The 53,618-nt window shown below is 66.9% G+C and carries 45 protein-coding genes and 1 pseudogene (1 of these 46 cut by a window edge); 27 read left to right on the top strand and 19 right to left on the bottom strand.

All coding sequences use genetic code 11. The features are described 5' to 3' along the window. Positions 1-266: 266 nt before the first annotated feature. The 5 genes from AVE30378_RS09720 to AVE30378_RS09700 all read left to right on the top strand — a co-directional run bounded on the left by AVE30378_RS09720 (position 267) and on the right by AVE30378_RS09700 (position 7,111). Complete coding sequence (locus AVE30378_RS09720) at positions 267-773, top strand: sigma-70 family RNA polymerase sigma factor (RefSeq protein ID WP_129240634.1); 507 nt, start codon at positions 267-269, stop codon at positions 771-773. Further along, a complete protein-coding gene (locus AVE30378_RS09715; protein ID WP_129240633.1) occupies positions 770-1,747 on the top strand; it encodes a FecR domain-containing protein in 978 nt (325 codons plus the stop codon). The genes AVE30378_RS09720 and AVE30378_RS09715 overlap by 4 nt, the downstream gene beginning before the upstream one ends. 122 nt (positions 1,748-1,869) lie before the next feature. After that, the gene (locus tag AVE30378_RS09710) at positions 1,870-4,347 is read left to right on the top strand and encodes a TonB-dependent siderophore receptor (RefSeq protein ID WP_129240632.1); all 2,478 of its coding nucleotides are present in this window, start codon (positions 1,870-1,872) and stop codon (positions 4,345-4,347) included. Between the two features lie 2 nt (positions 4,348-4,349). Continuing rightward, positions 4,350-6,224: a PepSY-associated TM helix domain-containing protein gene (locus AVE30378_RS09705; RefSeq protein ID WP_129240631.1), complete on the top strand. Its 1,875-nt coding sequence runs from the start codon at positions 4,350-4,352 to the stop codon at positions 6,222-6,224. A 53-nt stretch (positions 6,225-6,277) separates the two neighbouring features. Continuing rightward, entirely contained in the window at positions 6,278-7,111 is an 834-nt protein-coding gene (locus tag AVE30378_RS09700) for a PhzF family phenazine biosynthesis protein (protein ID WP_129240630.1), read from the top strand. Between the two features lie 84 nt (positions 7,112-7,195). Here the strand turns inward: AVE30378_RS09700 and AVE30378_RS09695 are convergent, their stop codons facing one another. Beyond that, the gene (locus tag AVE30378_RS09695; protein ID WP_244235004.1) at positions 7,196-8,602 is read right to left on the bottom strand and encodes a sigma-54-dependent transcriptional regulator; all 1,407 of its coding nucleotides are present in this window, start codon (positions 8,600-8,602) and stop codon (positions 7,196-7,198) included. Then, the gene (locus AVE30378_RS09690) at positions 8,586-10,556 is read right to left on the bottom strand and encodes a sensor histidine kinase (protein ID WP_129240629.1); all 1,971 of its coding nucleotides are present in this window, start codon (positions 10,554-10,556) and stop codon (positions 8,586-8,588) included. The genes AVE30378_RS09695 and AVE30378_RS09690 overlap by 17 nt, the downstream gene beginning before the upstream one ends. 295 nt (positions 10,557-10,851) lie before the next feature. Between AVE30378_RS09690 and AVE30378_RS09685 the strand changes: the two genes are divergently transcribed. Next, on the top strand, positions 10,852-12,210 hold the full coding sequence (locus AVE30378_RS09685; RefSeq protein ID WP_129240628.1) for a dicarboxylate/amino acid:cation symporter: 1,359 nt from the start codon (positions 10,852-10,854) through the stop codon (positions 12,208-12,210). Positions 12,211-12,267: 57 nt separating this feature from the next. Here the strand turns inward: AVE30378_RS09685 and AVE30378_RS09680 are convergent, their stop codons facing one another. Then, the gene (locus AVE30378_RS09680; RefSeq protein WP_129240627.1) at positions 12,268-13,017 is read right to left on the bottom strand and encodes a TetR/AcrR family transcriptional regulator; all 750 of its coding nucleotides are present in this window, start codon (positions 13,015-13,017) and stop codon (positions 12,268-12,270) included. 81 nt (positions 13,018-13,098) lie between these two features. Between AVE30378_RS09680 and AVE30378_RS33100 the strand changes: the two are divergent. The 4 genes and pseudogenes from AVE30378_RS33100 to AVE30378_RS09665 all read left to right on the top strand — a co-directional run. Continuing rightward, positions 13,099-13,482: pseudogene (locus AVE30378_RS33100) on the top strand (alcohol dehydrogenase catalytic domain-containing protein); the annotation flags it as partial. Positions 13,483-13,522: 40 nt separating this feature from the next. Continuing rightward, complete coding sequence (locus tag AVE30378_RS32820; protein WP_244235003.1) at positions 13,523-13,747, top strand: hypothetical protein; 225 nt, start codon at positions 13,523-13,525, stop codon at positions 13,745-13,747. 30 nt (positions 13,748-13,777) lie between these two features. Next, on the top strand, positions 13,778-15,709 hold the full coding sequence (locus AVE30378_RS09670) for an alkyl/aryl-sulfatase (RefSeq protein WP_129240625.1): 1,932 nt from the start codon (positions 13,778-13,780) through the stop codon (positions 15,707-15,709). A 31-nt stretch (positions 15,710-15,740) separates the two neighbouring features. Next, positions 15,741-16,736: a Bug family tripartite tricarboxylate transporter substrate binding protein gene (locus AVE30378_RS09665; protein WP_129240624.1), complete on the top strand. Its 996-nt coding sequence runs from the start codon at positions 15,741-15,743 to the stop codon at positions 16,734-16,736. A gap of 34 nt (positions 16,737-16,770) precedes the next feature. On the opposite strand, the gene AVE30378_RS09660 is transcribed toward AVE30378_RS09665, so the two are convergent. From AVE30378_RS09660 to AVE30378_RS09630, 7 genes are all read right to left on the bottom strand, one after another. Continuing rightward, positions 16,771-17,397, bottom strand: a complete 627-nt coding sequence (locus tag AVE30378_RS09660) for a Maf family protein (RefSeq protein ID WP_129240623.1) — start codon at positions 17,395-17,397, stop codon at positions 16,771-16,773. Between the two features lie 59 nt (positions 17,398-17,456). Continuing rightward, positions 17,457-17,927: a 23S rRNA (pseudouridine(1915)-N(3))-methyltransferase RlmH gene (rlmH, locus tag AVE30378_RS09655; RefSeq protein WP_129240622.1), complete on the bottom strand. Its 471-nt coding sequence runs from the start codon at positions 17,925-17,927 to the stop codon at positions 17,457-17,459. Between the two features lie 7 nt (positions 17,928-17,934). Further along, the gene (rsfS, locus tag AVE30378_RS09650; RefSeq protein ID WP_129240621.1) at positions 17,935-18,339 is read right to left on the bottom strand and encodes a ribosome silencing factor; all 405 of its coding nucleotides are present in this window, start codon (positions 18,337-18,339) and stop codon (positions 17,935-17,937) included. Between the two features lie 74 nt (positions 18,340-18,413). After that, entirely contained in the window at positions 18,414-19,001 is a 588-nt protein-coding gene (gene nadD / locus AVE30378_RS09645; RefSeq protein ID WP_129240620.1) for a nicotinate (nicotinamide) nucleotide adenylyltransferase, read from the bottom strand. Further along, entirely contained in the window at positions 18,998-19,909 is a 912-nt protein-coding gene (gene hemF / locus AVE30378_RS09640; RefSeq protein ID WP_129240619.1) for an oxygen-dependent coproporphyrinogen oxidase, read from the bottom strand. Before hemF ends, nadD begins: the two co-directional genes overlap by 4 nt. 12 nt (positions 19,910-19,921) lie before the next feature. After that, positions 19,922-21,229 carry a phosphoribosylamine--glycine ligase gene (gene purD / locus AVE30378_RS09635; protein WP_129240618.1) on the bottom strand — a complete coding sequence of 436 codons (1,308 nt, stop codon included), beginning with the start codon at positions 21,227-21,229 and terminating at the stop codon, positions 19,922-19,924. A 23-nt stretch (positions 21,230-21,252) separates the two neighbouring features. Continuing rightward, positions 21,253-21,984: a YebC/PmpR family DNA-binding transcriptional regulator gene (locus AVE30378_RS09630; protein ID WP_129240649.1), complete on the bottom strand. Its 732-nt coding sequence runs from the start codon at positions 21,982-21,984 to the stop codon at positions 21,253-21,255. A 162-nt stretch (positions 21,985-22,146) separates the two neighbouring features. Here AVE30378_RS09630 and AVE30378_RS09625 point away from each other — a divergent pair, with 162 nt between their 5' ends. From AVE30378_RS09625 to AVE30378_RS09615, 3 genes are all read left to right on the top strand, one after another. Next, the gene (locus tag AVE30378_RS09625) at positions 22,147-23,664 is read left to right on the top strand and encodes a helicase HerA-like C-terminal domain-containing protein (protein ID WP_129240617.1); all 1,518 of its coding nucleotides are present in this window, start codon (positions 22,147-22,149) and stop codon (positions 23,662-23,664) included. Between the two features lie 153 nt (positions 23,665-23,817). Then, complete coding sequence (locus AVE30378_RS09620) at positions 23,818-24,885, top strand: tartrate dehydrogenase (protein ID WP_129240616.1); 1,068 nt, start codon at positions 23,818-23,820, stop codon at positions 24,883-24,885. A 33-nt stretch (positions 24,886-24,918) separates the two neighbouring features. Continuing rightward, a complete protein-coding gene (locus AVE30378_RS09615) occupies positions 24,919-25,878 on the top strand; it encodes a hypothetical protein (RefSeq protein ID WP_129240615.1) in 960 nt (319 codons plus the stop codon). Positions 25,879-25,926: 48 nt separating this feature from the next. Here AVE30378_RS09615 and AVE30378_RS09610 read toward each other — a convergent pair whose 3' ends face one another. From AVE30378_RS09610 to AVE30378_RS09590, 5 genes are all read right to left on the bottom strand, one after another. Beyond that, the gene (locus AVE30378_RS09610) at positions 25,927-27,540 is read right to left on the bottom strand and encodes a DHA2 family efflux MFS transporter permease subunit (RefSeq protein WP_129240614.1); all 1,614 of its coding nucleotides are present in this window, start codon (positions 27,538-27,540) and stop codon (positions 25,927-25,929) included. Next, the gene (locus tag AVE30378_RS09605) at positions 27,537-28,730 is read right to left on the bottom strand and encodes an HlyD/EmrA/EmrK family protein (RefSeq protein ID WP_129240613.1); all 1,194 of its coding nucleotides are present in this window, start codon (positions 28,728-28,730) and stop codon (positions 27,537-27,539) included. The genes AVE30378_RS09610 and AVE30378_RS09605 overlap by 4 nt, the downstream gene beginning before the upstream one ends. Before the next feature lie 22 nt (positions 28,731-28,752). Beyond that, positions 28,753-30,174 carry an efflux transporter outer membrane subunit gene (locus AVE30378_RS09600; protein WP_129240612.1) on the bottom strand — a complete coding sequence of 474 codons (1,422 nt, stop codon included), beginning with the start codon at positions 30,172-30,174 and terminating at the stop codon, positions 28,753-28,755. Positions 30,175-30,279: 105 nt separating this feature from the next. After that, a complete protein-coding gene (locus AVE30378_RS09595) occupies positions 30,280-30,765 on the bottom strand; it encodes a MarR family winged helix-turn-helix transcriptional regulator (protein ID WP_129240611.1) in 486 nt (161 codons plus the stop codon). A gap of 31 nt (positions 30,766-30,796) precedes the next feature. Beyond that, a complete protein-coding gene (locus AVE30378_RS09590; protein WP_129240610.1) occupies positions 30,797-31,693 on the bottom strand; it encodes a DMT family transporter in 897 nt (298 codons plus the stop codon). Positions 31,694-31,746: 53 nt separating this feature from the next. Here AVE30378_RS09590 and AVE30378_RS09585 point away from each other — a divergent pair, with 53 nt between their 5' ends. The 10 genes from AVE30378_RS09585 (at position 31,747) to AVE30378_RS09540 (ending at position 40,888) form a co-directional block, all read left to right on the top strand. Next, complete coding sequence (locus tag AVE30378_RS09585; RefSeq protein WP_129240609.1) at positions 31,747-32,724, top strand: DMT family transporter; 978 nt, start codon at positions 31,747-31,749, stop codon at positions 32,722-32,724. Positions 32,725-32,774: 50 nt separating this feature from the next. Beyond that, positions 32,775-33,764: a quinone oxidoreductase family protein gene (locus AVE30378_RS09580; protein ID WP_129240608.1), complete on the top strand. Its 990-nt coding sequence runs from the start codon at positions 32,775-32,777 to the stop codon at positions 33,762-33,764. Positions 33,765-33,960: 196 nt separating this feature from the next. Continuing rightward, positions 33,961-35,457 (top strand): phenylacetaldehyde dehydrogenase StyD, encoded by a 1,497-nt coding sequence (gene styD, locus AVE30378_RS09575; RefSeq protein WP_129240607.1) that lies wholly within the window; start codon positions 33,961-33,963, stop codon positions 35,455-35,457. A gap of 69 nt (positions 35,458-35,526) precedes the next feature. Continuing rightward, entirely contained in the window at positions 35,527-36,408 is an 882-nt protein-coding gene (locus tag AVE30378_RS09570) for a transporter (RefSeq protein ID WP_129240606.1), read from the top strand. Positions 36,409-36,439: 31 nt separating this feature from the next. Then, positions 36,440-37,630, top strand: a complete 1,191-nt coding sequence (locus AVE30378_RS09565; protein WP_129240605.1) for an amine dehydrogenase large subunit — start codon at positions 36,440-36,442, stop codon at positions 37,628-37,630. Then, entirely contained in the window at positions 37,627-38,178 is a 552-nt protein-coding gene (locus tag AVE30378_RS09560) for a MauE/DoxX family redox-associated membrane protein (protein WP_129240604.1), read from the top strand. The genes AVE30378_RS09565 and AVE30378_RS09560 overlap by 4 nt, the downstream gene beginning before the upstream one ends. Before the next feature lie 11 nt (positions 38,179-38,189). Beyond that, positions 38,190-38,828 (top strand): methylamine dehydrogenase accessory protein MauD, encoded by a 639-nt coding sequence (gene mauD, locus AVE30378_RS09555; RefSeq protein ID WP_129240603.1) that lies wholly within the window; start codon positions 38,190-38,192, stop codon positions 38,826-38,828. After that, on the top strand, positions 38,812-39,333 hold the full coding sequence (locus AVE30378_RS09550; RefSeq protein ID WP_129240602.1) for a methylamine dehydrogenase light chain: 522 nt from the start codon (positions 38,812-38,814) through the stop codon (positions 39,331-39,333). The genes mauD and AVE30378_RS09550 overlap by 17 nt, the downstream gene beginning before the upstream one ends. 119 nt (positions 39,334-39,452) lie before the next feature. Beyond that, positions 39,453-39,854, top strand: a complete 402-nt coding sequence (locus AVE30378_RS09545) for a c-type cytochrome (protein ID WP_244235002.1) — start codon at positions 39,453-39,455, stop codon at positions 39,852-39,854. An 80-nt stretch (positions 39,855-39,934) separates the two neighbouring features. Further along, positions 39,935-40,888: an AraC-like ligand-binding domain-containing protein gene (locus AVE30378_RS09540; RefSeq protein WP_129240601.1), complete on the top strand. Its 954-nt coding sequence runs from the start codon at positions 39,935-39,937 to the stop codon at positions 40,886-40,888. A gap of 36 nt (positions 40,889-40,924) precedes the next feature. Here the strand turns inward: AVE30378_RS09540 and AVE30378_RS09535 are convergent, their stop codons facing one another. Further along, positions 40,925-41,599 (bottom strand): epoxyqueuosine reductase QueH, encoded by a 675-nt coding sequence (locus AVE30378_RS09535; protein ID WP_129240600.1) that lies wholly within the window; start codon positions 41,597-41,599, stop codon positions 40,925-40,927. A gap of 89 nt (positions 41,600-41,688) precedes the next feature. Further along, on the bottom strand, positions 41,689-44,469 hold the full coding sequence (gene glnE, locus AVE30378_RS09530) for a bifunctional [glutamate--ammonia ligase]-adenylyl-L-tyrosine phosphorylase/[glutamate--ammonia-ligase] adenylyltransferase (protein WP_129240599.1): 2,781 nt from the start codon (positions 44,467-44,469) through the stop codon (positions 41,689-41,691). 192 nt (positions 44,470-44,661) lie between these two features. Here glnE and AVE30378_RS09525 point away from each other — a divergent pair, with 192 nt between their 5' ends. Beyond that, positions 44,662-48,291: a YhdP family protein gene (locus tag AVE30378_RS09525; RefSeq protein ID WP_129240647.1), complete on the top strand. Its 3,630-nt coding sequence runs from the start codon at positions 44,662-44,664 to the stop codon at positions 48,289-48,291. A 155-nt stretch (positions 48,292-48,446) separates the two neighbouring features. Here AVE30378_RS09525 and rho read toward each other — a convergent pair whose 3' ends face one another. Beyond that, positions 48,447-49,706, bottom strand: coding sequence for a transcription termination factor Rho (rho, locus tag AVE30378_RS09520; RefSeq protein ID WP_006218533.1), 1,260 nt, complete (start codon positions 49,704-49,706; stop codon positions 48,447-48,449). 117 nt (positions 49,707-49,823) lie between these two features. Next, the gene (gene trxA / locus AVE30378_RS09515) at positions 49,824-50,150 is read right to left on the bottom strand and encodes a thioredoxin TrxA (protein WP_129240598.1); all 327 of its coding nucleotides are present in this window, start codon (positions 50,148-50,150) and stop codon (positions 49,824-49,826) included. A gap of 327 nt (positions 50,151-50,477) precedes the next feature. Here trxA and parE point away from each other — a divergent pair, with 327 nt between their 5' ends. The 3 genes in view from parE to parC are tightly spaced (at most 45 nt apart) and all read left to right on the top strand, a layout consistent with a single transcriptional unit that may run on beyond the window. After that, entirely contained in the window at positions 50,478-52,439 is a 1,962-nt protein-coding gene (gene parE, locus AVE30378_RS09510) for a DNA topoisomerase IV subunit B (RefSeq protein ID WP_165360134.1), read from the top strand. A 2-nt stretch (positions 52,440-52,441) separates the two neighbouring features. Next, complete coding sequence (locus AVE30378_RS09505) at positions 52,442-53,035, top strand: YcxB family protein (protein WP_129240645.1); 594 nt, start codon at positions 52,442-52,444, stop codon at positions 53,033-53,035. 45 nt (positions 53,036-53,080) lie between these two features. Next, on the top strand, positions 53,081-53,618 hold the beginning of the coding sequence (parC, locus tag AVE30378_RS09500; protein ID WP_129240597.1) for a DNA topoisomerase IV subunit A. It continues 1,787 nt past the right edge of the window; only the first 538 of its 2,325 coding nucleotides appear in the window; its start codon is at positions 53,081-53,083; the stop codon falls past the right edge of the window.

Here is a 53,618-nt window from a genome sequence, read left to right as displayed (position 1 = left end):
ACAGGACAGTGAAACGACTTTGCGCCGATGATAGTGGACGGACGTCTGTGAAAGTAGGTCATCGTCAGGCTTTTATTCCTCAAAACCCCACAGGTTATACCTGTGGGGTTTTGTCTTTGGGGCGCCGCAATGCTTGCCGCACCCGTCCGGACGCACAAACAAAAGTAAGTAGAGCGCGCGGCGCATGATGCAAATACAATCTGCATCTTGCCCGGAGCATGTCTGCTCTCTACAATAAGCAATAATTATCATTTTCATTATGTTCGATGCCTCCGAAGACGCATGTCCAAGTCGAGACGTTTTATGCGCACCACCATGGGTGGCTGCACGGCTGGCTGCGTCGGCAATTGGGGAATTCGTGCGAGGCCGCCGACCTCGCGCACGACGTGTTCGTCAGATTATTGTGCCGGCCGACGGTGATCGAGCCGCGTGAGCCGCGTGCCTATCTGAGCGCCATCGCGCGCGGCCTGCTGATGGATCACTGGCGCCGCCGAGAACTCGAGCGCGCCTGGCTTGAAGTGTTGGCGCGCACACCCGAAGAACTGGCGCCGTCGCCCGAGAGCCGGATGTTGGTGCTGGAAGCGCTTATCAAGATCGATCAAATGCTGGATGCCCTGAAGCCCAGGGTACGCCAGGCTTTTTTGTGGGCACAGCTCGATGGCATGCGCTGCCCGCAGATTGCCGAACGTCTTGGTGTTTCCCTGGCTACCGCCGAGCGCTATGTGGCGGCGGGGCTGCGCCAATGCTACGCCCACCGGTTCGGTGACGCGTGAGCGAGGCCGCGATTCCCGCCTCGGTTGTCGATGAGGCCATCGCGTGGTCGGTGAAACTGAACTTCGGCTCGGCCGATTCCGATACCTATGCAGCCTTCGAGCGCTGGCGCCGCGCAGCGCCCGTGCATGAGCGGGCGTGGACGCGCATGCAGACGCTGAACGCCGACTTCACCGCCATGCCGCGGGGGGTGGCGCTGGACACGCTTACTGCCGTGGGAGCAACCCGCGATACGCGGCAGCTACGGCGTCGGGCGATGCTCAAGGGCCTGTTGTTGGCAGGCGGACTGACGGGCACGGGCTGGGCGGTGCGTGAGCACACGCCCTGGCAACGTGTCCTGGCGGATGCCAGCACCGGCGTGGGCGAGCTTGATCGCCTGACGCTGGCCGACGGCACATTGCTGGTGTTGAACACGGATAGCGCGGTGGGCATACGGATGGAGGGCGGCGAACGAATGCTGGTCCTCTATCGTGGCGAGATCTCGATCGAGACTGGCGCCGATGCCGCTTCGCCCGTCAAACGCCCGTTTCTGGTCCGCACACCGTTTGGCACGGTCCAGGCGCTGGGCACGCGCTTCGTCGTGCGCCTGGATGACGATTGCGCCCGGGTCAGCGTGCAGCAGGATGCGGTCGCGCTGCGGACCAATGACGACGCGGCCCCGGTGATTGCCGAAGCGGGCCAGGCGGGGCGGCTGGACAGCCGCGGCGTCCGCCTGGTGAGCGAACCCGCCATCACTGCCGATGCCTGGCTGGATGGCGCCATCGAGGGCAAGAACATGCGGTTGGCCGACCTGCTGACCGAATTGGCGCGCTATCGCCATGGCCGCATCAGTTGCGCGCCAGAGGTCGCCAATCTGGCGGTTTCGGGCACCTACCATGTGAAAGACACCGACCGAGCCCTGGAATTCCTGGCGCAGACGCTGCCGATACGGCTGCGCTATTGGACACGTTATTGGGTCGCGGTGTGGCCCGCCTGAGGCCTTCCCGACCTTGCTTTCCGAATGCCAGGGTTTTTTTTGAATAAAAAGTGAGGGGATTTGCGTTTTCGACCGGCCTATAGGGAAAGACCCCTTTCAACTTGGCCTATCAAGATCACGCAATGACCCTCGCTCGTACTTCCAGGACAGCGCGCCAGACGCCCGTTCCTACCGTGTTGTCCTCCATTCTTGCCGGCGTGCTGTGCAGCGCCGCGCTTGCCGGGATCGCCCCGGCCGTTCAGGCGCAGGCTGCGGTGGCCGTGCAGGAAGGGGAATCCACTTTCGCGATAGCAGCCGGTCCGCTGGACCAGGCACTCAACCAGTTCGCGCGCGCGGCCGGCGTGAATGTGTCGTTCGACGCCGGGCAGGTGAGCGGGCTGCAAAGTGCGGGCCTGAACGGACGCTGGAGCGTCCCGCGCGGCTTGAACGCATTGCTTGCCGGCACCGGATTCGAGGGGGGCAGGCTTTCCAGCGGCGGCTATGCCGTGCGGCGCCTGCCCAGCGGTGGCGCGACCATGCTCGAACCCGTCACGGTGACGGGGCAGGAATACCGCCTCATGACCGAGGGCTCCGGATCCTACACGACGTCGGCGGTGACGATCGGCAAGGGCGAACAGCAGCTCCGCGACATTCCGCAGTCAGTCAGCGTGGTGACCCGCCAGCGCCTGGACGAGCAGAACCTGACTTCGGTGTATGACGCGCTGGAAAACACCACCGGCGTGACCTTGCAGCAAAGCCCGCAAGGCGGCAAATACATCTATTCGCGCGGTTTCGACAACAGCGTGATCCAGTACGACGGCGTGCCGCTGGAACGCAATATGTATGGCCGCGCCAGCAACTACTCCGGTGGGACCGCCTTTTATGACCGGGTCGAGGTGCTGCGGGGTGCGGCGGGATTGCTGCAAGGTTCGGGGTCGCCCGGCGGTGCAGTGAACCTGGTGCGCAAGCGGCCTTTGCAAGAAGATCGCTTCACGGTCGAGACCAAGGCTGGCAGTTGGGACCGTTATGGCGTGCAGCTCGACGGAAGCGGCCGGTTGAACGAAGACGGCAGCCTGCGCGGCCGGGCCCTTATCGATCGCCAGGACAATCACTCATTCGTGGATCGGGTGCAGATGAAGAGCACCACCTTCTACGGCACGATCGAATACGACTTCTCGCCGCGTACCCAGGTGAACCTGGGGTACAGCTACGAAGATCTGCGGGGGAGTCCATCGATCTCGGGCCTGCCGCGTTATAGCAACGGCGAAGAGGTGGACTTCAAGCGGTCCACCAGCTTTGGCGCGAACTGGAATCGTCAGGAAACCTCGAACCAGGGTTTCTACGCCGACTTCACGCATGCATTCAATGACGACTGGCGTTTCAAGATGACCGGCGCGTACGTGCAGGAAAACCAATATCTGAAGTACACCGCCTCAAGCCGCGCGATAAATCCTGTGACGCAGCTCGGGGCTGTCAACGCGGCGAGAACGGTGGCCGACATCGATACCTCGGGCGTGGATGCGAACCTCACCGGCAAGTTCCGGGCCTTTGGCCGCACGCACGAAGTGGTGGTGGGCGCCAACTACGGCCACAGCAAGATCGACACCTCCTACGCCTACCTGGTCAACTACGCGACTTTCAACGCCTTCAACTTCAACCCGGACCTGCCCGAGCCGTCCACGGCTGCCCTGCGCGCGAGCGTCGACGAAGCGCGCATTGGCTCGAACCGTGAGTTGGGTTTCTACGGTACGACACGGCTGCAACTGGCCGATCCCGTGAAGCTCGTGTTGGGGGGGAGGTTCAGCCGCTCCAACCGGATCTGGACGACCGACACCACCAGCGCCGGTGTGCTCGTCAACGGCCAGACAACGCAGGCCAACACGCACTTCACCCCCTATGCGGGCGTCATCCTGGACTTGTCGCCGCAATGGACCACATATGTGAGCTACACCGACATCTTCCAGGCGCAAATGGAGGTGAATGCAGCGGGACAGGCGCTCAAACCGATCGTCGGTGAAAGCTACGAGCTGGGCTTGAAAGGCGAGTTGCTGGATGGCCGCGTCAATACGGCGTTCGCCATCTTTCGCATCGACCAGAACAACCGCGCTCAAGTCGATTTCAACTCCAGCCCGACCTGCGCCGCCGACTATTACTGCTACACCGATGCGGGCAAGGTGCGCAGCCAAGGGTTTGACGCCGAGATCAGCGGCGAACTCACGCGCGGCTGGAACCTCTATGCCGGCTATACCTTCAACACGACCAAGTACCTCAAAGACCAGAGCAGCGAAGGCCAGGCATTCGCGTGGTATACCCCCAAGCACATTTTCCGGCTCTGGACCACGTATCAGTTGCCCGGCGACCTGAGCGCCTTCACGGTAGGCGGCGGCGTGAATGTGCAAAGCGGCCAGTCGCGTCAAATCGGAGCCACGACCGTGCAGGCGAGCGGACGTGCAGTGTGGAGCGCCTATACGAAATACCAGTTCAACCGCAATTGGGCGGCGGTGCTCAACGTCAACAATATCTTCAACAAGACCTACTACAGCGCGGTGGGTAATCTGGTCAACGGCATCCAATACGGTGATCCCCGTAATGTCATGCTGACGCTGAGAGGCACGTTCTGACGATGCAGGCCGGCCTGCGCCAGCGCATGAGCTGGCTGCATACCTGGTGCGGGCTGGTGTGTGGTTGGCTGCTGTGCCTGATTTTCCTGGCGGGCAGCATCAGCGTGTTTCGCGCGCCGATCTCGCGCTGGATGGCGGCCGAACCCGCCTTGACTGGAACGCCAGCCGCGCTGCCGCAGGAAGCTGTGTTGGCCGCGGCCTCTCGTTTCCTGGCCGGGCAGGAGGCCGATGCGCGTTTCTGGCGCATCGAACTGCCCGCCGAGCCAGTGCAGGCGATGCGCCTATTCTGGCGGACTGCGAAGGGCGTTGCGCACGAGGCCGCGATGGACCCGCGCGACGGCGCCTTGCTGCCCCAGCCGTGGGGGCGAAAAAGCGAAGGCGGACGCCATTTCATGACGCTGCATTACACCCTTCATGCGGGCAATTTCGGGTTCTGGCTGGTGGGTTGGCTGACGGTCGGCATGCTGGTGGCGCTGCTGTCGGGCATCGTGGTGCACAAGCGCATCTTCAAGGATTTCTTCACCTTCAGGCCGGGGCGTGGCCAGCGCGCCTGGCTCGATGGCCACAATGCTTCGGCCGTGCTCACGCTGCCATTTCAGCTAATGATCGCCTACACCGGGCTGGCCATCTTTTACACCAGCTACATGCCGGGGCCTTTGCGCGCCGTGTATGGCGAGCAGGGCCTGGCCGGCTGGCAAGCCGCGCTCGCTGAAGGGGCAGCTCAGGCTGAGGCCCCCGTATTGCCGGCACGCCCGTCGTTGGATGAACGCCTGCCCGCGCGGCAGCAACTGGGCGTGCTCCTGCGCGCGGCGCAGGATGCATTGGGAGGGCCTGCGCGCATGATCATGGTGGAGCGCCCCGGGCAAGCCCGCGAACGCATCAGCGTGTATGGCCGGCCAGATGCCGACGTGACGCTCCGCCAGATCAACAGCGCCGTCGGCCGCGCCGTGTTCGATGGCGCCAGCGGCGCTTTTTCGTCCCTGCATCTGGCGACCGGCCGGCCATCCGCCGATGCGGCGCATGATCTGATGAAACATCTGCATGTGGCCTCTTATGGCGGTTGGACCATCAAGTGGCTGTATTTCGTCCTCGGCCTCGCGGGCGCGCTGATGATGGCGACGGGGACGGTGCTCTTTACGATAAAGCGGCGCAACAAGGGGGAGAGCGAGTTTGGCGCCGGCACGCCGACGTTCTACCGCATTGCCGAAGCGCTCAACGTGGCGGCGATTGCCGGAGCCTGTCTGGCCTGTATTTGCTACTTCCATGCCAATCGTCTGATCCCGGCCAGCCTGCCGAACCGCGACGCTTGGGAAATCAGCGCCTTCTTTCTGGCCTGGCTCTTGAGTCTGGCGCATGCCTGCGCGAGAGCCGTTCAGCGCGCGTGGGTTGAGCAGTTCGCCTGCGTCGCCCTGCTGTGCCTCTTGTTGCCCGTCGTGAACGTGTGGACGACAGGGGGGCACGCGCTGGCTTATGCGCACGCCGGCGATTGGCAGGCCGCCTTGGTGGAGTCGACAATCGTGGCGTTCGGCGGTCTGTTCGCTTTGCTGGCCTGGCGTTTGCGCGCGGGCGGCTGGGCCGCGCCCCGGGCGGGACGCGTCGCCGCCGCCCCAAGCGGCTATCGCTGGCGCGTGCTGGGGCGCGTGCTATGCGCGGTGGTGGGCGGCTATGTCCTGGCGACCTTGGGCGCCATCGTGCTGGCCCGATTGCTTGTACTCGGCGGTCTTGCCAGCTCGGCTACCGGCGTGGCCATCGCCAGCTTGCTGAGCTTTCTTATCTACGCCGTGGCCGCCCTGTGGGTGTTCGCGGCGCCTGGCGCATGGCGCCGGCTGCTGATGTCCGCCGCCGCACTGGCGGTGCTGGGCTGGGTGCTGGCATGATGAGCGGGCGACGGTCCATACGTGTTGTCGATTCAACAGCAAGGAGTACTTGAATGCACATTCACCGTATTGCAGCGTTTACGAGCGAGGGCCTCGGGGGAAATCCGGCGGGGGTCGTGCTGGCCGATCGACTACCGCCAGCCGAGGAAATGCAACGGACGGCTGCCCAAGTCGGCTATTCGGAAACGGTGTTCTCTTGTCCAAACCGCGATGGTTCGTGGCTCACACGATATTATTCGCCCGAAGCGGAAGTCGCCTTCTGTGGACATGCAACGATCGCGCTGGGCGCCATGCTTGGGCAGGCGTTCGGCCCGGCGACGTATCCGCTGACATTGGCCAACGACCGTATCGAAGTCGCCGCCGAGAAGCGGGACGGCGAGTGGATGAGTGTGCTTCGCTCGCCGCCGACACGCAGCGCAATCGCCAAGCCCGAGCTATTGTCTGAAGCCCTGGAAATCTTTCGATATTCGGCGAACGAACTTGATCCCACGCTTGCGCCTTGCGTCGCCCATGGGGGACTCGACCACCTGGTTATTCCGCTCCATTCACGCGCCGCGCTGGCGCGTATGGACTACGACCTCGATGAAGGGCGCCGCTTCATGCAGACGCATGGCATCGGCACGGTTGCATTCGTGTTCAGTGAAAGCGACAGGCGCTTCCAGGCACGCAACGCGTTCGCGATTGGCGGTGTGTTGGAAGATCCGGCGACTGGCGCGGCGGCGGCGGCTTTCGCCGGCATGCTCCGCGACCTGGGCCGAGTGAAAGAGGGCGAAATCGTCATCATGCAGGGGGTGGACATGGGCCAGCCGTGCAGGATTGAAGTGGCATTCACGGCAGAGCTGGGGTCGCCGGTGAACGTGCGCGGCAAGGCGTCCGTAATCGGTTAGGCCGGATATTTACAAACAAAACCCGTCGCGGCGTTGCTGCCGGGAGGGGTTTTGCTTTCATCATGAGCGCGCTGGCCCGCCCGCCTACTGCGGCAGATACTGCTGGCGGTCGATTCCGTGGCGCTGGAGCTTGTCGTAGAACGTCTTGCGCGGGATGCCGAGGGTTTCGAGCGTCGCCTTGATGTCGCCCTGGTGCGCCTCGAGGGCCTCGCGGATGAGCCGGGCTTCGAAGCGTTCCATCCGTTCCGGCAGGCTTTGGGCGGCCGCGGCGGCCGCCGCCTCGGGCGCCGGCGCATTCAGCACGCCCAGGACCACGCGCTCGGCGAAGTGCGCCAGTTCGCGCACGTTGCCGGGCCAATCGTGCGTCATCACATGCTGCTTGATGGAGGCCGGCATTTCAGGAATGTCGCGCTGAAACCGGCGCGAAGCGTGGCCGAGATAGTGGGCGAACAAGAGCGGAATGTCCTCGCGGCGCTCGCGCAGGGGCGGAATCCGGATGGTGACGACATTGAGCCGATAGAACAGGTCTTCCCGGAACTTGGCGCGTATGGCGGGGCTGCCCAGGTCTTCCTTGGTCGCGGCGACCACACGCAGATCCAGATTGCGCACGTCGTTGCTGCCCAGGGGCGTGATCTGGCGCGACTCGAGCACGCGCAGCAGTTTCACCTGCACCGCCAGCGGCATGCTTTCGATCTCGTCCAGGAACAGGGTGCCGCCGCTGGCATGCTCGATGCGCCCGATGCGCTTTTTCTGCGCACCGGTGAACGCGCCGGCTTCGTGCCCGAACAGTTCGCTTTCGATGACGCTTTCGGGCAGGGCGCCGCAATTGATCGCGACCAGCGGGCGGTCCCGGCGGCGGCTCAGGCGGTGCAGCGCGGTGGCCACGACTTCCTTGCCCGTCCCGGTCTCGCCTTCGACCAGCACGTCCACGTCGGCGTCCGCGATATGGCGCAGCGTCTGCTTGATGCGCTGCATGGCGGGCGTGGTGCCGATGAACGGGACTTCGTCCGCCTCGACGGCGAACGCGGCTTCGCGCAGGCGGCGGTTTTCCAGCACCAGATGGCGCTTTTCCGCCGCGTGCGCGATCGCCGTGATCAGCCTGTCGGCGGCGTAGGGCTTGGCCAGGAAATCGTAGGCGCCGTCGCGCATGCACTGCACCGCGGTCGCGATGTCGCCATGCCCGGTGATGAAGATGACGGGGATGTCGGGATCGATATCGCGCACCCGCCGGAAGAGCTGCAGGCCGTCCATGTCGGGCATGCGGATGTCGCTCACGACCACGCCGTCGAATTCGCGGGTCAGCGCGGGCAGCGCGGAACGGGCGCTGGCATGGGCGTCCACGGAAATGCCGTGCAGCTTGAGCGTCTGCGCATTGGCGCGCCGCAGTTCCTCATCGTCGTCGATGAACACGGCGTGCGGCCGGAATGGCTGGCGAAGGCTGTCGTCGGCCGCGGCCGGCGCGGAAAGAGGGCGTTCAGGGGTTGGGGCCATGGGGGAGGTTCGAAGCGAAGTCCCGGCCGGACGCTTTGCGCAAGGTCAGGATGAAGAGGGCGCCGCCGTCCGGCGCAGGCGGGGCGGTGGAATCGGCCGGGCGGGCCGCGCTCAGTTCGCCGCCGAATTCGGCGGCGAGGTCGCGGCTGATGACCAGGCCCAGGCCCAGTCCTTCCGGCTTGGTCGTATGGAAAGGGGTGAACAGCCGGGCCCGTGCCTGCGCCGACAGGCCCGGGCCGTTGTCGCCGACCTGGACTTGCACGGTGGCGCCGAGATCCTGGTGCGCCACGACGATGCGTCCGTCCGGCCGGCCTTCCAGGGCTTCCAGCGCGTTCTGCAGAAGATTCACCAGCACCTGCTCCAGCCGGACGCGGTCCGCCTGCACCAGATAGTCCTGGTCCGCGGGTGGGCGCTGCAAGGCGACGCCCTGGCGCCGGGCGCGCGGGCCTATCAGCAGCAGGGCGCCTTCCAGGCAGTCCCTCAGGCTGGTGGGGCCGACCGAGGAACCGGCCTTGCGGGAGAAGGCGCGCAATTCGCCGGTGATGTGGCCGATGCGCTCCGTCAAGGCCGCGATGGTGCCCAGGTTCTCCTGCGCGGAGCCGTCGTCGTGACGGCGCAGGAATTCGGCGGCGTTGTCGGCGTAGGCGCGTATGGCGGCCACCGGCTGGTTGATTTCGTGGGCGACGCCGGCCGCGACCTGGCCCAACAGGGCGAGCTTGCTGGCCTGGACCAATTCCTCCTGCATCGTGTGGAGGCGGGCGGCGGTGCGCTGGCGTTCGTCCATTTCGTCGACCAACTGTTCGTTCACCCTGAGCAATTGGGACGTGCGTTCGTCGACCAGCGCGGTCAACTGATCGTGGATGGCGGCCTGCTGGTGCGCGCGTTCGCGCTGGCGGTGGCGGCGCAGCAGGACGATGCCGACGATGGCGGCCAGCGCGCCCTGCGCCAACAGGGCGCCCAACTGCGCGTTCGCCGTCGCCTGGCCGATGGCCGACTGCACGGGCGACAGTAGGTGCAGCGTCCAGCCAGGCGATTCGACGATGGGCAGCGTGGTGTGCAACAGCGGAGCGGCCGCGGGAATCTGGGGCAGCGCGGCGTCGGAACGAACCAGTTGTCCGGTGCTGACCGGTAGCAGCGGCGGCCGCAGGGGCAGGGGCTGGAAGGGGGCGTCGCCGAACTGCAGGCTGGTGCGCAGCGACTGGGCCAGGGCGGGCGGCAGCGGCGCCAATACGCCGAAGCGCCAGCCGGCGATGCTGCCCAGCAGCACCACGCCATGCTCGTCGGTGACGAAAATGGGCGCGTTGGACTGGCGCCAGTCCGCTTCCAGTTCGCGGAAGTCCACTTTCAGCACGACCACGCCCAGCATCGCGCCGGCGGCGTCGTCGACCCGCCGCGACAGGTACAGCCCGGCCTCGTGGCTGACGGTGCCCAAGGCGAAGTGTTCGGCCGAGCCGTGGGCGACCGATCCCTGGAAATAGGGGCGGAACTGGTAGTCCACGCCCACGAAGGTGGCGGGTTCCCGCCAATTGCTGGCGGCGATCGCGAGGCCCTTCCTGTCCAGTACGTAGATCGCGGAAGCGCCGACGCCGCGGCTGAGCGTGTCGAGCTTTTCGTCCAGCGACGCGATCAGGCCGGGGGTAGGGGTTTGCAGCGCGGCGCGCACGTCGACGTCGCGGGTGAGGACGAAGGGCAGCGCCCTGAACTTGTCGAGGTTGTTGCGCAGCAGGGCCGCGTTGACCTGGGCTGTGCCGCGCGCCTGCGCCGCCGCGTTCTTCAGCGCGCCGTCGCGGGCCCACAGGGTGGCGGCATGCAGGACGCCGAACACGATGCCGACGCACAGCAGGATTCCCGCCGCCCGCCAGGGCCAGGCGAGCCTGCGCCGCCCGCGGCCTGGCTGGGCCGAGGGCGCCTGGACGGAGGGTGTCCGTGGAGGGGGAGAAGCAGGGCTGGACATGAGGTGTGCGGGTTTTCGCACATTCTATCTCTTTTTTGTGTGGAATTCCGCCATGAAAGAGTGGGCTAATGCCATGAGAAAAACAAGAATCCTTTTTTTATCAATGGCTTGTAGGTATGTCGCGGGGCCGGATCGGCCTGGCACGGCGCTTGCATAAGGATGGGCAAGCCTCGCGGTCCCTCCGCGCGGTGACATGGGCCTGCGGCAATCGAGCACGGCCATAAAACAGATAACGCCCCGTCGCCCGCCGCGCAGAGCCGCCCGGAGCAAGGGGCCCAGGTGGGGACAAATCCCAATGATCGACGTGGATCAAGTCGCGCCCGCGCGCAAACTCAAATTCCATCAAATCCTTTATGTGCAGGTGATTTTCGCCATCGTGGTGGGAGTGGCCCTGGGCGCGCTGAAGCCGGAACTCGGCCAGCAGATGCAGCCGCTGGGCGATGCTTTCATCAAGCTGGTGAAGATGATCATCGCCCCGGTGATCTTCCTGACCGTGGCCACCGGCATCGCCGCCATGAGCGACCTCAAGAAGGTCGGCCGGGTGGCGGGCAAGGCCATGCTGTACTTCCTGATCTTCTCGACGCTTGCGCTGATCGTGGGCATGATCGTCAGCCATATCGTCCAGCCCGGCGCGGGCATGCACATCGACCCCAGCACCCTGGACCAGAAGGCGGTGTCGGGCTACGTGGCCAAGGCGCACGACTCCACCATTACCGGCTTCCTGATGAACGTGATCCCCACGACCATCTTCAGTCCGTTCGTGGGCGGCGACATCCTCCAGGTGCTGTTCGTGGCCGTGCTGTTCGGCATTTCGCTCGCCATGGTGGGCGAACGCGGCAAGCCGATACTGACCTTCATGACGGCGCTGGCCCAGCCGATCTTCAAGCTCGTCGCCATCCTGATGAAGGCCGCGCCCATCGGCGCCTTCGGGGCCATGGCGTTCACCATCGGCAAGTACGGCATCAAGTCGGTCGTCAACCTGGCCATGCTGGTGGGCACGTTCTACGCGACTTCGGTGCTGTTCGTGGTCGTCGTGCTGGGAATGGTCGCGCGCTACAACGGCTTTTCGATCCTGAAGCTGGTTCGCTACATCCGCGAAGAACTGCTGCTGGTGCTGGGCACTAGCTCTTCAGAGGCCGCGCTGCCCACCCTGATGCAGAAGATGGAACGCGCCGGCTGCTCGAAGTCGGTGGTGGGCCTGGTGGTGCCCACCGGCTACTCGTTCAACCTGGACGGCACCAACATCTACATGACGATGGCCGCGCTGTTCATTGCCCAGGCCTGCGACATTCCGCTGTCGCTGGGCGACCAGATCCTGCTGCTGCTGGTCGCGATGCTGAGCTCCAAGGGCGCGGCGGGCGTGACGGGCGCGGGTTTCATCACCCTGGCCGCCACCTTGTCGGTGGTGCCCTCGGTGCCGGTGGCCGGCATGGCGCTGATCCTGGGGGTCGACCGTTTCATGTCCGAGTGCCGAGCCCTGACCAACCTGGTCGGCAACGCGACCGCCGCGGTCGTGGTCGCGCGTTGGGAAGGTGAATTGGACAAGGAGCAATTGCACGCCGCGCTGGAAGGCGAGCTTCAGCCGCCGCCTGCCGCCACGCCCGCCGCCGCCGAGGCGCAGCCCATGCTGGGTGAGCCGCTGAACCAGGCCTGAGCCGGCGGCATCGAATACGCCGGGCAGCCGGCGGACCCATACCGCCCCGGCCCGGCGCTAGTTTCCGGACTCGCCCGGGGCGGTCTCCGCGACAGCCGCTGAGCGTTGCAGCACCTGCGGCGAGACCGGGGCGGCCAGCGCGCCGGTCAGCATGTCTATCAGGTTCTCGATGGCCCGATGGACGTCGAATGCCCGCTCGGACTTGCTGCGCCGGGCGCTCATCCGCTCATAGTCGCCCAAGGCGAACACCATAAAGCTGATGCTGGCGAGCCAGCGTTGCTGCACCACCGAAGCAGGAATCTGGGGCAGGGCGTTCTCGACAAGCTCATAGAGACGCCGGAAGCCGCGGTCCGTCTCGCCGGGGCTGGGCCGCAGATCGATATCCGGATGGGTCTGGCTCGCAGCCAGAAAGCGGTTGTAGGTGTTGCGTTTCTTGGTCTGCAGCTTTGCCGCCAGCGGCCATACCAGCGCCTCGACCAGGGCGCGCAGTTCCGTGTGCCTGCGCGTCGCGAACAGCCGGTCGATGTGGTCGTTGCGCAGCACATTCACCTCCCGCATGCCCGCATCCAGGATCGCTTGCAGCAGGTCTTCCTTGGTGCCGAAGTGGTATTGGAGCGCAGAGTTGTTGCGGTGCCCGGCTTCGCGCGAGATCTCGCGCATGGACACGGCGTCTATGCCTCGCTCGGCGAACAGGCGTTGCGCGGTCTCGAGCAGCGCATCGACGTTTTCCGTGCCCGCTTGCGCGCTGCCGCGGGGGGAGCGCTTTGCCTTGGGAGGGGCTGATGAGGAAGACGCGGGCATCGGCATGCGTGGATAGTCGAAGTTCTCCTATTGTAGGATCAAACAAAATTAAGTCAGTTGATTGACAAATATAAGTCAACTGTCTTAATGTGGTCTCTGTTGCGCCGCCAGCGCGGCGGTTTTAACGGAGGCCACATGCTCAGCTATGACGTGACGGAACATGGAAAACCTTTGCAGGCCCGCTTGCGCGAAACCCCGGCACCCAAGGGTTCCGAGGTCGTCGTGCGCATTACGCATTGCGGCGTCTGCCACTCTGACGTGCATCTCTGGCACGGCTACTTCGACCTCGGCGCGGGCAGGAAGGCGTACCTGAAGGACCGGGGCCTGGTGCCGCCGCTTACGCTCGGGCATGAGCCGCTGGGCGTGGTGGCGGCGATCGGGCCGGACGTGAAGGACGTCAGGGTGGGGGACAAGCGGGTGGTCTATCCCTGGATAGGCTGCGGGGCCTGCTGGGCCTGCGACGAGGGCTTCGCCGCCACGTTGGCCTGCATGGCGCGAGCTGGCACTGTCTTTGCCGCCCATCGCGCAGCGCTCCATCGCGATCATCGGCTCGTTCGTCGGGACCCTGGCGGATCTGCACGGCGTGGTCGAGCTGGCCCGCGGCGGCAAGCTCCAGGCGCCGCCCATCACCATGAAGCCGCCCGGCGAACTCGGCGACATCCTGCAAGCGTTGGATGAGCGCCGCGCAATCGGCCGGACCGTGCTCGATTTCACGCGCGTCCAAGAGCGCGGCTGATCCCTTCCACCTCTCTCGCGATCTCATCCCATGACCAGCAACATGATCCCCGCGGCGGCGGCCGGCCAGCGCAAGAACGCCCATGCGAAGACGATAGCCTTGCAACAAGGCATGGCCTCGGCGCTCGATTTTTCCGACACCAGCGATTTCGACGATGCCAACCGGGGCTTTATCGGCACCATCGAGGACGCCGTTATCCGCGATGCGGGCGGCAATATCGTCTGGAGCCAGAAGGAATACGACTTTCTCGAAGACAAGTATGCGCCGTTCACGGTCAATCCCAGCCTGTGGCGGATGGCGCAACTCAACCGCATTCACGGACTGTTCAAGGTGTGCGACCGCATCTACCAGGTCCGGGGCTTCGATCTGGCGAACATCACTTTCATCGAAGGCGACACCGGCCTGATCGTCATCGATCCGCTGACCTTCGAGGAGGCCGCGCGCGCGGCGCTCGAGCTGTATGAAAAGCACATGGGCCCGCGCAAGATCGTGGCAGTCATATACAGCCACAGCCATCGAGACCACTACGGCGGCGTCAAGGGCGTGGTCGGCGAACAGGACGTGGCGGCCGGCCGCGTACGGATCATTGCTCCGCAAGGCTTCATGGAAGAGGTCATGTCGGAGTCGCTGCTGGCGGGCATTCCGTCGCGCCGGCGCGCCGAATTCCAGTTCGGCACATATCTGGAGCCGGGGCCGCAATCGCATGTCGACAGCGGCCTGGGCAAGGGCCTCGGCAAGGGCACGTCCGGGCTTATCGCGCCGACCTGCCTGGTCGAGAAGACCGGCGAGCGCATGGTCATCGACGGCGTGGAAGTGGTATTTCAGATGACGCCCGGAACCGAGGCGCCGGCCGAAATGAACTTCTATTTTCCGGCCATGCGCGCGCTGAACATGGCGGAAAACGCCTGCCACACGATGCACAATCTTTGCCCGATCCGCGGCGCCAAGGTGCGCGACGCACTGGCCTGGGCCAGCTATCTGGACGAAAGCGTCGATCTCTATGCCGGCCAGGCCGACGTCTGCCTGGCGCAGCATCATTGGCCGGTCTGGGGCACGGATAGAGTGCTCGCCTTCTTGAGCGAGCAACGCGACCTCTACCGCTACCTGCACGACCAGACGCTGCGGCTGATGAGCCACGGGCTCACCCCCAGGGAAATCTCCGAGCAGTTGATGGTGCCCAACGAGCTTTCCCGGCGCTGGCACACGCGGGGCTATTACGGCGCCATGGTGCACAACGTGCAGGCGATCTACACGTTCTACATGGGGCCGTATGAAGGCAATCCGGCGCACCTGAATCCTCTGGCGCCGAGCGACGCGGCCAGCAAGTACATGGACTACATCGGCGGGATCGACGAGGCCGTCGCCCAGGCGCGGGTCGATTTCGAGCGCGGCGAATTCCGCTGGGTGGCGCAGATCATGAACCAGGCGGTTTTTGCCGACCCGTCCAACCAGAGCGCGCGGCAGTTGTGCGCGGACGCGTTCGAACAACTGGGATACCAGGCCGAATCGGCCACCTGGCGCAACTCCTACCTGCTGGGCGCGCGCGAGCTGCGTGAAGGGATACGGCCCCGCGCCAAGGACGGCAACGCGATCAGCATCGGCGTCGTGGCCCGGCTGCCCATGCCGCTGTTCTTTGATTTCATTGCCATCCGCGTCGTCGGCGCCAAGGTCGAGGGCAAGGCGCTGCGCTTCGATTGGCGCATGACCGACGAAGGCAGCTCCCACAAGCTGACGCTCAGCCATGGCGCGCTGAGCCATCGTCCGGGATCGTTCGGCGAGGCCGCCGACGCGGTGTTCAGCACCACCCGGGCGGGCCTGCTCAAGGTCCTGCTGCCGCAGGAAGGATTGCGCGCGGCGCTGGAGAGCGGCGAGGCGCAGATCACCGGCCAGGCGGAGCTTGTGATCGAGCTGCTCGAAGGACTGGACACTTTCAATCCGCTGTTCAACATCGTCGAACCCTGAGCCGCGAACCGGCCTCAGCAAGGAGACCAGCATGTCGAGACGCAGTTTTCTGATGAAAATGGGCGCGGGGGTGGCTGCCGCGCGGGTGACCGGTTTCGGCGTGGCCATGTCGAGCGCCGGCAGCGTCGGTGCGCAGTCGAGAAAGCCCATCACCCTGATGGTGGGTTTTCCGCCTGGCGGCGGCCCCGACCTCGTGGCCAGGGCGGTCGCCGAGCCCGCCCGCCGCGATCTCGGCCAGGCGATAGTGATCGAGAATCGAATCGGCGCGAGCGGGCGGATCGCGCTGGATTGGCTGCGCAAAGCGGAGGGCAACGGATCGAACTTCGTGCTTACGCCGGCTTCGATGCTTACCGCCTACCCGCAAGTCTACAAGCGGCTGTCGTACAGCCTTGCGGAGTTCGCTCCGGTCTGCAAACTGTGCAGGTACCATCTGTCGGTCGTTGCGCCCGCCAACGCGCCATATTCCACGCTACAGGAGTTCGTGGCCTGGGCCAGGTCGAGCAAGGAGGCGACGTTCGGCGTGCCCGGGCAGGGCAACGCCACCGAATTCACCGGCCGGCTGCTGGCCCAGGCCGAGAACCTGTCGCTCGAGCCCATCAGTTACCGCGGCGGCCCCCAACTGACCCAGGCGGTGACCGCGGGTGAAGTGAACGTGGCGGTGAATCTATCCAGCAACTTCATCGAACTGATAAAGGCGGGCCGCCTCAAAGTCCTGGCGGTTACTACGGCGGCTCGTTCCCCGTTCTCTCCGGACGTGCCCACGCTCGTGGAACTGGGATACCCGGATATCGTGTTCGAGGAATTCATCGGGATCGTCGCCCGCAACGGGACGCCCGAGCCGGGCATAGTCCGCCTGCAAGACGCCATGCAGGCGGCGCTTCAAGACGCGACCGTGCGCGACACGCTGTCCAGGTCGGAATACCTGCCGGACTTCAAGCCCGCCCGGCTATTGGGCGCCGATCTGGTCGCATCGTCCGAGCGCTGGAAGGCGCTGGTCAGGAAAATCGGTTTCAAACCCATCGAGTGAGCGTCGAGCCCGCTCGCCATCCGGGGCATGCGCCTCAGGGCGTCTGGATGCCCGCCGCGCGCAACAGGTTCGCGGTTTCGAACACGGGCAGGCCCATTACGCCCGTATAACTGCCGGCGATATGCGAGATGAAGGCGCCCGCCAAGCCCTGGATACCGTAGGCGCCGGCCTTGCCGTAGGGTTCGCCGCTGTCGCAGTAGCGGCCGATTTCGTCGTCCGCCAACTCCCGCATGCGGACTTCGGTGATGGACACGGCCTCCAGCAGCCGGTCGCCGGTCCATACGGCGACGGCGGTGCGCACTTCGTGCGCCGAGCCGGACAGCGCGCGCAGGATCCGGAAGGCGTCGTCCCGGTCGGCGGGCTTGCCCAGGACCTGGCCAGCCAGGATGACGGTGGTGTCGGCGGCCAGCAGGGGCAGGCGCGGCAAGCCGCGGTCGCGCATCCAGTCGCGGCCGCGCAGCGCCTTGTCGCGCGCGGTGCGCTGGACGTAGTCGGCGGCGCTCTCGCCCGGATGCTGGGGTTCGTCCTCGCCCGGGGGGGCGGGCACGAGCAGCACTTCGTGGGCCAGGCCCATCTGCGTCAGCAGTTCGCGCCGCCGGGGGCTGGCCGAAGCGAGGTACAGGCGCGCGGGAGGGGAAGCGGGGGCGGCGGTGTCGGTCATGCGTCGGAGGAAGGAGCGCCTGCCCGGTCGGTCAGGTGCGGCCGGCCAGGCGCGGCAGGCTAGGCGCGGTGGTAGGGATGGTTGGTCATGATGGCCCAGGCGCGGTAGAGCTGTTCGGCCAGCACCACGCGGACCATGGGATGCGGCAGGGTCAGCGAAGACAGCCGCAACTGGCCGCTGCAGGACGCTTTCAGATCGGCGTCCAGGCCGTCCGGGCCGCCGACGAGAAAGGCCACGTCCTGGCCGCCCGCCCGCCATTGTTCGAGCTTTTGCGACAGGGCCATGGTGGTGAGATCGCGGCCGCGCTCGTCCAGCGCCAGGCGCAGGGCGCTGGCGGGCAGGGCGGCTTCGATCCGCCTGGCTTCCGCCGCCATCATCTGCGCGGGCGTCTTGCCGGTGGTGCGGGGCTCGGGCTTGATCTCGCGCAGTTCCAGCGCGCAATCGGCCGGCAGGCGCTTGGCGTAGTCGTCCCAGGCGGTCTGCACCCAATCCGGCATCCGCGTGCCCACGGCCACGACGATGAGCTTCACGGCGTGCTCAGTAACCGGTGCCGTCGTAGGCGCCGTCGCTGGCGATCGGCGCGGGCCGGGTGGATTCCGGCAGGAGCTTCACGCGCACCGGCTTGTCGCCCCAGATCTCTTCCAGGTTGTAGTACTGGCGGATGGCGGGCTGCATGATGTGCACGACCACGTCGCCCAGGTCGACGACGACCCATTCGCCGGTGTCTTCGCCTTCGATGGTGATGCCGGAAAGATCGAGCGCGCGTCCGCGGTCGGCCACGCTGGCGGCCAGCGCCCGGGTCTGGCGGTTGGAGGTGGCGCTTGCAATCACGACGCGATCGAACAGGCTGGTCAGATGCGTGGTGTTGAAAACCTTGATGTCTTGCGCCTTGACGTCTTCGAGGGCGTCGATGACGGCGCGTTGGAGTTTTTGTATATCCATAGCTGCAAATATAACCCGCGCACGGTCAGCAGGAGGCTGGCTCCGGGGCGCTTTCGGCGCCGGGCGGGTAGGGTTTATCGGTAAAGATGGTGCGCCGCAATATACGCCGCGACGGCAGCGGCGAGCAGGCCTTCGGTGGATTCGCCCCGCGCCAGGCGCTGGCGGATCTGGGAGGCCGATACCGGCATGGGGGCAAAAGGCAGTTCCTGAAGCTCGCGGCCCAGGACGCGCAGGTGTTCGGCAAGCGCCGGCGGCGCGCTCAGCGCCGTGCCGGGGCGGGTGGCGACGGCCAGGTCGACCAGGCGGGCGATGTCCTGCCAGTCGCGCCAGGTGCAGAAATTCGCCAGTTGGTCGGCGCCCAGCAGCCAGACATAGTGAGCATCGCGGGGCAGGGCGCGCAGCGTGTCGATCGTGTAGGTGGCGCCGCCGCGCTCGATTTCGACCGGATTGACGGCAAGGCCGGGGTGGCCCGCGACCGCCAGTCGCAGCATGTCGAGGCGCTGTCCGGCCGTGGCGCGCAGCGCCGCGCGCTGCCAGGGGTTGGCCGCCGGGATGAGCTGTACTTCGGCCAGGCCCAGCGCCCGCAGCGCGGTTTGCGCGAGCGCGACGTGCGCGACGTGGACGGGGTCGAAACTGCCGCCCAGGAGCCCGATGCGTTTCAAACCCAGTCCCGCGGTTTCAGGTAGGCGGCCAGTTCCGCCTCGGGCGTGCCGGCTTCCGGATGCCAGTCGTAGCGCCATTGCGCCAGCGGCGGCATGGACAGCAGGATCGATTCGGTGCGTCCGCCGGACTGCAGGCCGAAGAGCGTGCCGCGGTCGAAGACCAGGTTGAATTCGACGTAGCGGCCGCGGCGATAGGCCTGGAAATCGCGTTCGCGTTCCGTGTAGGGCATGCCGCGGCGGCGTTCCACGATGGGCAGGTAGCCGGCGAGGAAGGCATCGCCGACCGAACGGGTCAGGGCGAACGAGGCGTCGAAGCCCGGGGCGTTGAGGTCGTCGAAGAAAATGCCGCCGATGCCGCGCGTTTCACCGCGGTGCTTCAGGAAGAAATACTCGTCGCACCAGCGCTTGTAGCGCGGGTAGTATTCCGCCCCGTGGCCGGCCAGCGCGTCCCGGCACACGGTATGGAAGTGGCGGGCGTCTTCCTCGAACGGATAATAGGGGGTCAGGTCGATGCCGCCGCCGAACCAGAAGATGTCGGCTTCGTCATGGCCGGGCCGGGCGGCGGCGAGGAACATGCGCACGTTCATGTGCGTGGTGGGCACGTAGGGGTTGCGCGGGTGCAGCACCATGGAGACGCCCATCGCTTCCCAAGGGCGGCCGGCAAGCTCCGGCCGGTGCGCGCTGGCCGAGGGCGGCAGCTTGGACCCCTGGACGTGGCTGAACAGCACGCCCGCCCGCTCGAACAGATTGCCGCCCTCCAGCAGCCGCGACAGGCCGCCGCCGCCTTCGGGGCGCACCCATTCATCGGCGCGGAAGGCCGCGCCTTCCGCGTCTTCCAGGGCGCCGACGATGCGGGCCTGCAAGCCGGTGAGGTAATCCCTGACTGCGGAGACGGGCAAGGCGGTCATGGGCGGTTCCGGTCAGGCGTTGGACTTGGGTTTCTGCTGCGAGGGCTTGAGCGCGCGCCAGCCGATGTCGCTGCGGTACTGGCGGCCGTCGAAGTGGATGCCGTCGATCGCTTCGTACACGCGGTCGCGGGCCATCTTGACCGAGTCGCCCAGCGCCGTGACGCACAGCACGCGGCCGCCGGTGGTCTTGGTTTCGTCGCCGTCGATCCGGGTGGCGGCGTGGAACACCATGCAGTCCTCGGCGTCGGCGGGCAGGCCGCGGATGGCGTCGCCGGTGCGGGGCGTGTTCGGATAGTTGTGCGCGGCCAGCACGGCGCCCAGCGCGGTGCGGCGGTCCCAGACGATGTCGGCCTGGTCGAGCGTGCCGTCGACGGCGTGTTCCAGGGCGTCGAGCAGGTCGCTCTTGACCCGCATCATGATGGGCTGCGTTTCCGGATCGCCCATGCGGCAGTTGAATTCCAGGGTCTTGATCTCGCGGTCGGGGTCGTCGCCGGGGGCGATCATCAGGCCGGCGTACAGGAAACCCGTGTAGGGGATGCCGTCGCGCGCCATGCCCTGCACGGTCGGCAGGATGATTTCGCGCATGATGCGGTGGTGCAGTTCCGGGGTGACGATGGGCGCGGGCGAATAGGCGCCCATGCCGCCGGTGTTGGGGCCCTGGTCGCCGTCCTGGAGGCGCTTGTGGTCCTGGCTGGTGGCCAGGGCCAGCACGTTGCGGCCGTCGCACATGACGATGAAGCTGGCTTCCTCGCCCACCAGGCATTCCTCGATGACGACGCGCGCGCCGGCCTCGCCCATGGAACCGTCGCCCAGCATGGCGTCCACCGCCGCATGGGCCTCTTCCAGCGTCGCGGCGACCACGACGCCCTTGCCCGCGGCCAGGCCGTCGGCCTTGATCACGATGGGGGCGCCTTCCTGGTCGATATAGGCATGCGCCTTGGCCGGGTCGGTGAAGGTTTCGTAGCGCGCGGTCGGGATGCTGTGCCGGACCATGAAGGCCTTGGCGTAGTCCTTGGAGCTTTCCAGTTGGGCGGCGGCCTTGGTCGGGCCGAAGATCTTCAGGCCGCGGGCGCGGAACACGTCCACGACGCCGGCGGCCAGGGGCGCTTCGGGGCCGACGACCGTCAGGGCCACGCCTTCGCGCTGCACGAAATCGGCGAGTTCCTCGGCATTGGTGAGCGGGATGTTCTCCATCTGCTCGGCCCGTTGCGTGCCGCCGTTGCCCGGAGCGACGTACACCTTGTGTACGCGCGGAGAGCGGGCCAGCCGCCAGGCGAGGGCATGTTCGCGGCCGCCCGAGCCAATTACCAGGAGTTTCATGTTGGGTGATTCTGAAGGAGGAGTTACTGCGCTTCGTCGAAAATGACGGTCGTATAGACTTCCTGCACGTCGTCCAGGCCTTCCAGGGCGTCGAGCAGCTTCTGCATCTTGATGGCGTCTTCGCCGGCCAGTTCGGTTTCGTTCAGGGCCTTCATGACGATGCCGTCGACTTCGGCCTTCAGGCCGGCGTCGTCGAAGGCGCGGCGCACGGCGGCGTAGTCGGCCGGCGCGCAAACGACTTCGATCACGCCTTCCTCGTCGGTCGCCACGTCTTCGGCGCCGGCCTCGAGGGCGGCTTCCATGACCTTGTCTTCCGAGGTGCCGGGCGCGAACACGAACTGGCCGCAGTGCTTGAACATGAAGGCGACCGAGCCTTCCTGGCCCAGGTTGCCGCCGTTCTTGGCGAAGGCGTGGCGGACTTCGGCGACGGTGCGGGTGCGGTTGTCGGTCATGCAATCGACGATCACGGCCGCGCCGCCGATCCCGTAGCCCTCGTAGCGGACTTCTTCGTAGGCGACGCCGTCCGCGCCGCCCGCGCCGCGCTGGATGGCGCGCTGGATGTTGTCCTTGGGCATGTTGGCGTCGGTGGCCTTGTCCCAGGCCATGCGCAGACGCGGATTGCTGTCCGGGTCGGGGCCCCCGGCGCGCGCCGCCACGGTGATTTCACGAATGATCTTGGTCCAGAGCTTTCCGCGCTTGGCGTCTTGGCGCCCTTTGCGGTGCTGAATATTGGCCCATTTGCTGTGTCCGGCCATGGCTTCCCAGGGATAAATTGTCTGCAAAACGGGCATTTTACCGTGCCGGCGGGCCCTGCGCCCGGGCGAGGGCCGCTTGTGTCCTTCTCGCCACGCGCACAATCGGGGCGGCAGGCTCTACACTTGGGCATCCATCTGATTCCCCGGCCTGGAGAGTTGCACATGCCCGACCCCATCGTCATCGCCAAGAATGCACAGACCGAATTGGCCTTGCTGCCTGCCCTGGCCAACCGGCACGGGTGCATCACCGGGGCCACGGGCACGGGCAAGACGGTCACGCTGCAGGTCCTGGCCGAGTCCTTCTCCCGCATCGGCACGCCGGTGTTCATGGCCGACGTCAAGGGCGACCTGACCGGCATTTCCCAGGCGGGGACGGCCAGCCCCAAGCTGCTGGAGCGCCTGCAGAACCTGGGCCTGAGCGAGCCGGCCTGGGCCGCCAGCCCCGTGACGCTATGGGACGTGTTCGGCGAACAAGGCATGCCGGTCCGGGCCACCGTGTCCGACATGGGGCCCTTGCTGCTCTCCCGCATCCTGGAACTGAACGACACCCAGGAAGGAGTGCTGACCCTGGTGTTCAAGGTGGCGGACGACGAAGGGCAACTGCTGCTGGACCTGAAGGACCTGCGCGCCATGCTCCAGAACGTCGCGGACCGCGCGGCGGAACTGAAGACCCGCTACGGCAACGTGTCGTCGGCCAGCATCGGCGCCATTCAGCGGGGCCTGCTGGCCCTGGAATCGCAGGGGGCGGAGAAATTCTTCGGCGAGCCCATGCTGGACGTGGCCGACCTGATGCGCACGGACGCGCAGGGCCGGGGCATGGTCAACATCCTGGCCGCCGACAAGCTGATGCAGGCGCCGCGCCTGTATGCCATTTTCCTGCTCTGGCTGCTGGCGGATCTGTACGAGAAACTGCCCGAGGTGGGCGATATGGACCAGCCCAAGCTGGTGTTCTTCTTCGATGAAGCCCACCTGCTGTTCAACGACGCGCCCGCCGCGCTGCTGAACAAGATCGAGCAGGTGGTGCGCCTGGTCCGGTCCAAGGGCGTGGGCGTCTATTTCGTCACGCAGAATCCGCTGGACATTCCGGACACGGTGCTGGGGCAGCTCGGCAACCGGGTCCAGCACGCCCTGCGCGCCTTTACGCCGCGCGACCAGAAGGCCGTGAAGACGGCGGCCCAGACCATGCGGCCCAACCCGGGCCTGGACATCGAGGCGGCCATCACCGAACTGGGCGTGGGCGAGGCCCTGGTATCGCTGCTGGACGCCAAGGGCCGGCCCATGCCGACCGAGCGCGCCTATATCGTGCCGCCGGCAAGCCGGATCGGCCCCGCGACGGACGCCGAGCGGCAGTCGCTGCGCCAGGGCAGTTTGCTGGCCGCCAAATACGAAAAGTCCATCGACCGGGAGTCGGCCTACGAGGTGCTGGCCGGACGCGCGGCGAAGCCGGCGGGAACGGCGAAGGACGAACCCGGGCAAACCGCGGGCCAGCCGCCGGCCGCCGATGTCGGCGGGGGCCTGATGGGCGGCCTGAACGAGGTCCTGTTCGGATCCACCGGGCCGCGCGGCGGCAAGCGCGACGGCATCGTGCAGACCATGGCCAAGAGCACGCTGCGCTCCGTCGCGCGTGAATTGACCCGCGGCATATTGGGGTCGCTGCTGGGATCCAAGGGCCGCCGTTGAGCCCACACAAGAGGCTGTTGCCGCTTGAAACAGCTTCTTTGTAACTTCAAGCTTCAATAACCTGTCCGTTTGTCATTTTGGGGTGTCGCGCCGGGCCAATTTGTGCCTATGATTCCCGGCTGTGTATCCCCAGCAAAACCAGAGGAAACCGCGGTGTCAAAGAAACATAAGATTGCAGTAATTCCCGGGGACGGGATCGGCAAGGAGGTCGTCCCCGAGGGGTTGAAGGTGCTGGACGCGGTTGCGACGCGGTTCGGCATCGATTTCCAGTGGGACCACTTCGACTGGAGCTGCGACTATTACGCCAAGCACGGCAAGATGATGCCGGACGACTGGCACGCGCAGATCGGCCAGCACGAAGCCATTTTCTTCGGCTCGATCGGCTGGCCCGCCACGGTGCCCGACCACGAGGCGCTGTGGGGATCGCTGTTCAAGTTCCGCCGCGAATTCGATCAATACATCAACCTGCGCCCCGTGCGCCTGATGCCTGGCGTGCCGTCGCCGCTGAAGGACCGCAAGCCCGGCGAGATCGACTTCTTCATCGTGCGCGAGAACACCGAAGGCGAATACTCCAATAGCGGCGGCCGCCTGTTCGCGGGCACCGAGCGCGAGGTGGTCATCCAGGAGAGCGTGTTTACCCGCATCGGCGCCGACCGCGTCCTCAAATTCGCATTCGAATTGGCGCAAAAGCGCGGCAAGCACCTGACCGCGGCCACCAAGTCCAACGGTATTTCCATTTCGATGCCGTGGTGGGACGAGCGCGTGGCCGACATGGCGGGGAACTATCCCGACGTGCGCTGGGACAAATACCACATCGATATCCTGTGCGCGCATTTCGTGCAGCATCCCGATTGGTTCGACGTGGTGGTGGCTTCCAACCTGTTCGGCGACATCCTCTCCGATCTGGGGCCGGCCTGCACCGGGACGATCGGGATCGCGCCTTCCGCGAACCTGAACCCGGAACGCAAGTTCCCGTCTTTGTTCGAACCGGTGCATGGGTCCGCGCCGGATATCTATGGCAAGGGCATCGCCAATCCGATCGGACAGATCTGGAGCGGCGCTTTGATGCTCGATTTCCTGGGCTATCCCGATGCGTCGGCCGCCGTCGTGCAAGCTATCGAGACGGTATTGGCAGAAGGACCGCGCACGCGAGATATGCAGGGCAACGCCTCTACCGCCGATGTCGGCAGCGCGATTGCGTCGCTGATCTCGGCGGGCTAAGGCATTCGCGAATAAGGCCTATCAGGCTAGTAGATGGAAGATTCAGCTTTTTCCTCCCCCGGCGCCCAGGTGGGCGACGGGCGGGCCGATCGTTTTGTGCGCAAGCTGTTTCGCTTGTTGCGATCGCGCACGCAGAGGCACAACCAGCACCTGTGGCCCTTTGTCAGGATCTGGCGGGACCGGTCGGGCGCCATTTGCGGGTTCCGCGCGTTCGGCCGTTCGCTGCCGGTCACGCCCCTGGAACAGGGGTACGACCCCGGCGATCAGGAAGTGCATCTCATCCTGAGCGGCCCCTCGGTCGCTGAAATCCCCTACGATCGGCTCGACATCCGCGTGGCGATGGGCGTGAACGGCGCCATCGCGCTGGCGCGCAAGTTCGACCTGCCGTTCAAGTACTACTGCATCATCGACCAGAACTTCGTCCGCGACCGCATCGACCTGGTGCGGGAAATCGTGTCGCGCGACCTGACGCTGTACGTGTTGCCCGAAGTGCTGCGCTACATCATGCAGGGCATCCCGCAGGAATCGATCCGCTGCCGGATCTGCATCATCGAATTGATTTCCGAACGCGCCTACCAGCGCAGCGCCGCGCCGGCCGTCCTCAAGCGCATGGCGGCGGCGACGCCCGACGTGAAGCTGCTGGATGCCAAGCAGGGGCTGGGATACAGCTTCGACGTGGCGCTGGGCGTCTTCGACGCCGATACGGTGGCCTATGCCGCCTTGCAGGTGCTGGTGTCCGGCGGAGCCCGCCACGTATACGTGCACGGGTTGGACCTGACGCTGCAGAACGGTCTGCGTTTCTACGACGAGGGGCCTTCCCCCCAGGCCAGCAGGCTGGCGCGCAATTTCTCGCGGCTGATCGAGCCGTCTTTCCGGTTCGCGGCCGCGCAGTGGCGCACTCGCGGCGTGTCGGTATTCAGTCTGTCGCCCATCAGCGCGTTATCGGCCGACATCATCGAGCGCCTGGACTGGCAGGTACTGCTGAAGGAATGACGCGGCTGGGCGCCAGGCGCGCAACGCGCCCGGCGCCCGGACGGCGCGTCAGTGCGCGCCGGCGGCCGCTTCGGCGGCTCCGCCGCCGCCCACCTTGGCCGATCTCGGGCGGGCGAACCACACCAGGCCCGTCAGCGCCAGGAAGATGATGGCGGACGCGTAGAACACGTCCACCGCCGACATCGTGAAGGCCTGCCCGTTGATCATGGCGTCGACCGTGCTCAAGGCCTGCGGGTGCGTCATGCCCAGCCCGTTCTGCAGCGTGTTCAGCGTGTGGTCGAACGCCTGCTGGCCGGGCCTGGCCGCTTCGGTCAATTGCGCGTGGTGCATGGTCGCGCGGTTTTCCCAGAGCGTCGTCGCGATCGACGTGCCGAACGCGCCCGCCGTCAGGCGCAGGAAGTTCGACAGGCCGGAGGCGGCGGGGATGCGCCACGGCTCGATGCTGGCGAGCGTGATCGAGGTCAGCGGCACGAAGAAGGCGGCCATGGCCGCGCCCTGGATGATGGTCGGGATCATCAGCGTGCGCACGTCGGTCTGGGTGTTGAATCCCGACCGCATGAAGCACACCAGGGCGAAGATCATGAATGCCACCGTCACGATCTGCCGCGGGTCGCGCGTGGCCAGCATCTTGCCGACGATGGGCGTCAGCAGGATGGCCAGCAGCCCGACGGGCGCCGTCACGAGGCCGGCGTACGTGGCGGTATAGCCCATATTGCTTTGCAGCCACAGCGGCAGCAGCACGACGTTGCCGAAGAAAACGCCGTAGGCCACCGCGAGCGTCAGGGCGCCGACCGTGAAGTTGCGGATCTTGAACAGCCGCAGGTCCACCACGGGATGGGCGTCGGTCAGTTCCCAGATCAGGAAAAAGACGAAGGCCACGAAGGCGGTCGCCGCCAGCGCGATGATGGTGGGGCTGGCGAACCAGTCCAGTTCCTTGCCCTTGTCCAGCATGATCTGCAGCGCGCCCACCCAGACCACCAGCAGCGCCAGGCCGACCTTGTCGATCGGCAGCTTGCGCGTGACCGATTCCCGGTTGCCGTAGATGCGCCAACTGATCCAGGCGGCCAGCAGGCCCACCGGCACGTTGATATAGAAGATCCACGGCCAGGTGTAGTTGTCGGAGATCCAGCCCCCCAGCAGGGGGCCGGCGACGGGGGCGACCAGCGTGGTCATGGACCAGACCGCCAGCGCCATGCCCGCCTTCGACTTGGGGAAGCTGGCCAGCATCAGCGCCTGCGACAGCGGGATCATCGGGCCGGCGACGGCGCCTTGCAGCACGCGGAACGCGATCAGCGCCTCCAGCGAAGGCGAGAAGCCGCACAGCCACGACGCCAGCACGAACAGCAGCGTCGAAATCAGGAAGAGGCGCACCTGCCCGAAGCGCTGCGTCAGCCAGCCCGTGAGCGGCACCGTGATCGCGTTGGCGACGGCGAAGGAGGTAATGACCCAGGTGCCCTGGCTGGTGCTGACGCCCAGGTCGCCCGAAATGGTGGGGATGGACACGTTCGCGATCGAGGTGTCCAGCACGTTCATGAACACCGCCGTGGACAGCGCGATGGAACCGATGATGCGGGTCGCGCCTTCCAGCGGCGCATAGGTGCCCGGCGGCCGGGCGGCTTGGGGGGAGGCTCCCGCGTCCGCGGGCTGGGCGGCTGTGCTCATGATGCGAGGTTGGCTTCGATGATCTTGCCGATCATGGCGTCGACTTCGTCGTGGGCGGGTTCAAAGGCGCGCGTCGACCAGGCCGGCTCCTTGCGCTCGGCCTGCGTCAGCGGTTCGCCTTCCTGCTTGCCGACATCGACTTCCACGTCCATGGACAGGCCCACGCGCAGCGGATGCTTCTTCAGGTCTTCGGGATCCAGCGCGATACGCACTGGCACGCGCTGCACCACCTTGATCCAGTTGCCGGTGGCGTTCTGGGCGGGCAGCAGGGCGAAGGCGCTGCCCGTGCCGGCGTCCAGGCCGGCGATCGTGCCGTGATAGGTCACCGATCCGCCGTACAGGTCGGCCACCAGCTTGGCCGGCTGGCCGATGCGCATCTTGCGCAACTGGCCTTCCTTGAAGTTCGCCTCGACCCAGACCTGGTCCAGCGGCACGACCGTCATCAGGGCGGCGCCGGGGGCGACGCGCTGGCCGACCTGTACGCTGCGCCGGGCGATCACGCCGGATACCGGGGCGGGCAGCACGGTTCGCGATTGCGCGAGCCAGGCGTTGCGCAGGCCGGCCGCCGCCTGCTGCACGTCGGGATGGTCGGCCACGGTGGTGCCCTGGGTCAGCGCCTGGTTGGTCGCCAGCTTGGCGCGCGAGGCCGCCAGCGCGGCGCGGGCCTGCGCCAGGCCCGACTGGGCAGACTTCAGCGCGGCTTCGGCGTGCAGGATTTCTTCGCCGCTGACGCCGCCCGACTTGGCCAGTTGCTGGCGGCGGTTGACGTCGCTTTGCGCGCGCGTCAGCTCGGCCTGCGCGCGCAGGATGTCGGCATTGCGCAGGTCGACGTCGGCGGCCAGGGCGTCGTTCTGGACGTAGATGGTGCGCACCTGGCGCACCGTCTGCGCCAGCTTGGCCTGGGCCTGTTGCAGGGCCACGTCGGTATCGGCGGGGTCCAGGCGCACCAGCGGCTGGCCGGCGGCGACGGTTTCCGTGTCGTCGGCCTCGATGGCGACGACCGTGCCCGGCACCTGGGGCGTGATCTGCACCAGGTTGCCGTGCACATAGGCGTCGTCGGTGCTTTCGAAGTGGGCGCCGAACAAGGCCCACCAGATGCCGTACGCGATCGCGACGAGGACGAAGGCGCCGGTGGCCAGCAGCAGCAGGCGTTTACGGGCGGGGTTGGCGGCGGGGGGGGCAGCGTTCATGACGTCTGAATCCGGGGATCGTTCAATGGGTGGGGGTCGTGGCGGGCGCGGATCCGGCCGCGGGGACGTAGCCGCCGCCCAGCGCATTCGCCAGGTTGGCGTCCAACTGATAGGCGCGGATGCGCAGGTCGGTGTCCAGGCGGGCCTGGGTCAGCACGCCGGTCTGCGCGATGAGCACGGCGATGTAATTGCCCATGCCGGCCCTGTAGCGCTTGACGGCCAGGTCGTAGGCCGCATCGATCGCCTCGCGGGCCTGGCGCTGCTCGGCCTTTTCCTGGTCCAGCAGGCGCAGGCCGTCGAGGGCGTCGGCCACCTGGTGCACGGCGTCCAGCACGGTCTGGTTGTAGTCCGACACCGCGAGGTCGGCGTCGGCGCGGCGGCCCGCCAGATTGGCGTTCAGCTCGCCGCCATGGAAGATCGGCAGGGTGACGGCCGGACCGAAGCCGGCCATGCGGGCGTCGGCGCCCAGCAGGTTGCCGGTGCCCATGGCCTGGAAGCCGGCGAACGCCACCAGGTTCACGTTGGGGTAGAACTCGGCCTTGGCGCTGTCGATGGCATGCCGGGCGGCCTCGGCGCGCCATTTCGCGGCCGCCACGTCGGGACGATGGCCCAGCAGGTCCAGCGGCACGCTGGCGGGGATGCCGCCGGCCGGCGCGGTCAGCGCCACCGGCGTCAGGGACTGTCCGCGCTGCGGTCCGGCGCCGGCCAGCGCCGCGACCTGGTTGCGCAATTGCGCCAGGGTGGTCTCGGTCTGGGTCAGTTCCACCTTGCCGGCGGCCAGCGACGATTCCGCCTGCTTGACCTCCACCTGGGTGTCCAGCCCGGCCTTGTAGCGGCCCTGGGTCAGCGACAGCACCTCGGCGCGCTGGGCCAGCACGCGGTTCAGGACGTCGCGCTGCTCGAAGGCGTTCTGCAGGTTCAGGTAGGCGCGCACCGTGGCGCTGGCCAGCACGTTGCGCGCCGCCTGCGCGTCGGCCGCGGCGGCCTGTTGCTGCGACACGGCCGACTGCAGGCGCAAGCGGTTCTTGCCCCAGAAATCCAGCTCGTAGCTGAAGTCCAGCGCCAGCCGGTTGTCGCTGACGACCGAACCGCCCAGCGGGGCGGGGTAGATGTAGTCCTTGGACAGGTGCTCGCGGGTCAGCGCATAGTTGGCGTCCACGCGCGGCAGCAGCGGCGCGCGGGCCGTGCTGACGGCGGCGTTGGCCCGGGCCAGGCGGGCCTGGGCCGCGCTCATCGAGGGGTTGTTCGCCAGGGCTTCATCCAGCAGCGCGTTGAGCTGCGGATCGCCGTAGCGCTGCCACCATTGCGTGGCGGGCCAGGCGGCGTCCTGGCCGGTCAAGCCCAGCTTGGCCGCATCCAGCGCCGCCACGGGTTCGGGCCCGGGTTCCATCAGTGCGCAACCGCTCAGGGCCAGCACCAATACGGTAGAAAGAAGGCGTTTCATCCTGACTGTTTGCTGAAAGTAATTGATTAATCTGTATTTGCCTAGGCAATTATTATGCCAAACAAAACCCCCATGGGAGGGGGAAGTGCGCGCTGGCAGCGTGCTTCAGGCGGAGCCGTTGGCGAGCATGCGCCGCAGGAAGTGCATGAGCTGGGAGACTTCGTCGGTCGAGAATCCGCGCAGGTGATGGTTGAGCGAGCGGGCGATGTTGGCCGGGATCTCGCGCGCCTTGGCCTCGCCCAGTTCGGTGAGTTCGATCTTGACCACGCGGCGGTCTTCCTGGCTGCGGCTGCGGCGCAGCAGGCCCTTGGCTTCCAGGCGGTCCAGCGCGCGGGTCATGGCGCCCGTGTCCATGCCGTTGAGCCGCGCCAGTTCCGCGGGCGTATCGGCGCGGCCCAGGAAGACCATGGCGATGGGGCGCCATTGCATGGCGGTGAGGTCCAGCGGGGCCATTTCCTGGTCCAGCATCCGGTTCAGGGAGTTGTAGACCTGCTTGATGAGGAAACCGGCGTTGTCCTCCATCATGCAGCGGGCGTCGCTGCGGTAGTGGACGGGGTTGTCGGGCGTGGAGGGGGGAGGCGCGGCATTCATGCGCCGAATTTTACTGCCTAGTCAGTTATTGTCAAGGCTGTATCTTCGTCGGCGCTTGGGCGGGCGGCGCGGCCGGCGCCTGCTTGCGCAGGCCCGACCAGACGATGGCCGCCACGATCAGGGCGGCGCCCGCCATCATGCGCGGGGTGGGCTGCTGGCTGAACAGCGCCCAGGCGAAGGCGATGGCGTAGACCGGTTCCAGGGCGATGACCAGCCCGGCGCTGCGGGCGTTGAGCCGGGTCAGGCTGGACACGAACAGGTAGTGGGACAGGCCCGTGCAGAAGATGCCCAGCAGCGCCAGCCAGAACAGGTCCAGGGCGGGCAGGGCCGGCAACTGGCCGGCGGCGAAGGGCAGCATCACCAGCGCGACGACCAGGTTCTGCCAGCACGCGACCTGCATCGGGTCCATGCCGGAGGCCGAGCGGCGGTTGCTCAATGCCAGCAGCGCGAAGCTCAGGCCCGACAGCAGGCCCCAGGCGAGGCCGATCGTGCCCTGGTCGGCCAGGTCGAACGAGGGGGTGACCAGCACCAGCCCGGCGGTCACCAGGCCCAGCAGCAGCCATTCCGCCGGGCGGATGCGCTCGCGGAAGATCAGGCCTTCGAACAGCGTGATGAAGGCCGGGAAGCTGGCGAAGCCCAGCGTCGCGATGGCGATGCCGCCGACCTTGACCGAAATGAAGAAGGTGACCCAGTGCCCCGCCAGCAGGGCGCCGGCCACGACCAGCACGAACAGTTGCGCGGGCGTGAGGGCGCCCAGCAGCGGCTTGCGGCGCATGCGGGCGAAGAGCCCCAGCGAAACCACCGCGAAGGCGGCCCGCCCCAGGGTGATCACGGCGGCGCTGGCCTGTATCAGTTCGCCGAATACGCCGGTCAGGCCGAAAAGCACGGCGGCAATGTGGATGTAGGTAAGGGCGCGGTGTCGAGTCATGCGGGGGGAGCCAAAAAGTGCAATTATTTGTGCACTGAACATAAAATCATCGCATGAATCGCCTTGCCGAGTTTTTGCCGCTACTCCGTCCTTCCAGCCGCGCGGCCGGAATCCTCATGGCGACCCTGGGCGCGGTCCTGTTTTCGGCCAAGGCCATCGTGGTCAAGTTCACCTACCGTTACGGTATCGACGCGGTCACCCTCATCGCCTTCCGCATGCTGTTCGCCATGCCGTTTTTCGCGGCCGTGGCCTGGCACCAGTCGCGCCGCGCCGCGCGCGGCGAGATCGTCGTCCTGACGCGCAAGGAACGCCTGCAGGTGTGCGTGCTGGGGCTGCTGGGCTATTACCTGTCCAGCTTCCTGGATTTCCTGGGGCTGCGCTACGTCACCGCCAGCCTGGAACGGCTGATCCTGTTCCTGTCGCCGTCGCTCGTCGTGCTGCTGTCGGCGTTCTGGTTCAAGCGGCCGGTCGAGCGCCGCCAATGGATGGCCATGGTGCTGTCCTACGCCGGCGTGGTGCTGGTGTTCGCCCATGATCTCTCCTTCGGCGGAGGCGAGGTGCTGTTAGGGTCTTTATTCGTTTTCGGGTCGGCCGCAAGCTATTCTGTGTACCTGATTTGTTCAGGGGAACTGATCAAGCGGGTCGGCGCGACGCGCCTGGTGGCCTATGCCATGCTGGTGTCCTGCGTGGCCTGCATCGTCCAGTTCTTTGCCGTGCATCCGCCGGCTATGCTCGTCCAGCCCGCGGGGGTCTATGGATATTCCGTGATCCACGCCACCCTGAACACCGTGGTGCCGGTGTTCATGCTGATGTGGGCGGTGGCGCTGATCGGCGCGCCCACCGCGTCGCTGCTGGGCATGCTGGGGCCGGTGTCGGTGCTGTTCCTGGCGTCATGGTTCCTGCACGAGCCCATCACGGTGTGGCAGATGGCGGGGACCGCGCTGGTGCTGGCTGGCGTGTTCGCGTTGATGGGGGGCGGGGCCGGCAAGACGGCGTCCGCCAGGCAGCGCGAGGCGCGGCCGTCTCGTTGAATCCGGTTTTCCCGCTTAGTTCGCATTATTTCCAATGAAAGGAGGCCAGCATGGCCAGCAATCTCGTCAAGGCAATTCGTATCGAGCAGCACGGTGGTCCCGAAGTCCTGAAGCTGGTCGAGGTGGAAGTGCCTCCGCCCGCCGCCAATGAAGTCACGATCCAGCAGCATGCCGCCGGGCTGAATTTCATCGATATCTATTTCCGCACGGGCTTGTATCCCCATCCGCTGCCCCATGGCCTGGGCTTCGAGGGCGCGGGCGTCGTGACCGCCGTGGGCGCCGACGTCAAGCACCTGAAGACGGGCGACCGCGTCGCCTACGGCCAGAGCCCCATCGGCGCCTACGCGCAGGCGCGCAACGTGCCCGCCGCGCAGGTCGTCAAGGTGCCCAAGGGCATCGGCTTCGACGAGGCCGCCGCGCTGATGCTCAAGGGCCTGACGGTGCAGTACCTGTTCCGCCAGACCTACCGCCTGCAGGGCGGCGAAACCATCCTGTTCCACGCCGCCGCGGGCGGGGTCGGGCTGATCGCCTGCCAATGGGCCAAGGCGCTGGGCGTGAAGCTGATCGGCACGGTCTCCAGCCCCGAGAAGGCCGAGCTGGCCCGCGCCAACGGCGCCTGGGAAACCATCGACTATTCGCGCGAAAACGTGGCCGAGCGCGTGCTGGCGCTGACCGGCGGCAAGAAGGTGCCGGTGGTGTACGACGGCGTGGGCAAGGACACCTGGGAAACCTCGCTGGACTGCATCGAGCCGCGCGGCCTGATGGTGAGCTTCGGCAACGCGTCCGGCCCGGTGGCGGGCGTCAACCTGGCGACGCTGAACCAGAAGGGCAGCCTGTACGTGACGCGCCCGTCGCTGGGCATCCACGTGAACACGCTGGAAAAGTTGCAGGCCGCGTCCGAGGAACTGTTCGACCTGGTCCTGAAGAAGAAGATCAAGGTCCGCATCGACCAGCGCTATCCCCTGGCGCAGGCCGGCGAGGCGCAGACCGCCCTGGCCTCGCGCAAGACCACCGGCGCCACGGTGCTGATGCTGGACTGACCGGCGCCTGGCGCCGCGCGGCCCTGGACAGGGCCGCGCCAGACCCGGCACGACGCGGCGGCGTCGTGCCGGGTTTGTTTTTGGAGACGGCGGCGGGGGCGCCGTGCGCAGAATGACAAATCGCCATGCACGGCCCGACAAGCCAGCCGCCGACGCCGTTGCTATTCTGGCTCCGACCTTTTCGTTGGAGTTCCGAATGCCTGCTGCAAGCGCTTCCTCCGCCGACCGCCCGGAACTGGGCGCCATCCGCGAGTCCATGCTCATCGACGGCAAGCCGGTGCGCGAAGGGCAGGGCGAGCCCATCGCCGTGCATGACCCCGCCACCGGCCAGGTCATCGCCCACCAGCCCGATGCCGGCCCCGTCCAGATCGACCTGGCCGTGCAGGCCGCAAGGCGCGCGTTCGATGCCGGCCCCTGGCGCGACATGCTGCCCGCGGGGCGCGAGCGCCTGCTGCTGAAGCTGGCGGACCTGGTCGAGCAGCACGGCAATGAACTGGCCCGGCTGGAAACGCTGAACAACGGCAAACTGCTGGGCGTGGCCCAGGGGCTGGAAGTCGGGTCCGGCGCGCAGTGGCTGCGCTATATGGCGGGCTGGGCCACCAAGATCACCGGCGACACGCTGTCCCTGTCCATTCCATTTCCGCCCGGCGTCCGGTACAGCGCCCAGACCCTGCCGCAGGCCGTGGGCGTGGTCGCGGCGATCATTCCCTGGAATTTCTCGCTGCTGATGGCGATCTGGAAGATCGCGCCCGCCCTGGCGGCCGGCTGCACCGTGGTGCTCAAGCCCGCCGAGGAAACCCCGCTGACCGCGCTGCGCCTGGGCGAACTGGTGCTGGAGGCGGGTTTTCCGCCCGGCGTGGTCAACGTCGTGACGGGCAGGGGCGAGACCGCCGGCGCGGCGCTGGTGGCGCACCCCGGCATCGACAAGATCGCGTTCACCGGTTCCACCGAGGTGGGCAAGCTGATCGGCCGCGCGGCGATGGACGGCATGAAGCGGGTGTCGCTGGAACTGGGCGGCAAGTCGCCGGTGATCGTGCTGGACGACTGCGACGTCGACCGCGCCGTGCAGGGCGCCGCGGCCGCCATTTTCTTCAACCAGGGCCAGGTGTGCACCGCCGGCTCGCGCCTGTACGTGCAGAAAGGCCTTTACGCCAAGGTCGTCCAGGGGCTGGCCGACCTGGCCGCGGGCATGAAGCTGGGCTCGGGATTCGACCCGGCCACGCAGATCGGCCCGCTGGTATCCGCGCGCCACCGGCAGCGCGTCATGGACTACATCGGCATCGGCCGCGCCGAGGGCGGGCGCGTCCTGGCGGGCGGCGGCGCCGGCGACGGAGCGGGCTATTTCGTGCAGCCCACCGTGTTCGCCGGCCTGCGGCCGGACGCCCGGATCGTGCGCGAGGAGATCTTCGGACCGGTCGTCGTGGCGCAGCCCTTCGACAGCCTGGACGACGCCGTGCGGCTGGCCAACGACAGCGCCTTCGGCCTGGGCGCGAGCCTCTGGAGCAACGACCTGGCGCGGGTCCAAAGCCTGATCCCGCGCATCGCCGCCGGAACGATCTGGGTGAACACGCACAACATGCTGGATCCCAACATGCCTTTCGGCGGATTCAAGCAGTCCGGCATCGGCCGCGAGCACGGCCGCGCCGTGCTGGACCTGTACCTGGAGAAGAAGTCGGTTTGCATCGCTTACTAGAACGACGGTAGCGCGGCCCAAGCCGGGAGATACCGGCGGCCGCCCCGTCATGAAACCAAGGGGAAGTGCATGGCAGGCAAGACGGTTTGCCGGACCTGGAGACGCGCGGCGCTGCTGTTGGCGTGCGTGGCGGCGTCGCAGGCGGCATGGGCGGGAGATCCCAGCGCGCGCGATTGGATACCCGCGCCGGTGGGCACCAATCTCATCGCCGGGTATATGGCCGGGCTGCGCTCGTCGGGGCTGTACGCCGAAGGCGGGCGGGTGGACGGCGCTTCGGTCGACGTGAACGCGCTGGTGTATCGCCAGATGCACTACCGCGATTTCTACGGCAAGACGGTGCAGCTCGAATTCATCGTGCCGATGTACCGGACCTCGCTGGACCTGCCCGGCGTGCCGGGCGATCACCAGACGGGCATCGGCGACGTGACCCTCGGGTCGGCGGTCTGGCTGTACAACAACGAGCAGACCAGGACCTGGTTCGCCTGGGAGCCGTTCATCGTGGCGCCGGTGGGGCGCTACGACGGTTCGCGCCCCGACGTGTCGCCGGGCAAGAACCGATGGTCCACCATCCAGGATTTTTCCTTCGTGAAGGGGATCGGCGAATCCACCTACCTGGAAGCCATCGCGGAAGTGGAAATCTATGGCCGCAACACCGATTGGTATGGGCAGACGCTGAAGAAGGATCCCTCGTTCCGCTTCTTCGCCCTGGCCTCGACCAACCTGACGCCCGATACCTACACCGGGGTGCGCTACCGCTATGAAACGGGCGGGCGGGAAACGTCCTCGGGCGAGACCGTCGCCACGCGGGCGCGCAACCACCAGTTGGCCGTCGAACTGACGCACCAGATCAACGACGCCAACCAGATTCAGATGCAGTACATCCACGACCTGAAGGTCGAGAACGGGCCGCGGATGCGTGGCGTGCAGTTGCGCTACGTCTACGCATTCTAGGAAATCGGATCATGAGACCAGGAGAATATCGATGAATGCGCTTCGTGCCAGATCACGCGCATCGCGGGCCGGGCGATGGGCGCTGTGCGCCGCCCTGGCGGCCTCGGCCGGGTTCGCCCGGGCGGACCTGCCCGTGGAGGAGCTCAAGGGCGGCGCCCGCCTGCCGCCGGCCACGCCGCACCGGCTGTACGTGATGGACGCCGTCTTCAACCACCTGGTGGACAGCCGGGTGAATGTCTACGACGGCGACACCATGAAATTCCTGGGGCTGGTGCCCACGTCGTTCAACGGCCACATGACCGTGTCCGCGGACGGCAAGGACATCTACGTGATGACGACCTACTACGAACGGCTCAACCGCGGCAAGCGCACCGACCTGGTCGAAGCCTGGGACGCCGAGACGCTGACGCCCAAGTTCGAGGTGCCCATTCCGCAGAAGCGCGCGCAGGCGCTGAACTACCGCAACTATCTGCGGCAGAGCACCGACGGCGGGCTGCTGTTCGTGCAGAACGCGACGCCCGCTTCGTCGGTCACGGTGGTGGACCTGAAGACGCGCCAGTTCACGGACGAGATCACCGCCGCCGCGGGATGCTGGAGCATCATCGTCCTGCCGTCGCGTCCGCGCAGCTTCGCCAGCATCTGCGGCGACGGCGCGCTGCTGACCGTCGACCTGGACGCGGCCGGCAAGCCGGCGGGCCAGCAGCGCAGCCAGCCCATGTTCGATCCGGAGAAGGACCCGGTCTTCACGCACACCGAGAACCTGGGCAACACCTTCTACTTCGTTTCCTATAACGGCAACGTCTACAGCGCGGACTTCAGCGGCCCGGAGGCCGCCTTCGGCCAGCCCTGGTCCCTGCTGGATCCGTCGGGCAAGGACCGGGGCTGGCGGCCGGGCGGCTACAACCTGCTGGCCGTGAACCAGGCAAGCAAGCGGCTCTATGTCGGCATGCATCCGGATGGCGCGGAAGGCACGCACAAGACGCCCGCCGCCGAGATCTGGGTCTATGACCTGGGCACCCGCAAGCGGGTGGCGCGGGTGCCGGGCCGGAACGCGCTGTCGATGTCGGTATCGCAGGACGACGCTCCACGCCTCTACACCCTGGACGGCGGCAACGTGAACATCTATGACGCCGCGCCGGCCGCCCCGGTCCTCAAGGGCACGATCGAGGCCGCGGGCGAGACCGCGCTACAGGTCGAGCCGCAACCGCGAGGCGCGCGATGAACGATCCCGTCCTGCTCTATGCCGCGAGCGCGGCGCTGGCCTGCGTGCTGCTCCTGGGCGCGCTGGAAAAGCTGAAGGACGTGGCGGGCTTCGCCGCGGCCGTATCGGGCTACCGGATCCTGCCGGCGGGCTGGACCTACCCGTTCGCGTGGGCCTACGCGCTGGCCGAGGCGCTGGCCGGCGCGTTGCTGCTGGTGCCGTCGCGCCAGGCGGCGGGCGCGGAACTGGCGCTGCTGGTGCTGGCGGCGGCCACCCTGGCGCTGGCCTTCAACCTGCTGCGCGGCCATCGCGACATCGATTGCGGTTGCGGCGGACCGGCATCCGCCGGACCGGGCCGGCGGGGCGGCGGGCTGTCGTGGTGGCTGGTCCTGCGCAACGCGGTCCTGGCGCTGTGGACGGCGCCCGCGCTTCTGGCCGCGGCGGAGGGCTCCCGCGGGCTGCAATGGGCGGATGCCGCCGCCGTCTTCGGGTTGGCGATGTCCGCGGTGGGCCTGTATTTCACCGTCAATCACCTCTTGGCCTCGCACCTCAAGCTGCGGAATCTTTGAAGGAGTTTCACATGGATGCCTTGATCATTTCCAACTTCCTGCTCTGGGGCGTGGTGCTTTGCCTGGTGCTGGTCATCCTGGCCCTGTCGCGGCAGATCGGCGTGCTGTACGAACGCGTGGCGCCGATGGGCGCGCTGACGATGGACAAGGGCCCCGCCGTCGGCGAGGCCGCGCCGCGCTTCGAAATCGCCGACCTGCTGGGCCGCCGCATCGCCGTCGGCGAACGCGGGCAGCACAGCCAGTTGCTGTTCTTTCTTTCCCCGACCTGCCCGGTGTGCAAGAAGCTGCTGCCCATCCTGAAGTCGGTGGCCGCGACCGAAAGCGCGTGGCTGCGCATCGTGCTGGCCAGCGACGGCGAGATGCCCGAGCACCTGGCGTTCTACAAGCAGGCCGGGCTGGAGCGCTTTCCGTACTTGCTGTCGGCCGAACTGGGCATGAAGTTCCAGATCAGCAAGCTGCCCTACGCGGTGCTGATCGACGAGACGGGAACGCTGCGCGCGAAGGGCCTGATCAATTCCCGCGAACAACTGGAAAGCCTGTTCACGGCGAAGGAACTGGGCGTGGCGTCGGTGCAGGAATTCCTGGCCGCCGGCACGCTGGAAGAAACCCGGATTTCGCGCAAGGAGAGCGGCAATGCACTGGCTGGATAAACTTGGAGAGCGCGCCACGCGCTCGGTCGCGCACGCCACGTCCCGGCGCAGCGTGCTCAACCGCATTGGCAAGGCGCTGGTGGGAACGGCCTTCCTGATGCCGGTGCTGCCGGTGGCGCGTTCCGCGCCCGCGGACGCCAAGAAGCCGCAAATGGACGACACCGCATGCGACTACTGGCGTTACTGCGCGGTGGACGGCTTTCTTTGTTCATGCTGCGGCGGCAGCATGACGTCCTGCCCGCCGGGCACCTCGCCGTCGGCGGTGTCGTGGGTGGGGACCTGCCACAATCCGCTGGACGGCAAGGACTACCTCATCAGCTACAACGATTGCTGCGGCAAGGCGGCCTGCGGCAAGTGCATGTGCGCGTCCGCCGAGCGCGAACGTCCCGGCTACCAGATGTTCCTGCACAACGACGTGAACTGGTGCATGTCCAACGAGTCTTCCATTTTCCATTGCACCACCTCCGTGATCGTGGGCATGGCCAAGGCGAAACCGAAGCCATGATGCGGGGGAAGCGGCGGCCGGGGAGGGGATGGCGGTGGCGTTGCGCCGCCGCCGTCCTGCTCTGTGCGTCGCGGGCCGCCGCGGCCGAAGGGGCCGCCGGCCAACCCGGGGCGGACGCCGTGCGCCTGGCCGTCCGCGCCGATTACGTGTTGCAGTGCGCGGGCTGCCATCGTGTGGACGGCCGCGGCAGCAGCCGCCACGGCATCCCGGATTTCCGCAATTCCGTGGGCGCGTTCGTACGCCTGCCGGCGGGCCGCGAGTACCTGATCCGCGTCCCGGGCGCCGCGCAATCGCAACTGAGCGACGCGGAACTCGCGGCCGTGCTGAACTGGGTGCTGGAGGAATTCAGTCCGGCCCAGTTGCCCGCGGATTTCCGCCCCTATGACGAACAGGAGGTCGCGGCCGCCCGGCGGCGCCGCTATGAAGACGTGGTGCCGGTGCGCCACGGGCTGGCGAAGGCGCTGTCGGCGCAGGGGTTCGGTCTGGCCGATTACTCCTATGGCAGTGACAGAAAACCCTAGCGGGGCCGCAGCTTAGGGGTAGTCACCGATACTCCCCCCCGCCGCCCGGTGCTAGAAAGAGGCAGCATTCCGGAGTCGCCATGTCCCAATCCCTTTTGCGCAGCGCGCCCAGGCATTTCCTGGATTGCGCCAGTTGGCAGGAAAGTGTCAGCGATACCTTCGTTCCCCTGGAAGTGTCCGCCGTGTTTCCCGCGCGTTTCCGCAACAGCGTGGCGGTGGACTCCCTGGGCTGGATGCAGGTCAGCGAATTGCGCAGCAGCGCGCAGCGCGTGCGCCGCAGCAAGCTGCTGGCCGACCGGTCCGTGGCGGCCGGCTACAAGGTGACGCTGCAACTGTCCGGCCGCAGCGAAATCCGCCAGGCCAGGCGTAGCGCCTTGCTGATGCCCGGCGAATGGGGCATTTACGACACCACCCGCCCGTACGAAGTCGATGTGGACGAGGGCGCGCATTTTCTGGTGATGCAGGTGCCCGGCAAGCATTTCGATGCCTGGCAGCCTTTCATGCAGAACGCCGTGGCCCGCCGCTTCAGCGCACTCCAGGGTTGCGGGCGCATGGCCATGGACCTGCTGCGGGTGGCGTTGACCGAACACGCCCACTTGTCCGAAAGCGCGTCGCGCGACGCCGCCAACGCGGTATTGCAGATGATGGGGCTGGACATCAGCGAACGGGCCGGCGCGCTGGCCGAGCAGGACCAGGCCGACCTGCGGCAGGCGCAATTGCGCCGCGTGCAGCAGCACCTGCTGGAAAACCTGCACGATCCGGCGCTGTCGCCCGCCAGCGCGGCCGCGGCCTTCCGGGTGTCGCGGCGGTATCTGTACAACCTCTTCGCCCAAGCCGCCACCACGCCCGCGGACTTCATCCTCAGCGCCCGGCTGGAGCGCTGCCGGGACATGCTTTGCGACGCGGCGCAGTCAGCCCGGCCGATCGGCGACATCGCCTATCGTTTCGGCTTTTCGGACGCCGCGCGTTTCAGCCACGCGTTCCGCAAGCGTTTCGGCGTGTCGCCGTCCGAATACCGGCGCCAAGGGCGCTAGATCAAGGCGCTTTCCGGAGCGGGCCGCCTTGGCCGATCAGAGCTGTTCCTCGTTGATCAGGTCTTCCTTGCCGTAGAACTTCACGCCGATGTAGATGCGTTCGCGGCCTTGCGAACGGCGGTGACGGTTGGTGTCGCGCAGCGAATAGACGCAGCCGCAGTATTCCTGCTGGTAGAAGTTCTCGCGCTTGCTGATTTCGATCATGCGGGCCGAGCCGCCGCCCTTGCGCCAGTTGTAGGTCCAGTAGACCAGTTCGTCGTAGCGCGCCGCGGCGCGTTCGCCGCAGCCGTTGATCTGGTTCATGTCCTTCCAGCGCGAGATGCCCAGGGAACTCGTGATGGTGTCGAAGCCGTGTTCGTGCGCATAGAGCGCCGTGCGCTCGAAACGCATGTCGAAGCAGACCGTGCAGCGCTCGCCGCGTTCGGGCGAGTCTTCCAGGCCCTTGACGCGGTCGAACCAGTTGTCCATGTCGTAGTCGGCGTCGATGAATTCGATGCCGTGCTGTTCGGCGAAGCGGATGTTCTCCTGCTTGCGGATCTCGTACTCTTTGACCGGATGGATGTTCGGGTTGTAGAAGTAGATCGAGTAATCGATGCCCGAGGCCGTCATGGCTTCCATGACTTCGCCGGAACAGGGCGCGCAGCACGAATGCAGCAGCACCTTGCGGCGGCCGGCGGGCAGGTCGAGTTTGGGGCGCACGAGATCGGACATGGCTTGCAGGCAGGAAAAAGCGGAAAACTCCTTATTTTACGACGAGTTGCCGCAAGCGCGGCGGGGGCCGCGCCCCGCCCGGCAAGGGCTCACCCCAGCACCGCCGCCCACAGCTCGCGCACGGCGGTGCGCTCTTCCTGCAATTGTTCGGGCGGCACGCGCGCCTTTTCCACGCCCTGCAGGCGCAATTGATGCTGGGCGCGGCGCAGCGTGCGGTAGGCGTCGCCGGCGCGGGCGGCAAGCGCCGGCGCAATCAGGCCGGCCTCGCCCGCCAGGCGCAGCAGCGCGATGTTGCCCAGGTTGCGCACCAGTTGCGGATGCGTGCCCGAATGGCACAGCACCAGGTATTGGGTGACGAATTCCACGTCGACCATGCCGCCCCGGTCATGCTTCAGGTCGAACATCTGGCTGGTGTTGGGGTGGCCCGCGTTGATTTTCTCGCGCATCGCCAGCACCTCGTCGCGCAACGCGGCGGCGTCGCGGGGCAGCACCAGGATGTCCTCGCGGATCCGTTCGAACCGGGCGCCGATGCCGGCGTCCCCGGCGGCATGGCGCGCGCGGGTCAGCGCCTGGTGTTCCCAGGCCCACGCATGCTTGTGCTGGTATTGCTCGAAGGCTTCCACGGATACCGCCAGCAGGCCGGCGTCGCCGTCCGGCCGCAGACGCAGGTCCACCTCGTACAGGCGGCCCGAGGAGGTCATGGTCGAGAGCCAGGACGTCATGCGCCGGCCGAGCTTGGCATAGACCTCGGCGGCATCCTCGCGCGGATCGTCGAACAGGAACACCAGGTCCAGGTCCGAGGCGTAGCCGAGCTCCTTGCCGCCGAGCTTGCCGTAGGCGATCACGGCGAACCGGGGGACGGCGCCTTCCATCCGGTTCACCAGCGGCCAGGCGCGGCGGATGGTCTCGGCCAGCAGCAGGTCGGCCAGCGCGGACAACTGGTCGCCCAGCTTTTCCACGGTGAGTTCGCCTTCCAGGTCCTGCGCCAGCAATTGGAAGCTGGCCTGGCGCTGCACGTCGCGCATCAGGTTCATCTGCCGCTCGACGTCGGGGCTGCCGTCGGGCAGCCGGCATGCGTCCAGGTCCGCGCTCAACTGGCGCGCGATCTGGGCGAAGTCCAGCGGCTCGAACAGGGTGCGCCAGTCGATCAGGCTGTCCAGCAGCAGGGGATGCTGCGTCAGGTACTGGGCGGCCCACGGGCTGGCCGCCACCATGCGGGCGACCCGCGCCAGGGTGTCGGGGTATTCGGCCAGCAGCGCCAGGTAGGCGCTGCGCTGCGCGATTTTCTCGATCAGGTCGAACAGGCGCACGGTGGCTTCCAGCGGCGCCGGCGTCCGCAAGGCGGCGCGCAGGGCGGCGGGCAGCAGGGCGTCCATGCGCTTGCGGCTGCTGTCGGGCAGGCTGCGCACGCGATGGCTGTTCAGCAGGGTTTCGGTGCGGCGCAGCAGGTCCTGCGCGGCGTCGCCGAATGCCTGGCGGATCTGTTCGGACAGTTCGCAGTTGTCGTCCAGGTCGTCGTGGCAGGGCGTCGCTTCGGCGGAGCCCGGCGCGGGCGGCTGTTCCTCGGTTTCGCCCATGCCCATGATGCGGAACACGTTGCGGAAGGTCTGCGAGACGAACTCGCGGTGCGCGGCCAGCGTGCGTTCGAAGTCCTCGTGGCTCATGCCCAGCGCGGCGGCGAGGCTGGCGCGCTGCGCGGGATCGCCCGGCAGCAGATGGGTTTGCGCGTCTTCGCGGTATTGCAGGGCGTGTTCGGTGCGCCGCAGGTAGCGGTAGGCTTCCTCCAGGCGCCGGGCGTCTTCCTCGGGCACCAGGCCCGCGGCGCATTCGGCATGGAGCGCCTCCAGCAGGCCGCGCTTCTGCAGGGCCGGCATGCGGCCGCCGCGGATCAACTGGGCAAGCTGCACCACGAATTCGATCTCGCGGATGCCGCCGTCGCCCAGCTTGATGTTGTTCGCGCTGTCGATGCCGCTGCGCGCATGGGCGCGCCGCTGCCAGTCCTGGCGGATGCGTTCCCGCAGGGCGCGCAGGGCGGCCAGGGCATCGAAGTCGAAATACTTGCGGTAGACGAAGGGCACGCGCAGGCTTTCCAGTTGCCGCGCCTGGGCGGCGCTGTCGCTGCCTTCGAACGCCCGCGCCGGCATCAGCCGCGCCTTGAGCCAGGCGTAGCGTTCCCACTCGCGGCCCTGGCCGATCAGATAGTGCTCGAGCGCGTCCAGGCTCCAGGCCAGGGGCCCGGAATCGCCATCGGGGCGCAGGCGCAGGTCGGTCCGGAAGACCTGCCCGTTGGCGTCCACTTCCGACAGCACGGGCATCATGCGCCGCGTCAGGCGGCCGTAGAACTCGTGGTGGCTGATGCGGCGCGGGCCGTCGGTTTCGCCCTCTTCGCCGTACAGCATGATCAGGTCGATATCGGAGGACACGTTCAGTTCGCAGCCGCCGAGCTTGCCCATGCCGACGATCAGCATTTCCTGCGGCTTGCCGGTGGCGGGATCCCGGGGCACGCCATGGACGGCCGCCAGGTCGGCCGCCACGCTTCGGTAGGCCGCGGCCACCGCGGTATCGGCCAACGCGGTCATGGCGCCCACGACCTCTTCGAGCGGGGCCTGGCCCGCCAGGTCGCGCACGATGAGCACGTTGAAGACGCGTTCGCGCAATTTGCGCAGCACCATGCGGCAGGCGTCGACCGGCAGCACGTCGGGCGCGTCCGGTCCCGCCAGCTCGGATTGCCATTCGGCGATACGGGCGGGAGTGACCGGCTGAAGCACGGCCTGCGCCAGCCAGGCGGCCAGATCCGGATGGGCATCCAGTCGGCGGCGCAGATGGCCGGACCAGGCGAGGGCGGGGGCAAGCGGAGTGGGTGTAGGCATGGCGAAAGGGGCGGCGGAATGGGCGCGTTTCAGGTATAAGTGGGGACGATACCGCAAGACAATTCTCCTGCCCACCGATCCGTGTCTGTTTCAAAAAAGACCCCTACGCCGAGCCCGCGATCCGGGCCCGCCGCCCCCCAAGGGGGGCGTTCGTCCTGGGGTGGCCCGACCGCGAGAAAAGCCCTCCGTTGCCTGTTCTGGGCGGCTCTGGTTATTTACGGCATCGCGGCCGCTGGGGTGCTGGGCGTGCGCTATTGGGTCCTTCCCAGGATAGACCAGTGGCGTCCCCAGATCGAGGCCTACGCCAGCCGGGCGCTGGGCTCCCGGGTCGCCATCGGCGCCATCGACGCGAATTGGCAGGGCCTGAATCCCAGGCTCGATCTTGCGTCCGTCCAAGTCTACGACGACGAGGTGGCTCCCGTGCTGACCCTGCCGTCCGTCTCCGCAGTGCTGGGCTGGCGCAGCATCCTGGCGTTGTCGCCCACGCTGGTGAGGCTACAGGTCGAACGGCCCGAGATCACGCTGCGGCGCGATGCCTCCAACCATCTGTGGGTGGCCGGCCAGGACATCGACCTGAATGCCGATAGCCATGGGTCGGACCTGGACCATCCCGCCTTGCGCTGGCTGGCCGCGCAACGGGAGCTGCGGGTCAGCGGCGCCACAGTCCGCTGGCAGGACGAACGGCGCCAGGCGCCCGAACTGACGCTTTCCGGGGTGGACTTCCTGGCGCGCAACGGCAGCCTGTCGCATCGCTTCGTCCTCCGGGCCGCGGCCGGCGATGCGCTGGCGCGCAACCTCGAATTGCGCGGGGAATTCAACCGCGCCCTGTTCGCGGTGAACGCGGCGAATCCCGGCAACTGGAGCGGGCAGCTCTATGCCCAAGTGGACGATGCGGAACCGCTGGCCTGGGCGCCGTGGTTCGAACTTCCCAAGGCGGCGGGCCGCATCAGCGCGCGCGCCTGGCTGCAACTGGAACGCGGCAAATTCACGGAGTTGACCGCGGACGCCGCGGTGCGCGGCGCGCGCTGGGCGGCGGGGGCGGAAGGCCCCGCCGTGAAGGCCGGCTACGTCCAGGCGCGCATCCAGGGCCTGCCCGGCGATTTCGTCCAGCTTGAAAACGTGCCGCTGGCGCGCAGTCCGGGCGCCCCGGACGTGTCGGTCAGCGCAAAGGCCGAACAATTGGCCGCGACCTTGCCGGGCGTGTTCGAAGAGCCCACGCTGACGATGCGCGACCTGACGCTGGATGCCAGCGTCAAGGGGCCGGACGCCAAGCACTGGTACGTGGACGTCGCCCAACTGCACCTGGCCAACGACGACATCGACTTGCGGCTGCAGGGCCAGTGGCAGCGCGAAGGCAAGACGGCGGCGGGGAGCGCCGACATGCGCGGCACGATGGTCCGCGGCGCCATGCCCGCCATCCACCGCTACCTGCCGCTGGAGGTCAACGCCGACGCGCGCGAATGGCTGGCCACCGGCTTGCCGGCGGGCGAGATGCAATCCGCCTCCATCACGCTCAAGGGGGACCTGGACGATTTCCCCTATGGCGATCCCGCGGCCCAGGGCGAATTCGTCATCGCGGGCGCGTTTACCGGCGCCAAGGTCGACTACGCGCCCGCGCGCGGGCATCGCAAGGGCTGGCCGATGCTGGAGAACCTGGCCGGCAATTTCCGCATAGACAAAGTCAGTCTGGCGCTGGATAGCGCCGGCGGCGCGGTGGCCCACGTCGGGGCGGGCCAGACCGTGGCGCTGGGGGCGGTTTCCGCCACCATTCCCAACATGGAGCACGACTCCGAATTGCTGCTGGACGGGGAGACTTCCGGCGCGGTCCCGGCCTACCTGGCGCTAGCGGCGAATTCGCCCTTGGGCGAACTGCTGGACGGCGCCCTGGAAGAGGCCCGGGGAACCGGCGACTGGCGGGTCGGCCTCAAGCTGAAAGTGCCCTTGCTGAATACCGATGACACGCAGGTCCAGGGCCGCATCCGGTTCGCGGACAACAGCTTCACGTTCATGCCGGAAATGCCTTTGCTCAGCCAGATGCACGGGGACCTGGAGTTTTCGGAGAAGGGTATCGAGACCAAGGAGATCCGGGCCCAGTTCCTGGGCGGCCCCGCCAGGATCTTCGGCCGGCTGACCCAGGGGACGGATGCGCTGCGGTTCGAGGGCACGCTGGCCGGGCCGGCGCTGACCCAGTTGAGCAACACGCCTTCCATGTCGCGTTTTTCGGGCAAGGCCGCCTACAAGGGCAAGGTGGGCTATCAGCGCGGCGGCGCGGTGGACATCTCGGTCGAATCCGACCTGGTGGGCATGGCGATCGACATGCCCGCGCCGGTGGGCAAGCCGGCGCAGGCCTCGCAGCTATTCAAGGCACAGTGGTCGCCCGCGCAGGACCGCGGCGCCCAGAACCGGCGCTGGCTCACCGCCAGCCTGGGCGACGGCGTCAATGCGCTGTTCGAGCGTTCCCCGTCCGACGGCGCGCCGTCGTACTTCGCGCGCGGGGCGCTGGGCATCGGCCGCCCGGCCAGCCTGCCGGAGCAGGGGCTGAGCCTGAACGCCAGCCTGCCGGAACTGGACCTGGACGCCTGGGAAAAGGTGTCCGACGGATTCAGCCCCGCCGCCGGCAAGGGCGGGGCGAAAGGCAAGGCCGCCCCGCCCATGCTGCCCGAGGCCGAACGCATCAGCCTGGCGGCCGGGGTGCTGCGCACCAGCGGCTACATCCTGAACGATCTGACGCTGTACGCCACGCGGCCCGGGCCGGCGCAGTGGCGCGTGGACCTGCAATCGCGCCAGGCCGCGGGTTCGCTGGAGTGGCGCGAAGCTTCCGGCGCCATCGCCGGGCAGATCACCGCGCGCCTGAAGCACCTGTCGCTGGGAGGCGAGGGCGATACCAACAACGCGGACGAGGCGCTGTCGTCGGGCAGCGACCTGTCGGACATTCCCGCGATCGATCTGCAAGCCAAGGAATTCCGGCTTTACGGCAAGAACCTGGGCGAACTCCAGGTGCTGGGCACCAATCTGGAGCGCGGCCGCCAATGGCGGCTGGACAAGCTCTCCATCGTCAACGATGCGGCCTCCCTGAACGCAACGGGCAATTGGCGGCTGGAAGGGGCGGACCGGGGGCTGACCGTGGACGCGTCGGTGAAATACGAAGACGTCGGCAAGTTCCTGGACCGCATCGGCTTCGAAAAGGTGGCCTCCGGCGGCCAGGGCACCATGCAAGGCAAGGCCACGTGGCGCAACCTGCCCTGGACCCACAAGATCGAAGACCTGTCGGGCGAGGTCGACGTCAGCCTGGACAAGGGCCGCTTCATGCACGTCAATTCCCGCACGGCCCGCCTGCTGGAACTGCTGTCCCTGCAATCGCTGCAGCGGCTGGCGCGGCTGGACGTGAACCCGACCAATCTGCTGCGCGACGGCTTTCCGTTCGACACCATCCGCGGCCGCGTGAACGTGGCGGACGGGGTGGCGTCCACGGAGGGCTACAAGATCAACGGCCCCGTCGCGGCGATCGTGCTGGCGGGCGGCGTCAACATCATCCGCGAACGCTGGGACCTGAAGGCGGTGGTGATCCCCAACCTCGACGCCAGCGGCGCGGCCATGGTGACGGCGCTGGCGGTCAACCCGCTGATCGGCCTGGGCGCGTTCGTGACGCAGTGGCTGCTGAAGCAGCCGCTGGCGCGCGCGATGACCATGGAATACGCCGTGACGGGCAGTTGGGACGATCCCAAGATCGAACCGATGGACGCGTCCGGCAAGTCCGTGGCGGACAAGCAGACCAAGCGCCCCGAGGCACCGGGCCGGCTGGAAGACTTCCTGGGCAACTAGGCCGTCGGCCGAGCGCCGACCCCAAGAATAACCGCGGCAATAAAAATGGATCCCCAAGCAAAACGGCTCCCCCACGATCCAGGCCGCGCGGATCCGGCTCCGCCGGTCCGCAGCGGCGCCCCCCTGGGGGGGAAGCGCGCAGCGCTTCGGGGGGGTTACTTCTTCTTCATCATGTCGAAGAATTCGGCATTCGTCTTGGTGGCGCGCATCTTGTCCAGGATGAATTCCATGGATTGGACTTCGTCCATGTCGTGGATGAACTTGCGCAGCACCCAGACCTTCTGCAACAGGTCGGGGGCGATCAGCAGCTCTTCGCGGCGGGTGCCCGACTTGTTCAGGTTGATCGACGGGTAGACGCGCTTTTCGGCCAGGCGGCGCTCGAGGTGGACTTCGGAGTTGCCCGTGCCCTTGAACTCTTCATAGATGACTTCATCCATGCGGCTGCCGGTTTCGATCAGCGCCGTGCCCAGGATGGTCAGCGAACCGCCTTCTTCCAGGTTGCGGGCCGCGCCGAAGAAGCGCTTGGGACGTTGCAGGGCGTTGGCGTCCACGCCGCCGGTCAGCACCTTGCCGGAGGCCGGCACCACGGTGTTGTAGGCGCGGGCCAGACGGGTGATCGAGTCCAGCAGGATCACGACGTCCTTCTTCATTTCGACCAGGCGCTTGGCCTTTTCGATGACCATTTCGGCGACCTGCACGTGGCGGGTGGCGGGTTCGTCGAAGGTCGACGCCACCACTTCGCCGCGCACCGTGCGCTGCATTTCGGTCACTTCTTCCGGGCGTTCGTCGACCAGCAGGACGATCATGACCGCGTCAGGGTAGTTCGTGGTGATGGCGTGCGCGATGTGCTGCATCATCACCGTCTTGCCCGACTTGGGGCTGGCGACGATCAGGCCGCGCTGGCCCATGCCGATGGGGGCGAAGACGTCGAGGATGCGGCCGGTGAGGTTTTCCTCGCTCTTGATGTCGCGTTCCAGGCGCATGGTGCGGTTCGGATGCAGCGGCGTCAGGTTCTCGAACATGATGCGATGCTTGATCGCTTCCGGCGCCACGCCGTTGACCTTGTCCACCTTCACCAGGGCGAAATAGCGCTCTCCGTCCTTGGGCGTGCGCACTTCGCCTTCGATCGAGTCGCCGGTGTGCAGGTTGAAGCGGCGGATCTGCGAAGGAGAGATATAGATGTCGTCCGTGCTGGCCAGATACGAGGTCTCGGGCGAGCGCAGGAAGCCGAAGCCGTCGGGCAGGACTTCCAGCACGCCGTCGCCGAAGATCTGCTCGCCCTGCTTGGCGCGCCGTTTCATGATGGCGAACATCAGCTCCTGCTTGCGCAGGCGGTTTGCGTTCTCGATTTCGAGGCCGGCGGCCATTTCCAGCAGCTGCGAGACGTGCAGCGCCTTCAGTTCGTTGAGGTGCATCGCGGTGATTGGTGGGGGAAAAGTAGAGGAGGGTTCTGGCGGCGCGCCACGGACGGGCTCGCGCGGTATTGAATGAGCGCCGCCACCAGGGCGGCGCCTTCGTTCACAGCACGCAGTTTACAACGCGCCGTCCAGGAATGCGGTGAGTTGCGACTTCGACAGCGCGCCAACTTTGGTGGCGGCGGCCTGGCCGTCCTTAAAGAGCATAAGGGTGGGAATGCCACGGATGCCGTACTTGGCGGCGGTGCCCTGGTTTTCGTCCACGTTCAGCTTGGCGACCGTCAGGCGGCCGGCGTACTCGGTGGCGACTTCTTCCAGGATCGGGGCAATCATCTTGCAGGGGCCACACCAGGCAGCCCAGTAGTCCACCAGCACCGGCTGGCCGGACTTCAACACATCGGCATCGAAGCTCGCGTCACTGACGTTCTTGATTTGGTCGCTCATGAGGTGATTCTCGGTTCGGCAGCAAAGGGCGCGTAAAAGGGGACGCGCCTTGCCGTTGTTCTTGTTTGTGGAATGGACTAAAGCATACCACTGTCAATAACAACAGGCATACCACTGTTAATAACAACAGGGTTTGCCGGATTTGTGTAGGATGTTGCGGCGCAGTTGTCGCGATCCGGGCCCATGCAGCCCCGATGCGCCGGCTGTGACTGTCATCATCCTACCGAATCCGGAGCTGGTCAGGTCGTGCGCATCCCACCGGGAGCCGCGCAGAACCTGGGCTTATCCGTAAAATGTCGGTTTTTTTCCACAGATGTTGGGGATAACTTGGCCACTCCACGTTACACCGAGGCGTCCATTCGCGTCCTGAAGGGGCTGGAGCCCGTGCGCCAGCGCCCGGGCATGTACACCCGAACCGAAAACCCCCTGCACGTCGTGCAGGAGGTCATTGATAACGCCGCAGACGAGGCATTGGCCGGTTACGGCAAGCAGATCCAGGTCACGCTGCACCCGGACGGCAGCGTTTCCGTCGAGGACGACGGGCGGGGCATCCCCGTCGGCCTGCACCCCGAAGAGCACGCTCCCGTCGTGGAGCTGGTGTTCACCCGCCTGCACGCGGGCGGCAAGTTCGACAAGGCGGGCGGCGGGGCGTACGCCTTCTCCGGCGGCCTGCACGGCGTCGGCGTCTCCGTCACCAACGCCCTGGCCACGCGGCTGGAAGTGGTGGTGTGGCGCGATGGCGCGGTCAACCGGCTGGTCTTCAAGGGCGGCGACGTCGCCGAACCCCTGGCGCCGTACGACCAGGGCGGCCGCAAGAAGTCCGGCACCCGCGTGCGCGTCTGGCCGGACGCCAAGTATTTCGACAGCCCCAACATCCCGCTGGGCGAACTGACGCACCTCCTGCGCAGCAAGGCCGTGCTGCTGCCCGGCGTCAAGGTGTCCTTCGTCAACGAAAAGACCGGCGACACCAAGACCTGGCAGTACCAGGACGGCCTGCGCGGCTATCTGTCCGAGGCGCTGTCCGGGGCGGAGCTGATGGTGCCGTTCTTCGAGGGCCAGCAGTACGCCGGCGCCGACCACGAGAACTTCGCCGAGGGCGAGGGCGCCCAATGGGTGGTGGCCTGGACGGAAGACGGCAACGCCGTGCGCGAGTCCTACGTCAACCTGATTCCCACGCCGGCCGGCGGCACCCACGAATCGGGCCTGCGCGAAGGCCTGTTCGGCGCGGTCAAGGGCTTCGCCGAACTGCACAGCCTGCTGCCCAAGGGCGTGAAGCTGCTGCCCGAGGACGTCTTCGCGCGCGCCAGCTTCGTGCTCTCGGCCAAGGTGCTGGACCCGCAATTCCAGGGCCAGATCAAGGAACGCCTGAACAGCCGCGACGCGGTGCGCCTGGTGGGCGGCTTCTCCAAGAGCGCGCTGGACCTGTGGCTGCACAGCAACGTCGAATACGGCAAGAAGCTGGCCGAACTGGCGATCCGCCAGGCCCAGGCGCGCCAGCGTTCCGCCCAGAAGGTGGAAAAGCGCAAGAGCTCGGGCGTGGCAGTGCTGCCGGGCAAGCTGACCGACTGCGAATCCAGCGACGCGTCGCGCACCGAAGTGTTCCTGGTCGAGGGCGACTCCGCGGGCGGCTCGGCCAAGATGGGCCGCGACAAGGAATTCCAGGCCATCCTGCCGCTGCGCGGCAAGGTGCTCAACTCCTGGGAAGTGGACCGCGACCGGCTGTTCGCCAACAACGAGATCCATGACATTTCCGTCGCCATCGGGGTGGACCCGCATGGCCCCGGCGATACGCCGGACCTGTCCGGCCTGCGCTACGGCCGCATCTGCATCCTGTCCGACGCCGACGTCGACGGTTCGCACATCCAGGTGCTGCTGCTGACGCTGTTCTACAAGCACTTTCCCAAGCTGGTCGAGGCCGGGAACGTCTTTGTGGCCAAGCCGCCGCTGTTCCGCCTGGACGTGCCGGCGCAGGGCAAGCGCCCGGCCCGCAAGATCTACTGCCTGGACGACGGCGAACTCGAGGCCGCGCAGGACAAGCTGCGCAAGGAAGGCGTGCGCGAAGGCGCCTGGGCCGTCAGCCGCTTCAAGGGCCTGGGCGAAATGAATCCCGAGCAGTTGTGGGAAACCACCATGAACCCGGACACGCGCCGCCTGCTGCCGGTGGGCTACGGCGACCAGACCCCCGAAGACACCACCCGCATGTTCGACATGCTGATGGGCAAGGGCGAATCGTCGCAGCGCCGCGCCTGGATCGAAGAGAAGGGCAACCTGGCGGAGCTGGATATCTGATGATGTCCGACCAGCCCGACCAAGCCCGGATGACCGTCCAGATGACGGCCGACGACTACGCGGAGTTCGCGGCCTACGTGTACAAGCGTCCCGAACTGCGCCGCCGCCGCTACCGGTCCCACCTGCGTTTCGCGGTCCTGATGATCGTGGCCTTGCTGGCCTACCTGATCTGGCAGACCTGGGACGGCAAGGGGCCGGACTGGGGGCGGATACTGCCCGTGTATTTCGAGGGGCTGGCCGTGGGGCTGGGCATCCTCGCGCTGCTGGCGCTGGCCTACGAGTTCGCCTTGCCGCCGCTGGTCAGGATGAACACCCGGCGCATGCTGAAAAAGCAGCCCGACGACCTGTTCCTGGGCCAGCACCGGCTGGACTTCGGATCCGAGGGCATTTCGGACACGACGGCCACCGCCTCCGGGCGCATGGACTGGTCCGATATCCGCCGGGTTGAAGAAACCCCGCAGCACCTGTACGTCATCCTGGGCACCTTGCAGGGCGTGATCATTCCCAAGCGCGGCCAGGACGCCGCTACGTTGGAGGCGGTGCGAGCCCAGTTGCGCGCGCACGTCGCCGATACGCAGTTGGCGCCGTCCGCTTGAGGCGCTTAGACGCCGTTCCGATGAAATTGTCTATCTGAAACCATCATGACCGACAGCAATCAACCCGGCTTGTTCGACTCCACCCCGCCCGATGGCGACGGGGATGCCGCCATCACCCTGGCGCGCTATGCCGAGCAGGCCTATCTGGACTATGCCGTTTCCGTGGTGCGGGGCCGCGCCCTGCCGGACGTGGGCGACGGGCAGAAGCCCGTGCAGCGCCGCATTCTCTTCGCCATGCAGGCGATGGGCCTGTCCGCCGGCGCCAAGCCGGTGAAATCCGCGCGCGTCGTGGGCGACGTGCTGGGCAAGTATCACCCGCATGGCGACCAGGCCGCCTACGACGCCATGGTGCGCATGGCGCAGGACTTTTCGCTGCGCTATCCGCTGATCGACGGCCAGGGCAATTTCGGTTCGCGCGACGGCGACAACGCCGCCGCCATGCGATACACGGAAGCCCGCCTGACGCCCATCGCCAAGCTGCTGCTGGACGAACTGGACGAAGGCACCGTGGACTTCGTGCCCAACTACGACGGCAGCCAGGAAGAACCGCAGATGCTGCCGGCGCGCCTGCCCGTGATGCTGC

Origin of the sequence: Achromobacter veterisilvae (genome assembly GCF_900496975.1) — a bacterium.
GTDB classification, from domain to species: Bacteria; Pseudomonadota; Gammaproteobacteria; order Burkholderiales; family Burkholderiaceae_B; genus Achromobacter; species Achromobacter veterisilvae.
This window is presented reverse-complemented; position numbering and strand designations above follow the sequence as displayed.

Coding starts and splice junctions, on each gene's coding strand:
- AVE30378_RS09720 (WP_129240634.1), top strand. CDS start 267: ATGCCTCCGAAGACGCATGTCCAAGTCGAGACGTTTTATGCGCACCAC.
- AVE30378_RS09710 (WP_129240632.1), top strand. CDS start 1,870: ATGACCCTCGCTCGTACTTCCAGGACAGCGCGCCAGACGCCCGTTCCT.
- AVE30378_RS09705 (WP_129240631.1), top strand. CDS start 4,350: ATGCAGGCCGGCCTGCGCCAGCGCATGAGCTGGCTGCATACCTGGTGC.
- AVE30378_RS09700 (WP_129240630.1), top strand. CDS start 6,278: ATGCACATTCACCGTATTGCAGCGTTTACGAGCGAGGGCCTCGGGGGA.
- AVE30378_RS09695 (WP_244235004.1), bottom strand. CDS start 8,602: ATGGCCCCAACCCCTGAACGCCCTCTTTCCGCGCCGGCCGCGGCCGAC.
- AVE30378_RS09690 (WP_129240629.1), bottom strand. CDS start 10,556: ATGTCCAGCCCTGCTTCTCCCCCTCCACGGACACCCTCCGTCCAGGCG.
- AVE30378_RS09685 (WP_129240628.1), top strand. CDS start 10,852: ATGATCGACGTGGATCAAGTCGCGCCCGCGCGCAAACTCAAATTCCAT.
- AVE30378_RS09680 (WP_129240627.1), bottom strand. CDS start 13,017: ATGCCGATGCCCGCGTCTTCCTCATCAGCCCCTCCCAAGGCAAAGCGC.
- AVE30378_RS09670 (WP_129240625.1), top strand. CDS start 13,778: ATGACCAGCAACATGATCCCCGCGGCGGCGGCCGGCCAGCGCAAGAAC.
- AVE30378_RS09665 (WP_129240624.1), top strand. CDS start 15,741: ATGTCGAGACGCAGTTTTCTGATGAAAATGGGCGCGGGGGTGGCTGCC.
- AVE30378_RS09660 (WP_129240623.1), bottom strand. CDS start 17,397: ATGACCGACACCGCCGCCCCCGCTTCCCCTCCCGCGCGCCTGTACCTC.
- rsfS (WP_129240621.1), bottom strand. CDS start 18,339: ATGGATATACAAAAACTCCAACGCGCCGTCATCGACGCCCTCGAAGAC.
- hemF (WP_129240619.1), bottom strand. CDS start 19,909: ATGACCGCCTTGCCCGTCTCCGCAGTCAGGGATTACCTCACCGGCTTG.
- purD (WP_129240618.1), bottom strand. CDS start 21,229: ATGAAACTCCTGGTAATTGGCTCGGGCGGCCGCGAACATGCCCTCGCC.
- AVE30378_RS09630 (WP_129240649.1), bottom strand. CDS start 21,984: ATGGCCGGACACAGCAAATGGGCCAATATTCAGCACCGCAAAGGGCGC.
- AVE30378_RS09625 (WP_129240617.1), top strand. CDS start 22,147: ATGCCCGACCCCATCGTCATCGCCAAGAATGCACAGACCGAATTGGCC.
- AVE30378_RS09615 (WP_129240615.1), top strand. CDS start 24,919: ATGGAAGATTCAGCTTTTTCCTCCCCCGGCGCCCAGGTGGGCGACGGG.
- AVE30378_RS09610 (WP_129240614.1), bottom strand. CDS start 27,540: ATGAGCACAGCCGCCCAGCCCGCGGACGCGGGAGCCTCCCCCCAAGCC.
- AVE30378_RS09605 (WP_129240613.1), bottom strand. CDS start 28,730: ATGAACGCTGCCCCCCCCGCCGCCAACCCCGCCCGTAAACGCCTGCTG.
- AVE30378_RS09600 (WP_129240612.1), bottom strand. CDS start 30,174: ATGAAACGCCTTCTTTCTACCGTATTGGTGCTGGCCCTGAGCGGTTGC.
- AVE30378_RS09595 (WP_129240611.1), bottom strand. CDS start 30,765: ATGAATGCCGCGCCTCCCCCCTCCACGCCCGACAACCCCGTCCACTAC.
- AVE30378_RS09590 (WP_129240610.1), bottom strand. CDS start 31,693: ATGACTCGACACCGCGCCCTTACCTACATCCACATTGCCGCCGTGCTT.
- AVE30378_RS09585 (WP_129240609.1), top strand. CDS start 31,747: ATGAATCGCCTTGCCGAGTTTTTGCCGCTACTCCGTCCTTCCAGCCGC.
- AVE30378_RS09580 (WP_129240608.1), top strand. CDS start 32,775: ATGGCCAGCAATCTCGTCAAGGCAATTCGTATCGAGCAGCACGGTGGT.
- styD (WP_129240607.1), top strand. CDS start 33,961: ATGCCTGCTGCAAGCGCTTCCTCCGCCGACCGCCCGGAACTGGGCGCC.
- AVE30378_RS09570 (WP_129240606.1), top strand. CDS start 35,527: ATGGCAGGCAAGACGGTTTGCCGGACCTGGAGACGCGCGGCGCTGCTG.
- AVE30378_RS09565 (WP_129240605.1), top strand. CDS start 36,440: ATGAATGCGCTTCGTGCCAGATCACGCGCATCGCGGGCCGGGCGATGG.
- AVE30378_RS09560 (WP_129240604.1), top strand. CDS start 37,627: ATGAACGATCCCGTCCTGCTCTATGCCGCGAGCGCGGCGCTGGCCTGC.
- mauD (WP_129240603.1), top strand. CDS start 38,190: ATGGATGCCTTGATCATTTCCAACTTCCTGCTCTGGGGCGTGGTGCTT.
- AVE30378_RS09550 (WP_129240602.1), top strand. CDS start 38,812: ATGCACTGGCTGGATAAACTTGGAGAGCGCGCCACGCGCTCGGTCGCG.
- AVE30378_RS09540 (WP_129240601.1), top strand. CDS start 39,935: ATGTCCCAATCCCTTTTGCGCAGCGCGCCCAGGCATTTCCTGGATTGC.
- AVE30378_RS09535 (WP_129240600.1), bottom strand. CDS start 41,599: ATGTCCGATCTCGTGCGCCCCAAACTCGACCTGCCCGCCGGCCGCCGC.
- glnE (WP_129240599.1), bottom strand. CDS start 44,469: ATGCCTACACCCACTCCGCTTGCCCCCGCCCTCGCCTGGTCCGGCCAT.
- rho (WP_006218533.1), bottom strand. CDS start 49,706: ATGCACCTCAACGAACTGAAGGCGCTGCACGTCTCGCAGCTGCTGGAA.
- trxA (WP_129240598.1), bottom strand. CDS start 50,150: ATGAGCGACCAAATCAAGAACGTCAGTGACGCGAGCTTCGATGCCGAT.
- AVE30378_RS09505 (WP_129240645.1), top strand. CDS start 52,442: ATGTCCGACCAGCCCGACCAAGCCCGGATGACCGTCCAGATGACGGCC.